This window comes from Enterococcus sp. DIV1208 (assembly GCF_050530455.1).
GTDB lineage: Bacteria > Bacillota > Bacilli > Lactobacillales > Enterococcaceae > Enterococcus_B > Enterococcus_B hirae.
Genome location: NZ_CP172887.1, coordinates 2,593,186 through 2,650,856, shown reverse-complemented (window position 1 = coordinate 2,650,856; position 57,671 = coordinate 2,593,186). Strand labels below are relative to the sequence as shown.

Annotated in this window: 49 protein-coding genes, 1 rRNA gene, 1 pseudogene and 1 riboswitch (2 of these 52 only partly in view); of the genes and pseudogenes, 45 read left to right on the top strand and 6 right to left on the bottom strand. The window is 37.6% G+C overall.

The window, feature by feature from the left end; all coding sequences use genetic code 11:
- From rny to IGK91_RS12280, 4 genes and pseudogenes are all read left to right on the top strand, one after another.
- On the top strand, positions 1-41 hold the end of the coding sequence (rny, locus tag IGK91_RS12295) for a ribonuclease Y (protein ID WP_010720620.1). Its footprint begins 1,516 nt before the window's first position; 41 of the gene's 1,557 nt are visible here — the last part of the coding sequence; its start codon lies off the left edge, out of view; its stop codon occupies positions 39-41.
- Between the two features lie 456 nt (positions 42-497).
- Positions 498-2,039, top strand: a pseudogene (gene lanM / locus IGK91_RS12290) (type 2 lanthipeptide synthetase LanM); the annotation flags it as partial.
- A 57-nt stretch (positions 2,040-2,096) separates the two neighbouring features.
- Complete coding sequence (locus IGK91_RS12285) at positions 2,097-3,419, top strand: lanthionine synthetase LanC family protein (protein WP_309597272.1); 1,323 nt, start codon at positions 2,097-2,099, stop codon at positions 3,417-3,419.
- 124 nt (positions 3,420-3,543) lie between these two features.
- Positions 3,544-3,705, top strand: coding sequence for a hypothetical protein (locus tag IGK91_RS12280; RefSeq protein ID WP_010720618.1), 162 nt, complete (start codon positions 3,544-3,546; stop codon positions 3,703-3,705).
- A 153-nt stretch (positions 3,706-3,858) separates the two neighbouring features.
- On the opposite strand, the gene proC is transcribed toward IGK91_RS12280, so the two are convergent.
- A complete protein-coding gene (gene proC, locus IGK91_RS12275) occupies positions 3,859-4,665 on the bottom strand; it encodes a pyrroline-5-carboxylate reductase (protein WP_010720617.1) in 807 nt (268 codons plus the stop codon).
- Positions 4,666-4,842: 177 nt separating this feature from the next.
- Here proC and mprF point away from each other — a divergent pair, with 177 nt between their 5' ends.
- The 9 genes from mprF (at position 4,843) to thiT (ending at position 15,837) form a co-directional block, all read left to right on the top strand.
- Positions 4,843-7,416, top strand: coding sequence for a bifunctional lysylphosphatidylglycerol flippase/synthetase MprF (gene mprF / locus IGK91_RS12270; RefSeq protein ID WP_081123396.1), 2,574 nt, complete (start codon positions 4,843-4,845; stop codon positions 7,414-7,416).
- A 241-nt stretch (positions 7,417-7,657) separates the two neighbouring features.
- The gene (gene ispE / locus IGK91_RS12265) at positions 7,658-8,506 is read left to right on the top strand and encodes a 4-(cytidine 5'-diphospho)-2-C-methyl-D-erythritol kinase (RefSeq protein WP_014834412.1); all 849 of its coding nucleotides are present in this window, start codon (positions 7,658-7,660) and stop codon (positions 8,504-8,506) included.
- A 324-nt stretch (positions 8,507-8,830) separates the two neighbouring features.
- Positions 8,831-9,781: a metal ABC transporter substrate-binding protein gene (locus IGK91_RS12260; protein ID WP_010720614.1), complete on the top strand. Its 951-nt coding sequence runs from the start codon at positions 8,831-8,833 to the stop codon at positions 9,779-9,781.
- A gap of 17 nt (positions 9,782-9,798) precedes the next feature.
- Positions 9,799-10,479 (top strand): metal ABC transporter ATP-binding protein, encoded by a 681-nt coding sequence (locus IGK91_RS12255; protein ID WP_010737272.1) that lies wholly within the window; start codon positions 9,799-9,801, stop codon positions 10,477-10,479.
- On the top strand, positions 10,452-11,276 hold the full coding sequence (locus IGK91_RS12250) for a metal ABC transporter permease (protein WP_010720612.1): 825 nt from the start codon (positions 10,452-10,454) through the stop codon (positions 11,274-11,276). Before IGK91_RS12255 ends, IGK91_RS12250 begins: the two co-directional genes overlap by 28 nt.
- A gap of 165 nt (positions 11,277-11,441) precedes the next feature.
- On the top strand, positions 11,442-12,260 hold the full coding sequence (gene purR, locus IGK91_RS12245; RefSeq protein ID WP_010720611.1) for a pur operon repressor: 819 nt from the start codon (positions 11,442-11,444) through the stop codon (positions 12,258-12,260).
- A gap of 376 nt (positions 12,261-12,636) precedes the next feature.
- Positions 12,637-14,010, top strand: a complete 1,374-nt coding sequence (gene glmU / locus IGK91_RS12240; RefSeq protein ID WP_010737273.1) for a bifunctional UDP-N-acetylglucosamine diphosphorylase/glucosamine-1-phosphate N-acetyltransferase GlmU — start codon at positions 12,637-12,639, stop codon at positions 14,008-14,010.
- Between the two features lie 93 nt (positions 14,011-14,103).
- A complete protein-coding gene (locus IGK91_RS12235) occupies positions 14,104-15,072 on the top strand; it encodes a ribose-phosphate diphosphokinase (RefSeq protein ID WP_010737274.1) in 969 nt (322 codons plus the stop codon).
- Positions 15,073-15,090: 18 nt separating this feature from the next.
- Positions 15,091-15,192: riboswitch (TPP riboswitch) on the top strand.
- Between the two features lie 84 nt (positions 15,193-15,276).
- Positions 15,277-15,837: an energy-coupled thiamine transporter ThiT gene (gene thiT / locus IGK91_RS12230; RefSeq protein ID WP_010720608.1), complete on the top strand. Its 561-nt coding sequence runs from the start codon at positions 15,277-15,279 to the stop codon at positions 15,835-15,837.
- Between the two features lie 76 nt (positions 15,838-15,913).
- Here thiT and IGK91_RS12225 read toward each other — a convergent pair whose 3' ends face one another.
- Positions 15,914-16,690, bottom strand: coding sequence for a hypothetical protein (locus tag IGK91_RS12225; RefSeq protein ID WP_081123394.1), 777 nt, complete (start codon positions 16,688-16,690; stop codon positions 15,914-15,916).
- 261 nt (positions 16,691-16,951) lie between these two features.
- Here IGK91_RS12225 and IGK91_RS12220 point away from each other — a divergent pair, with 261 nt between their 5' ends.
- The 18 genes from IGK91_RS12220 (at position 16,952) to IGK91_RS12135 (ending at position 35,145) form a co-directional block, all read left to right on the top strand.
- Positions 16,952-18,667 (top strand): patatin-like phospholipase family protein, encoded by a 1,716-nt coding sequence (locus tag IGK91_RS12220; protein ID WP_181934441.1) that lies wholly within the window; start codon positions 16,952-16,954, stop codon positions 18,665-18,667.
- Positions 18,637-18,855 carry a YdbC family protein gene (locus IGK91_RS12215; protein ID WP_010720605.1) on the top strand — a complete coding sequence of 73 codons (219 nt, stop codon included), beginning with the start codon at positions 18,637-18,639 and terminating at the stop codon, positions 18,853-18,855. Before IGK91_RS12220 ends, IGK91_RS12215 begins: the two co-directional genes overlap by 31 nt.
- A gap of 18 nt (positions 18,856-18,873) precedes the next feature.
- Positions 18,874-19,764, top strand: a complete 891-nt coding sequence (locus tag IGK91_RS12210) for a YicC/YloC family endoribonuclease (RefSeq protein WP_010737276.1) — start codon at positions 18,874-18,876, stop codon at positions 19,762-19,764.
- Between the two features lie 16 nt (positions 19,765-19,780).
- Positions 19,781-20,065 (top strand): hypothetical protein, encoded by a 285-nt coding sequence (locus IGK91_RS12205; protein WP_010720603.1) that lies wholly within the window; start codon positions 19,781-19,783, stop codon positions 20,063-20,065.
- Positions 20,066-20,368: 303 nt separating this feature from the next.
- Positions 20,369-20,983: a guanylate kinase gene (gmk, locus tag IGK91_RS12200; protein WP_010720602.1), complete on the top strand. Its 615-nt coding sequence runs from the start codon at positions 20,369-20,371 to the stop codon at positions 20,981-20,983.
- A 4-nt stretch (positions 20,984-20,987) separates the two neighbouring features.
- Positions 20,988-21,293 carry a DNA-directed RNA polymerase subunit omega gene (rpoZ, locus tag IGK91_RS12195; RefSeq protein ID WP_010720601.1) on the top strand — a complete coding sequence of 102 codons (306 nt, stop codon included), beginning with the start codon at positions 20,988-20,990 and terminating at the stop codon, positions 21,291-21,293.
- 245 nt (positions 21,294-21,538) lie between these two features.
- Positions 21,539-23,947 (top strand): primosomal protein N', encoded by a 2,409-nt coding sequence (gene priA, locus IGK91_RS12190; protein ID WP_010737277.1) that lies wholly within the window; start codon positions 21,539-21,541, stop codon positions 23,945-23,947.
- A 13-nt stretch (positions 23,948-23,960) separates the two neighbouring features.
- Positions 23,961-24,452: a peptide deformylase gene (gene def / locus IGK91_RS12185; RefSeq protein ID WP_010720599.1), complete on the top strand. Its 492-nt coding sequence runs from the start codon at positions 23,961-23,963 to the stop codon at positions 24,450-24,452.
- The gene (gene fmt, locus IGK91_RS12180) at positions 24,445-25,386 is read left to right on the top strand and encodes a methionyl-tRNA formyltransferase (RefSeq protein ID WP_010737278.1); all 942 of its coding nucleotides are present in this window, start codon (positions 24,445-24,447) and stop codon (positions 25,384-25,386) included. The genes def and fmt overlap by 8 nt, the downstream gene beginning before the upstream one ends.
- Positions 25,386-26,744 carry a 16S rRNA (cytosine(967)-C(5))-methyltransferase RsmB gene (rsmB, locus tag IGK91_RS12175; RefSeq protein WP_010737279.1) on the top strand — a complete coding sequence of 453 codons (1,359 nt, stop codon included), beginning with the start codon at positions 25,386-25,388 and terminating at the stop codon, positions 26,742-26,744. The genes fmt and rsmB overlap by 1 nt, the downstream gene beginning before the upstream one ends.
- Positions 26,745-26,756: 12 nt before the next feature.
- Positions 26,757-27,497, top strand: coding sequence for a Stp1/IreP family PP2C-type Ser/Thr phosphatase (locus IGK91_RS12170; RefSeq protein ID WP_010737280.1), 741 nt, complete (start codon positions 26,757-26,759; stop codon positions 27,495-27,497).
- On the top strand, positions 27,494-29,527 hold the full coding sequence (pknB, locus tag IGK91_RS12165; RefSeq protein ID WP_430605304.1) for a Stk1 family PASTA domain-containing Ser/Thr kinase: 2,034 nt from the start codon (positions 27,494-27,496) through the stop codon (positions 29,525-29,527). Before IGK91_RS12170 ends, pknB begins: the two co-directional genes overlap by 4 nt.
- 128 nt (positions 29,528-29,655) lie before the next feature.
- The gene (gene rsgA / locus IGK91_RS12160; RefSeq protein WP_010737282.1) at positions 29,656-30,555 is read left to right on the top strand and encodes a ribosome small subunit-dependent GTPase A; all 900 of its coding nucleotides are present in this window, start codon (positions 29,656-29,658) and stop codon (positions 30,553-30,555) included.
- Between the two features lie 12 nt (positions 30,556-30,567).
- The gene (rpe, locus tag IGK91_RS12155) at positions 30,568-31,218 is read left to right on the top strand and encodes a ribulose-phosphate 3-epimerase (RefSeq protein WP_010720593.1); all 651 of its coding nucleotides are present in this window, start codon (positions 30,568-30,570) and stop codon (positions 31,216-31,218) included.
- Positions 31,219-31,854, top strand: a complete 636-nt coding sequence (locus tag IGK91_RS12150) for a thiamine diphosphokinase (RefSeq protein ID WP_010737283.1) — start codon at positions 31,219-31,221, stop codon at positions 31,852-31,854.
- Between the two features lie 155 nt (positions 31,855-32,009).
- Positions 32,010-32,864 (top strand): rod shape-determining protein MreC, encoded by an 855-nt coding sequence (gene mreC, locus IGK91_RS12145; RefSeq protein WP_010720591.1) that lies wholly within the window; start codon positions 32,010-32,012, stop codon positions 32,862-32,864.
- 3 nt (positions 32,865-32,867) lie between these two features.
- The gene (mreD, locus tag IGK91_RS12140) at positions 32,868-33,377 is read left to right on the top strand and encodes a rod shape-determining protein MreD (RefSeq protein ID WP_010737284.1); all 510 of its coding nucleotides are present in this window, start codon (positions 32,868-32,870) and stop codon (positions 33,375-33,377) included.
- A gap of 217 nt (positions 33,378-33,594) precedes the next feature.
- Positions 33,595-35,145, top strand: coding sequence for an NlpC/P60 family protein (locus IGK91_RS12135; RefSeq protein ID WP_430605303.1), 1,551 nt, complete (start codon positions 33,595-33,597; stop codon positions 35,143-35,145).
- Between the two features lie 464 nt (positions 35,146-35,609).
- Here the strand turns inward: IGK91_RS12135 and IGK91_RS12130 are convergent, their stop codons facing one another.
- A complete protein-coding gene (locus IGK91_RS12130) occupies positions 35,610-37,412 on the bottom strand; it encodes a M3 family oligoendopeptidase (RefSeq protein WP_010737286.1) in 1,803 nt (600 codons plus the stop codon).
- 118 nt (positions 37,413-37,530) lie between these two features.
- Between IGK91_RS12130 and IGK91_RS12125 the strand changes: the two genes are divergently transcribed.
- Positions 37,531-38,037 carry a VanZ family protein gene (locus IGK91_RS12125; RefSeq protein ID WP_010720587.1) on the top strand — a complete coding sequence of 169 codons (507 nt, stop codon included), beginning with the start codon at positions 37,531-37,533 and terminating at the stop codon, positions 38,035-38,037.
- Between the two features lie 238 nt (positions 38,038-38,275).
- Here IGK91_RS12125 and IGK91_RS12120 read toward each other — a convergent pair whose 3' ends face one another.
- The 3 genes from IGK91_RS12120 to IGK91_RS12110 form a co-directional block, all read right to left on the bottom strand.
- Positions 38,276-38,719: a hypothetical protein gene (locus IGK91_RS12120; protein ID WP_034866910.1), complete on the bottom strand. Its 444-nt coding sequence runs from the start codon at positions 38,717-38,719 to the stop codon at positions 38,276-38,278.
- 111 nt (positions 38,720-38,830) lie between these two features.
- The gene (locus tag IGK91_RS12115) at positions 38,831-40,237 is read right to left on the bottom strand and encodes a L,D-transpeptidase family protein (RefSeq protein ID WP_010737288.1); all 1,407 of its coding nucleotides are present in this window, start codon (positions 40,235-40,237) and stop codon (positions 38,831-38,833) included.
- Between the two features lie 170 nt (positions 40,238-40,407).
- Positions 40,408-41,382 carry an L-lactate dehydrogenase gene (locus tag IGK91_RS12110; RefSeq protein WP_005875171.1) on the bottom strand — a complete coding sequence of 325 codons (975 nt, stop codon included), beginning with the start codon at positions 41,380-41,382 and terminating at the stop codon, positions 40,408-40,410.
- 353 nt (positions 41,383-41,735) lie between these two features.
- Between IGK91_RS12110 and pth the strand changes: the two genes are divergently transcribed.
- The 13 genes from pth to IGK91_RS12045 form a co-directional block, all read left to right on the top strand.
- Positions 41,736-42,296 (top strand): aminoacyl-tRNA hydrolase, encoded by a 561-nt coding sequence (gene pth, locus IGK91_RS12105; RefSeq protein ID WP_010720584.1) that lies wholly within the window; start codon positions 41,736-41,738, stop codon positions 42,294-42,296.
- Positions 42,297-42,311: 15 nt separating this feature from the next.
- Positions 42,312-45,833 carry a transcription-repair coupling factor gene (gene mfd / locus IGK91_RS12100; RefSeq protein ID WP_010720583.1) on the top strand — a complete coding sequence of 1,174 codons (3,522 nt, stop codon included), beginning with the start codon at positions 42,312-42,314 and terminating at the stop codon, positions 45,831-45,833.
- A 15-nt stretch (positions 45,834-45,848) separates the two neighbouring features.
- Complete coding sequence (locus tag IGK91_RS12095; RefSeq protein ID WP_010737289.1) at positions 45,849-47,459, top strand: putative polysaccharide biosynthesis protein; 1,611 nt, start codon at positions 45,849-45,851, stop codon at positions 47,457-47,459.
- Positions 47,459-47,734 carry an RNA-binding S4 domain-containing protein gene (locus IGK91_RS12090; RefSeq protein WP_010720581.1) on the top strand — a complete coding sequence of 92 codons (276 nt, stop codon included), beginning with the start codon at positions 47,459-47,461 and terminating at the stop codon, positions 47,732-47,734. Before IGK91_RS12095 ends, IGK91_RS12090 begins: the two co-directional genes overlap by 1 nt.
- A gap of 62 nt (positions 47,735-47,796) precedes the next feature.
- The gene (locus IGK91_RS12085) at positions 47,797-48,210 is read left to right on the top strand and encodes an FtsB family cell division protein (RefSeq protein ID WP_010737290.1); all 414 of its coding nucleotides are present in this window, start codon (positions 47,797-47,799) and stop codon (positions 48,208-48,210) included.
- A gap of 44 nt (positions 48,211-48,254) precedes the next feature.
- Positions 48,255-48,737 (top strand): S1 domain-containing RNA-binding protein, encoded by a 483-nt coding sequence (locus IGK91_RS12080; RefSeq protein WP_010720579.1) that lies wholly within the window; start codon positions 48,255-48,257, stop codon positions 48,735-48,737.
- A 110-nt stretch (positions 48,738-48,847) separates the two neighbouring features.
- Positions 48,848-50,290, top strand: coding sequence for a tRNA lysidine(34) synthetase TilS (gene tilS / locus IGK91_RS12075; protein ID WP_010737291.1), 1,443 nt, complete (start codon positions 48,848-48,850; stop codon positions 50,288-50,290).
- Complete coding sequence (hpt, locus tag IGK91_RS12070) at positions 50,290-50,835, top strand: hypoxanthine phosphoribosyltransferase (RefSeq protein ID WP_010737292.1); 546 nt, start codon at positions 50,290-50,292, stop codon at positions 50,833-50,835. Before tilS ends, hpt begins: the two co-directional genes overlap by 1 nt.
- 90 nt (positions 50,836-50,925) lie before the next feature.
- Positions 50,926-53,037: an ATP-dependent zinc metalloprotease FtsH gene (gene ftsH / locus IGK91_RS12065; RefSeq protein WP_010720576.1), complete on the top strand. Its 2,112-nt coding sequence runs from the start codon at positions 50,926-50,928 to the stop codon at positions 53,035-53,037.
- A 175-nt stretch (positions 53,038-53,212) separates the two neighbouring features.
- Positions 53,213-54,100, top strand: coding sequence for an Hsp33 family molecular chaperone HslO (gene hslO, locus IGK91_RS12060; protein WP_010737293.1), 888 nt, complete (start codon positions 53,213-53,215; stop codon positions 54,098-54,100).
- On the top strand, positions 54,101-55,096 hold the full coding sequence (gene dusB, locus IGK91_RS12055; protein WP_010720574.1) for a tRNA dihydrouridine synthase DusB: 996 nt from the start codon (positions 54,101-54,103) through the stop codon (positions 55,094-55,096).
- 118 nt (positions 55,097-55,214) lie between these two features.
- Positions 55,215-56,711 carry a lysine--tRNA ligase gene (gene lysS, locus IGK91_RS12050; protein ID WP_010720573.1) on the top strand — a complete coding sequence of 499 codons (1,497 nt, stop codon included), beginning with the start codon at positions 55,215-55,217 and terminating at the stop codon, positions 56,709-56,711.
- An 883-nt stretch (positions 56,712-57,594) separates the two neighbouring features.
- Positions 57,595-57,671 (top strand): 16S ribosomal RNA (locus IGK91_RS12045); it runs 1,483 nt beyond the window's last position.

Genomic DNA, 57,671 nt, shown 5'->3' with positions numbered 1-57,671 from the left:
TCGTTATTCGTGAAACGCGTGCGACAGACTACGCTAAGTAAAAAATAAAAGAACGTTACGATTAGTTAGGATAATCGTAGCGTCTTTTTTGTTTTAAACCACTATTTAATCAAGCTTGATCGCTTTAACATTATTTTGATAAGAGGTTGAGCAGCTATAAACATGGTGTGTTAACTTTGAGTTCTAAATTAGCTTCTTAATAAGAAGTAGGCATAATCTAACTAGAGACGATTATTCTATCATTAAAGTAGATCAAAATTATTCTTAATGACTACTAGAAAATCAAACTAGGATGAAGAATAGTTAGGAAATAAAATTTGTTGCATTAGTGTACATTTTTTTAACGAGAGATAAAAGTTGTATAAACTAGTAATATATTGATCTATGAGTTTGAAATCAATTTTATGTACAATTTTTTACTAGGATTTATTGGGTAGAAAGATATAGTTTTTGTTCTTGAAAACACAAGTAATTGATTCTATATGATCTAAATATAGATGAGGTGGGGTAAGCAGATGGATAATTATGAGTTGTTGGAATACAATTTAGCAGAATTTATGACTTCAGATATGCAAGAGGAATTTTTACAATTTTTTCATTTTCAGAATATTAATGAATTTAAGGAACAGTATGTTCATTCAAAAAAACTGCTAAAAGATCAGAACGAAGAGATGTTGAATGAACTAAAAGAATGGAGACAAGTTGATTCAATTGAAAAATTCTCGCAACAAGTAACAATAAAGCTAACTGAGCAATATTTTATGAAGTACCCAAATCTAATAAAATACAAAAATGTTAGCAATAACATTAATGAAAACCTTTGCAAAGATATTCATGAGATTCTTTTGCGAACGATTGTTTATGACTTTAATCTATTAAAGTCACAGTTACAAAAACTCTCTGTGAAAAGTTATATTAGAAATTATTTATCTAATGAGAAATACGTCACAGGTTTGTTTCAAAGATTTCCTGTTTTATTCAATTTAATAGATAAAAAAATCAAAGAAACAATTTGTTACATTTCTGAAGTTATCCAACATGTAGAGTATGATTCAAAGGAAATTAACGAATTGTTTAGTATTCAACTTGATCAAGAAATAGGAGTTGAATTTTCTTCGGGTGATCCGCATCTGTCAGGAAAATTTCCACTCGTGATAACAGGTAAAAAGAATAAAATTATTTATAAACCACGAAGTAATTACAATGATTTATTATTTGGAGAATGCGTTGCTTTATTTAATAAAAATAATTTTAACAAACAACTAGCACAAATAAAATTATTGAATCGTAAAACGTATTCTTGGTCAGAATTTGTTGTAAGTGATCCTTGTCAATCAGAAGAAGAAGTTCAAGATTTCTATTATAAAATGGGGGCAATTATTGCAATTCTTTTCTATTTAAATGCTTCGGATATTCATCTTGAAAATCTAATTGCAAGTGGTGGTTCACCCATGCTCATTGATTTAGAATGCTTGTTTAACAATTTAGATCGTATGGAAGCATTATCTGTAAATGATAAGATACATGAATTTTTGACTAATTCTGTTCTTAATTCTGGAATTGTACCTATGTACAACGAATTTTTTAAAGATGATATTTCGGCTTTAGGAAGTCATGAAAACTTATTCCAACGTTTTTCAGTACCACAATTGATTGTTTCAGAAGATGATTTAGAAATTAAATTCACTTAAAATTCTGATGAATTTAAATATTCATATTCTAATGTTCCGATGTATCATGGACAAAATTATCGTTTTTTAGACTATAAGCAACAGATCTATCAAGGATTTACAGAAACATTTCACCTATTTTTGGATAAAAAATCAGAGCTGATTGATATTGTTGAGCGCTATAAAAATGATATTACTATCCGACATTTAATAAAACCAACAGCAACTTACAGTAAAATAGCGACTTTAAGTTATCATCCTAGGTTCTTGACAGCACCGTTTGATCGCTTGTTATTTGTCTATTCTCAAATGGCAAGATTTGGTTCTACACCATTTCTTACCTATGAAATTGAGGACATACTAGAGGGGGATATCCCTTATGTTTTTTCAAAACTTAACTCAAATACACTTAACATTTCAAAAAAAATGACATTTACGAATAACAGTCGTATAGATTTCTTAACACTATGGAAAAAAAAGATCCATTCTCTTAGTGAGAAAGATTTAAACTACCAATTAAATATTTTGCAAAAAAGCTTTGGAGATAAAAATATTACGTTAGAAGATCTTTTTATAATTGGAGAAAAAAATGATGAGATCAAGACTTTAGAATCTTACATCCATAGTAAAAGGATAGTACACAATAAGCAGGTGACGTGGCTTCATACCGGTTATGAAGATTTAACAAAAGACAAAGATTTTAAAATTCGTTTAAAACTGCAGCCAATGAATAACAGTTTGTATAATGGGAAAATTGGTGTAGCAATCACTTACTATTATTTATGGAAAACAAAAAATGATTTTGATTACAAAAACAGATTTCTATTAATATTGAATGATTTACTTGATCATTTTGATTTATCTAATCAAAAAAATTATGATATAGGGGTTTTTTCTGGATTAGGTGGTTATATCTATTTATTTAATTTGATTGCTCCAACCTTGCGAACATCAAAACTGATCGCAATTGAGCAAGATATCCTTCAATATCTGGGACAAAAAATAAAAAAAGACAAAATTCTGGATATTATGAGTGGTACGGCGGGGTTATTACTACTTTTTTGTAATATTTATAAAAAGAGCCCTAATAAAGAATTAAAAAAATTAATTGGACTTTGTGTGGAGAATTTATTAAATAATTTAATAGAATCAGAGGGAAAAGGAAGTTATTGGGAATCCTCTGTAGAAAAGAAACTTATTTTAGGTTTTTCTCACGGAACATCAGGTATTCTTTATGCTTTAGCGATTTATGAAGAGTTATTTTCGGTAACCAAAATAAAAGAAACGATTGGCGCAGTTACCTTATTTGAAAACCAACATCGTAAAAACGGTGTGTGGTTTGATACAAGAGGAGAAAAATGGATTGAGCAAAATACTTTTTATTGTAATGGTCTTGTAGGAATGCTTACTCATCGATATCTTATGGAAGGAGAAAGCCCAGAGGAGCTATTATATTTTGCTCGATTAAAAGAAGAATTAAACAAAGAACGTGTAGATAGTTGCTTATGTCATGGCTTTTTAGGAAATATGTGGCTTTACCGTCATTTCTTCATTCATCATAATATAAAGTCATATGCGTTCTTACTCGATGATTGGAATGCATACTTAGACAAACGAACAATTAATGAAAGTTGTTTAGAAGACGAGTTTCTAGATGTTGGTTTGATGACCGGTCTTTCCGGGGTGATTTTGGGATTGTTAGCGTTGGAGAACCCTAACATACCAAACATACTTTTATTCGATTTATAGATAAATCCTTCAACCGAAAATACGAATGAAGAGATAGGATCTGATTGAATAATAGATTGATAAGTGTAACAAACAGTTGATGACAATAAAAAATGATTGATCAACTTGAAAGGAGGTGAAGAAAATGGCAGTAGGACTATTAATGAAAGCAGGCAATGTTTCTGAAGAATTAGCAGTATTAAACAACGAACATAGTTTGAATGCTTCGCTAGATACCATCTGCGGAACAATGGGTAGCCTTGGTTGTGGTAGTTTTGGTTGTGGCTCTTTATCTAGCTGTTGCTAAAATATATACGGATGAAAGGTTTCAGAGGTTTTATTGTGAATATTGAAAAATAATAATTCAGAATGAAGAGTCTGAATCTGGGACATTAATCAGAAAAAATCTGATTAATGTCCTACTTTTTTTAGTAAAAAGATTCCTTCAGACTCATTCGTTTTATTTCTTATCCAGCATTTCTCGATCTTTTTCGATCGTTGTATTGATCCCTTTGATAATAGCAGGAATGAAGCCAGCTTCTTCTAAAGCCACAACACCTGCAACGGTTGTTCCGCCAGGGGAAGAAACCTGGTCAACTAGCTCCCAAGGGTTTTCATCACTTGCTAGGAATTTTTGACAAGATCCCATAATAGCTTTGGCAGCGATCTCGGTTGCCATTTTTTTAGGTAAGCCATTAAAGACACCCGCACGACCCATGGCATCGATCAACATATAAATAAATGCTGGTGAACTACCGGCTAACCCAATAAACGTACTGAAATCACCTTCTGCCAGTGGATAGACACTGCCGATTGCTTCAAAGATTTGCGTTGCTTCTTTGAATTCCTCATATGTGACATGATGATTTTTACAGATAGCAGAGACACCTGCACCCACACTAACGTTTACGTTTGGCATGACACGAATGATTTTCGCTTCGGGGTCATTTAGGGCTTTTTCCAGATCATGTAATGATTTTCCTGAAGCAATTGAAATAAAGAGACATTTCTGACTATATTTTCTTAAATCCTTCAGTACTTGGTCAATGATTTTAGGTTTGACTGCCAGTAAAATGACATCTACTTGTTTTGCGACTTCTTGATTTGTTTGACAGGCGGTTACACCAGTTGCTTCTGCAAAACGTTGTGCATTTTCGAAATGACCACTTGAGACAAAAATATCTTCTTTAGCCACTGTTTCGTGTTCAATCAAGCCGTTAATGATTGCTTGCGCCATATTACCTGTTCCAATGAATCCAATTTTCATGTTATCCTCTCCTTTTGTTTTAGCATAGCTTTCTTTTCAATGAAGGGCAAGCAAAGAATAAAGCGTGTGGATAATAGATACATAAACAGGTGAAACTAGTGCATAAGTGGTAAAAATAAGGTAAATAAGCTAACATTGATTTATAAATTGAAAGTTTTCAAGTAAGGATGGTAAAGTATGAAAAATAAAAGTCATACGGCATTTCAGTGGTTGAAAAATCATAGCTTGATTTTAAAAATGATTTTTTTTGGATCTATTATAGTTTTCGTTGCCAATCAAGTCGTAAATATTGCAAATGGAATGAGTTGGCAAGATATTTGGCAAACTATGCGACAACAAAGTTATGTTACGCTGTGTTTAATGGTTTTAGTGGGGTTGATCGGTGTTTTGCCAATGTTGTTGTATGACTGGGTGACGATTCGCGTGTTGGAAAAACAAGGGAAACCTAAAATGAAGCGTCACGATTTTTTCTTAGCTGCTTTTATTACGAATACAATTAATAACTTAGCGGGCTTTGGAGGAATTGTTGGAGCTAGTCTTAGAGCAAATTTTTATGGAAAAGAAACAAATCGGAAAATGGTACTTGCTACCGTTTCTAAAGTTGCATTATTTATGTTGACTGGTTTATCATTATGGTCATTTCTAACGTTCATTGATGTTTTTTTTCTACAAACTACTAGTATTTTTAGAAGTTATTGGATTTGGTTACTTGGCGGTAGTGTGATAGCACCGGCTATTTTTTTCTTTGCTTATTTAAAAAGAAGAACATTATTTGCGGAATTCTATCCTAAGGGTCTAGTCGGGTTACTGTTAGCTTCTGTGGGGCAATGGACTGGAGCATTGGTCGTTTTTTTAGCGATTGGTTATTTGATGGATGTAGATATTTCCTTATTTTCGATTTATCCAATGTTTATTATCGCTACGTTAATCGGTATGTTGACAATGGTTCCTGGGGGTGTCGGGACATTTGATGTGTTGATGATCTTAGGTATGAGTCAGTTAGCTGTTCGACAAGATATTGCAGTGGTTTGGTTACTTTATTACCGTTTGTTTTATTATGTGGTTCCTTTTGCGGTTGGCTTATTTTTATTTCTGTCACATACTGGAGTAAAAGTGAATCGTTTTTTAGACAATATACCACGACTGCTCTTTCAAAAAATCGCGCATTTTATTTTGGTCACAGCCGTTTATTTTGCAGGGATCATGATGGTGTTACTATCTACGATTACGAATCTTTCTGCGATCAGTCGATTGTTTCAGATTTTATTACCTTTCTCGTTTAATTTTTTAGACCAAACGTTGAATCTATTGATTGGATTCTTATTGCTTGGGTTGGGAAGAGCGTTAGCAATGAAAGTGAAGAAGGCTTTTTTACCAACTATTGCTTTATTAGCTTTTGGAATCATTAACACAGTTACTCGAACATTATCTTGGCAATTGATTTTAGTGTATATCTTGATTCTTCTGGCTGTCTGGCTAGCTCGGAAAGAATTTTACCGTAAAAAATTTGTTTATTCATGGGGTGCCATTCTTTTTGATCTATGTTTGTTTGGGTTTCTATTTATCGTCTATGCAATTGCAGGGTATCATAGTGGACGTTTTTGGGTAAATCGATTGACAGCTGATCGCTTTCTCCTGTTCCCATCCGATGAAGTTTGGTTTTCAGGCTTGATTGGTCTAGGGATCTCGCTGTTGGCATTAGTAGCATTGTATCAGTACCTTGCTTCTGAAACGAATGAGTTAGGGTCAGATTTACAAATCGAAAGATTCAAACAGATGTTGACCGTCTATCAGGGGACATCTGCTAGTCATTATCTTCGTTTACCAGTATATAAATATTATTACTATCAACAAAATGGAGAGGATCAAGTCGTCTTTGGTTACCAGATCAAAGGAAATAAATGCTTTGTTTTGGGAGACCCGATTGGCAATCCTAAAATGATTCGTCCTGCTATTACAGAATTTATGCAAAAAGCTGATTGCTTAGGGTATCAAATTGCTTTTTACAAGATCTCAGAAAAATATGTGGTAATGTTGCATGAATTAGGTTTTCATTTTACAAAAGTCGGCGAAGTAGGAATGGCAGATTTGACTACAGAAGAAATGCCTTGGGTCAATCAACAGCTAGAGTACCAGCGTCTAACTAATGAAGGCTATCATTTCACTTGGTACGAACAATTACCTGAGGAATTATTAGCTGCGGTGAGCGAGGTTTCGGATCAGTGGTTACATGGTGCGAGAGAAAAGCATTTTTCTGTTGGGCGTTTTGACAAATCTTATCTGTTAGCCAGCGGTGTTGGAGTGGTACGCAAAGAACAAAAAGTGGTCGGATTTATTACAGAGCAACCAATATCTGAAAGCCAAGCAGGCTATGATCTATTACGTGTATTGCCAGATGAACCTGCTGAACTATCCGATTATTTATTAGTCAATCTATTTGTTGTCTACCAAGAAAAGGGCTATCTTGAGACAAATCTTGGTTTAGCTCCGTTAGCAAATGTAGGGGAAACAGACTTTGCATTCTTTCAAGAGCGCATCATGCATATTGTTTATAATTATGGTAGTTTTTTTTACTCCTTTCAATCGACCTATGAAGAAAAACTGCGCTATGTCACTCGTTGGGAAGGTCGCTATTTTGCTTACATGAAGGGAAGCAGTTTTACATTTGCCACATTACAGTTGTTTATACTAATTGGGAAGGGAAAAGAAAAAAGTATCAGTTTTGCAGAAGAAGTATTAACGGAATTGTAAATTGCGTAAATAGAGGAATAACTGGTGACGTATTTTAGCTACCCATAGTTTAAAACGTGAAAAAGCGATTGACGGTAGCTAGAGACAATGAATGTGGTCGAAGGATGGTTTGTTTTATCTGTAGACAGAAAAGGTCTGAGAAAACCGCTAAGATCGTAAACACGTCACTCGTATGAGCTATACTTTTATTTTTCTCTGTGATAGAATACTTGCGACTTAGACTTTTTGAATGGGTGAGAGGATGGAACTGATAGAAAAAGCACCAGCTAAGATCAATTTGGGATTAGATGTCTTGTACAAGCGTCCCGATGAGTATCACGAGCTGGAAATGGTAATGTCGAGTGTAGATTTAGCAGATCACTTATTCTTTGAAGAGATACCTGAGGATCGAATCATCGTAGAAACGAATAAGGCATTTTTGCCAGTAGATCAACGAAATAACGTTTATCAAGCAGCAACATTGCTTAAGAATAAGTATCATATCAAAAAAGGCGTAAAAATATTTGTGAAAAAAAATATTCCAGTTGCAGCTGGACTGGGTGGGGGCAGCACAGATTGTGCAGCTGCACTGAGAGGGATCAATCAACTATGGAATCTCGGTTGTTCTCTGGAAGAATTAGCTGAGATTGGTTTGGAAGTTGGTACGGATGTGCCTTATTGTGTTTATGGTAATACTGCGTTTGTTGGCGGCAAAGGAGAAGTGGTCCAAGTTCTCCCTTCAATGCCTCAGTGTTGGGTAATCTTGGTGAAACCTAAAATGAGTGTTTCGACTAGGACCGTCTTCAAAGAAGTAGATGCGCAAAAAATCCAGCATCAGAACATTCCTAGACTAGTGGAGGCAATCCAGCAACAAGATTACCATACGATGATTCAATACATGGGAAATAGTTTAGAAGATGTTACCGGCAAACGTCATCCAATTATCCATCAAATCAAAGAACGCATGTTAAAGTATGGGGCAGATGCCGCTTTGATGAGCGGAAGCGGACCGACAGTCTTTGCCTTATGTCAACATTATTCAAGAGCACAAAGAGTCTATAACGGGCTGAAAGGTTTCTGTGATGAAGTATATTTAGTACGCACGTTGTAAAATAGGCCAGAACTAGTTGTTGCTAAGAGATGAAGAATAAAAAATCTCAAAACAGAAGAAGCTGTTTTGAGATTTTTTTGAGTTGGTTGCAGCTTAGTTACTCTAAACGTTATTTATTCTATTTAGAAATTGGAAAAAATGGTCTAGATAACTTGTTGGGCTCTCAGTAACATGAATAAACTATCATTCATTTTACGGTTTACATTGAATTTATTCGTATAAATCAGAAATTGAAGGATTTCTATTGACTCTATTTTTTTATTCTGATACATTAAGTTCCGTTGATAAATCGTAATTTTACGATTTGTTCGAAAGGAGAGTCTTATGAAAAAATATATGATTGGTTTAACACTAGCTGTAGGGATGTTTTTATTAGCGGCTTGTGGTGGTACGAACCAAAAGGATTCAAAGAAAAATGAGTTAACGATTGTTACGACCTTTTATCCGATGTATGAATTTACGAAAGAAGTAGTTGGAAATGAAGGAAACGTCAAGTTGTTGATCCCATCTGGGACTGAACCGCATGATTTTGAACCTAGTGCAAAACAACAAGCAGAAATCGCTGATGCGGATGTGTTTGTTTATAATAGTCCAGATATGGAATTTTTTGTTGATTCATTGAAAGATTCTGTCGATACGAATAAAACATTGATGATTGAAGCAGCTAAAGGAATTGATCGTCTGAAATCAGCAGAAGAAGACCATGACCATGATCATGAACATGAAGAAGCTTCTTCTGAAAGTCATTCGCATGAGTATGATCCACATATTTGGTTAGATCCTGTGTTAGCAATCAAAGAGGTCAAAACAATTGCTTCAGAGCTTGGGAAAAAGTATCCTGATAAAAAGGCAACTTTTGATAAAAATGCGGATGCTTATATCAAAAAATTAGAAAACCTGAACCAAAAATATACGGATGCACTCAAAGATGCCAAAAATCGCACGTTTGTGACGCAACATGCCGCATTTGCGTATTTAGCGAATCAGTATGATTTACACCAACAAGCGATTGCAGGGGTAACGCCTGATCAAGAACCCACACCAAGCCGCTTAGCTGAACTAAAAGATTTTGTGAACAAAAATAAGATTAAAGTGATTTATTTTGAAGAAAATGCGTCATCCAAAGTGGCAGAAACATTGTCGAAAGAAACGGGTGTTAAATTAGAAGTATTGAATCCATTAGAGAGTTTGACAAGTGAACAAATCAAAGCGGGTGAAAATTATATTTCGGTAATGGAAGAGAACTTAAAAGCGTTAAAAGAAAGTATTAATTAAGAACGGAGGCATTTCGCGTGCATTATATCGAAATATCCGATTTGACTTTTTATTATGATGAAGAACCTGTATTAGAAGATGTGTCTTATCACGTTGATGCAGGAGAGTTCGTTATTCTAACAGGAGAAAACGGTGCAGCAAAATCAACATTGATCAAAGCTTCCTTAGGCTTGTTAAAACCTTCTAAGGGAACAGTGAAAATCGCCCCAAAAAATCAAGAAGGACAAAAATTAAGTATTGGTTACATTCCCCAACAAGTGGCATCTTTTAATGCTGGCTTTCCAAGTACAGTCTTAGAATTGGTTCGTTCCGGTCGCTATCCGAGAGGACGTTGGTTCAAACGGCTTTCTGAAAAAGATCATCAGCATGTTAAACGAGCTTTAGAATCTGTTGGAATGTGGGAGATGCGTCATCGACGGATCGGAGAATTATCCGGTGGACAGAAACAACGGATTAGCTTAGCCCGTATTTTTGCGACTGACCCAGATTTATTTATATTGGATGAACCGACAACGGGAATGGATGAAGAATCTCGTAATGAATTTTATCGACTATTGCGTCATAGTGCCCATGAACATGGCAAGGCAATTTTGATGATTACTCATGATCATGAGGATATCAAGCAATATGCGGATCGACAAATTCGTTTGGTAAGAAAGGAGGATTCTCCATGGCGTTGCTTTCATATGAATTCATGAGACGAGCTTTTTTAGCAGCCATTTTTATTGCGGGGATTGCTCCAATGTTAGGTGTCTTTTTAGTGATCCGAAGACAATCATTGATGGCAGATACACTGTCACACGTTTCGCTGGCAGGGGTGGCATTGGGTTTCTTTTTGAATATCAATCCAACGTTGACTACGATGTTCGTAGTAATATTAGCTGCGGTGATTTTAGAATATTTACGTACGATTTATCGTACTTACTCAGAAATTTCAATTGCGATCTTAATGGCTGGCGGACTGGCGCTGGCATTAGTTTTGATGAATCTTAGTGGTGGAAACTCAGCCACAAGTATCCAATCGTACCTCTTTGGCTCGATTGTGACGATTACTTGGGATCAAGTTATCTTTTTGGGTGTATTATTTGTTATTATTGGTTTCTTATTCTTTTTGTTCAAGCGACCAATGTACGTGCTGACTTTTGATGAAGATACCGCCCATGTTGATGGTCTGCCTGTTCACCGTATGTCAATGCTGTTCAACGTGATTACGGGTGTTGCGATTGCTGTCATGATCCCAATTGCCGGGGCATTATTGATTTCAGCAATTATGGTCCTGCCTGCAGCGATCGGTATGCGCTTAGGCAAAAGTTTCAATGTGGTGATTGCCATTAGTATCGGTGTTGGCTTTATCGGCATGTTATCGGGACTAACAAGTTCCTTTTATCTAGATACGCCACCGGGTGCGACGATCACACTAGTCTTTATCGTGTTGTTTCTTGTGGTCAATTTGTTCAAGCGGGTGCTTGTTTCCATTAAGCGAAAAAATAAATAAAAAATCAAAAAGAAAAGCGATGAAAACGAAAAATTTTCATTGCTTTTTCTTATATTTAGATAAATACCGAACTATTTAACTTATTTTCTTACAAAATGCTCGAATTTTTAAATGAAAACTTATATAATGTAAAACGATATAATTTCTTAAAAGGAGCTGAAATATGTGAAAGTACGTCGCAGTGAACGTCTTGTTGATATGACTCAGTATTTATTAGATCATCCTCACGAATTAATTTCATTGACAAGTTTTGCCGAACGTTATGAATCTGCTAAATCTTCGATCAGTGAAGACTTGGCAATTATCAAAAAAACATTTAAGGAACGAGGGTATGGTACCCTAGAAACAATTCCAGGTGCCGCTGGTGGGGTTTTATTTATACCAGAGATTTCTTACGAAGAAGCCAAAAAATACATTGAGTCGTTAGCTGAACGATTGTCTGAACAAGATCGTTTGTTGCCTGGAGGTTATGTTTATCTATCCGATTTACTAGGTGAGCCCGAATTATTGCGCCAAGTTGGAAAAATCATTGCTTCTAAGTATTTAGGTGAAAAAATCGATGCAGTGATGACAGTTGCTACGAAAGGCGTGCCGATCGCGCAAGCTGTGTCCTATTATTTAAATGCACCGTTTGTTATCGTACGCCGTGATTCAAAGATCACAGAAGGATCGACAGTTAGTGTGAATTATGTTTCTGGTTCTTCTGAACGAATCGAAAAGATGGAATTGTCAAAAAGAAGTCTTAAACGTGGTTCTCGTGTCCTAGTCGTTGATGATTTTATGAAAGGCGGCGGCACAGTCAATGGAATGAAGAGCTTGATCGAAGAGTTTGAATCTGAACTTGTAGGAATCACCGTTTTTGCAGAATCCAAATTTAATGGTCATCGTGCAATTGACGATTATACTTCATTACTATACGTGAAAGATGTCGACACGAAGACCAAAAACATTACAGTTGTACCAGGAAATTATTTCAAAGATTAGAGATTGAAAATTTATTTATTGGCCGATCAATAATAGCTGGAAGAGATTGTGACAGAAGTGTCCAGCTCTGAGAAATAAGCCGGAGAATCCGAAAATAGTTTCACCTATTTTGGGAATTCTTTGGCTTATTTTCGATAGAAACACTACAGCAACCAGCAACAACAAATCAGATATTCAGCTGTTATCTGTCAGATGAGAGAAATTCGTTCTCCTTTTTCATATAACCCTATTTTTCTCTCACTATTGTTGATTGACTAATTGATTTTTTAACCCCCAAGATAAAAATGGTCTAGTTACAAATATAGTCTGCTTGGTTGAAAAATTGAGTAGAGTGGGCTAAACTTAAAACCATCAAATACAATTAGGAGTGACGCAGTTGGACGCACGTTATGCAATCATTTTGGCAGCGGGAAAAGGAACTCGCATGAAGTCAAAATTATATAAAGTTTTACATCCAGTTTCAGGACAGCCGATGGTGGAACATATTATCAATCGAGTAAGTGAAACCAACCCAGATCAAATCATCACGATCGTCGGGCATGGCGCTGAGCAAGTAAAGGCACAGTTGGGTGAACGTAGTGAATACGCTCTGCAAGCAGAACAACTTGGTACAGGTCATGCAGTATTACAAGCCGCATCTTTTTTACAAGGGAAAGAAGGCACGACACTGGTGATCAGTGGCGACACACCGCTTTTAACCACTGAAACATTGAACAATTTATTTGAGTATCACCAAGGAAAAAATGCGAGTGCCACGATTCTAACCGCACAAGCCGAAGATCCAACTGGATATGGTCGTATCATTCGTGACCATATTGGGATCGTTGAAAAAATCGTTGAGCAAAAAGATACTACACCAGAAGAAGCATTGGTCCAAGAAATCAATACAGGAACTTATTGTTTTGACAATCAAGCTCTGTTTGAAGCATTGAACAAAGTAGGAACAGACAATGCACAAGGGGAGTACTACTTAACCGATATCATTGAAATCCTCAAAGATGCTGGAAAAACAGTAGCAGCTTATCAGACAGAAGACTTTGATGAATCAATGGGAGTCAATGATCGTATTGCATTAGCTAAAGCTAATGAATTGATGCGCCAAAGAATCAACAAAATGCATATGGTCAATGGTGTAAGTTTTGTTGATCCAGCAACGACTTATATTGATGCCGGGGTAGAGATTGGTTCTGATACAGTGATCGAAGCAGGCGTCCAACTTCAAGGTAAAACCGTCATTGGATCAGATTGCGTGATCGGTGCCCATTCTCGAATCGTAGATAGTGTGATTGAAGATCATGTGGTAGTTGAACATTCTGTGATCGAAAAAAGTCTTGTGAAAAGTCATGCGGACGTGGGACCATTTGCTCATTTACGACCAAAAGCAGAAATTGGTGAAGGTGTCCATATTGGTAATTTTGTGGAAGTCAAAAATGCTGAAATTGGTAAAAATACCAAAGTTGGTCATTTGACTTATGTCGGTGATGCCACATTAGGCGAAGAAATCAATGTTGGTTGTGGCGTGGTCTTTGTGAATTACGATGGGAAAAACAAGCACCGCACAACAATTGGGGATCATAGTTTTATCGGTTCTAATGCAAATATCATTGCCCCAGTGGAAATTGCTAAAAATACATCAGTAGCTGCAGGGTCAACAATCACAGAAGATATCCCTGAATATGCTATGGCAATTGCCCGTGCAAGACAGGTCAATAAAGAAGAGTATGCTAAAAAACTCCCTTATTTAAACTAAGACTTTTGTAAAACCCCTTGATTTATTCAGAAAATATGACTAGTATTTAATAGGTAGAATTCTAGAGTTGTGAAAAAGAAAGTGGAGGTCCCCATGTCAAAACATTACTTTGACCCAAGATTAAAAATTTTTGCGTTAAATTCAAATCGCCCGTTAGCAGAAAAAATTGCTGCAGCTGTCGGTGTCGAATTGGGTAAATCATCGGTTACTCAATTTAGTGATGGAGAAATCCAAGTGAATATTGAAGAAAGTATTCGCGGATCACATGTTTATGTTATTCAGTCAACGAGTAGTCCTGTAAATGATAATTTAATGGAATTGCTGATCATGATTGATGCCTTGAAACGTGCCAGTGCAAAAACGATTAACGTAGTAATGCCTTACTATGGATATGCACGTCAAGATCGTAAAGCTCGTGCCAGAGAACCAATCACTGCAAAACTTGTGGCGAACATGATTCAAAAAGCTGGAGCAACTAGAATGTTGACGCTTGATTTGCATGCTGTCCAAATCCAAGGATTCTTTGATATTCCTGTTGATCACTTGATGGGTGCACCATTGATTGCAAATTATTTCTTAGAAAAAGGGATTAAAGGGGACGATGTAGTAGTTGTATCACCTGACCATGGTGGTGTAACTCGTGCGCGTAAATTGGCTGAATTTTTAAAAGCACCAATTGCGATCATTGATAAACGCCGTCCAAAAGCAAACGTAGCAGAAGTAATGAATATTATTGGGCAAGTAGAAGGAAAAACTTGTGTATTGATTGATGATATGATCGATACAGCAGGGACGATTACCTTAGCGGCTAATGCACTAAAAGAAGCAGGCGCAGTAAGTGTCTACGCATCATGTACACATCCAGTATTATCTGGACCAGCTTTACAGCGTATTGAAGATTCTGCGATTGAACGCTTAGTTGTAACAGATTCGATCTATCTGCCAGATGACCGTAAGATCGAAAAAATCGATGAAGTAAGTGTCGGTGGTTTGATGGGTGATGCAATTAAACGTATCCACGAAAATAAACCTGTTAGTCCATTGTTCGAAACAAAAAAATAAGAGTTAAAAAAATTGAATAGTATCACAAAGGGGAGCCTTATGAGGCTGAGATTGAAGTTTTTCTAAACCCTTCGTACCTGTATCGGTTATGCGAGCGTAGGAATTGTGACGATCAATTGACGTTAGTCATGTAACGTTGGTTGTAGAAGTATGTTGTATTTACTTCCTCCTTTGTGATTTCAAATGAACGGAGGAAGTTTTTTTATGGAGAAAAAATATAAAGTATGGATTGAGGGGACACTTGTAGCTGCACTAGCGATGGTGTTATCCTTTATCCCTCTTCAAATAGGTAGTAGCTTTGAGATTTCATTAGGACAGATTCCACTGACATTGTTTGCGTTAAGAAGAGGCTGGAAGGCAGGGATTTTATCAGGATTTATTTGGGGGATTTTACATTTTCCAACAGGACAAGTGTATTATCTCAGTGTCATTCAAGTATTGATCGAGTATCCGATTGCTTTTACCTTTGCAGGATTTGCAGGAGTGTTCGCTAAAAGGCTGCAAAACAGTCTAACGATGGGCAATAAAAAAGGGATGACAACCACTATTATATTAGGAACTTTAGTTGGTGTTGGTGCTAGATATTTCTGGCATTTTGTCGCAGGCGTCGTTTTTTGGGGAAGTTATGCTTTGTGGGGAATGAATCCATGGCTCTTTTCTTTAGTCATGAATGGTGCAAGTGCCTTGGCTACAGGAATTGTTACAATGGTTGTTTTGCTTGGGATCGGGCGGACAGTTCCAGCTTTGTTCATCGGGAAAAAATAAACGAAAAGAGCCTCAGTCACTATAAAAGTGTCTAGGCTCTTTTTTTATAAGTATAAAATAATGGAACATCCAAGCATCAGCTTAAAGGAGTATAGTTGAGTTCCGCAGCTTCTCCTACAAGCTCCCAGCGTTTTTCTTCTGCATGATAAACTAAAGTGCCAATTGCTTCTTCATCAAGGTATCTTGTTCCTTTTAGCTTCCAAATATAATCTTCAATGACATAGATCGGGATATGATAATCGTTATCGATCAATCCACCTTGTTCAAAAGAAAAAATGATTCCTTCTTGCATCAAATTACGCATATTCTTCAGTAATTCCACACTAATTTTTTCGACCGGAATATCTCGTTTGAAAAACGATTTTTTCTCATTGATTTTTTTTGACAAGATGATACTTAGTTTATTGGCAAAGATCCGATAAAATTCATCTAAATAGCGATAATAGATTCGTTCTAATTGATCGTTAAGATCGAAGTAGACGAAATTATTTTGTAATTTATAAAAAAATGGTGAGTGAAGATGGGTCTTCATGTGTCCAAAATATAACAATTCTGAAATTTCTAATGGCGTTAATTCTTTCAGCATCGTTAAGTCGTTAAAATCGATCCATTTTAAATCACTCGAATGATTACGATTACGTGCAGAAGAGAAAAAGCGTTGGATATTTTCTGTTCCACGAATCACTTTCAACCCAGTATGGGATTCGTATTCACCAGCATTTTCTGAAGGATCTAATAACAATAAATTTTGTGGGAAATGCACGATGTTGTTTGAAAAATCACTAATAGTCAGCCCCTGAGTCACAACCGCATTGCTAGTAGTATCAATATGTACATAAACTGACTCAGACATCATGCTCCTCCTCTCACTCATTATCACTTTCATTTTACAACATTTATTAAAAAAAAGCTTGTTTCTTTTATTTTAAAATTCCATTACAAAATCACTTTTTTTGTGATAAACATGGACATTTTCATTGTTTTTGTATAAATGGATGGAATGGATTTTGTTATAGCTTTTACAAGAACAATGTATTCATTTTAGTATTTCTCAAAAAAATAGTATACTTTAAAAGAATATATTTGTCTTGTTATAATAAAAAAGGAGAAGATTATGCTGATTCAACAAGTGTACGGTTCAGAAAAAACAGTCCTCTACTCTACACTTCAACGAGCCAAACAATTGCTACCCTTTTATGCTACCCATCAGGAAAGCCGTGATGCCTTTTGGTTGGCAACAAAGAAAAGGCAAGCTTGGCGGATGATCGGTAACAAACATACCCTTTATTTTATTGCCGAACGAACCAGTGAACAATGGCTGATTAAAAATGTGCTAGTGGTTGGTGACATGCCTGGTTGGACGCTTTTTTTTAAAGAGATAGAGTGGTGTTCCCGTTTTTATTTCAAAAAATATTGTTCTTTTCAATGGATTGAACCACTGTCGACATATTGGCAGACACTCCTATCTCATCATGGTTATACGCAAGACAATCAGTTGGCTCAGACAATCTGGCAAAAAAAACTGACCTATCATATTGGTTTAGTATTAGGTGGCGGTGGCGCTCATGGTGCCTATCAAATCGGTGTTTGGCAAACGTTAAAAGAACATCAGATTCATTTTGAAGTAATTACGGGAACTTCAGTTGGTGCGTTAAACGGTGTATTGATCTTGCAAGATGATTTATCGCAAGCTCTTTCTTTATGGCAATCCCTCGCAACGAATCAAGTATTACAGCTACCAGAAACTGCATTATCAGAAGATCTACGGAAAAGGTTTATCCAAGAAACACGGCAAATGACGAGAGCAGCAATTATCAAGGGGGGAGCCTCAATCACCCCTTTGGAAAAGTTACTCAAAAGTAAATTAGATGCTGAGAAGATTTTAAAAATGAAAAGTCCTCGTTTATTTACCGTTTCGACTCGACTTCCTGATTTTAAAGAAGTGGTGACACCGATCCAGCAATTGGCAAGCAATGAAATTGCTGATTGGATCCTAGCTTCGGCCTCGTTTTATCCCGCTATGAGTTATCGAAACATTGCTGGACAAAAATATATTGATGGTGGTTATCGAAATAATTTGCCTGTGGATGTAGCAATTAAAGAAGGGGCAACGGAGTGCTTAATAGTAGATGTGGATGGTCCCGGAGTGACTAAGAAGATTACGATACCAGAAGAGACTGTTCCATGGCTCTGCCGCTCTAATTGGTCATTGGGAACCTTCTTGATTTTTAATCGGCAGAGAAACCAATTCAATCTCCAATTAGGCTATCTGGAAATGAAAAAAAAGTTAGGTGATTTTGAGGGGAATTGGTATACGTTCTATTCAACGAAACTTGCAGAACAATATTGGCGTAAATTTTTAAGCTATCTAGTGAATGATCTTCAGCTAGAAACAACTTTTGTTCAACAACCAAAATTTTGGCAAACTTTGCGTAATATATATAAAGACAGGGTAGTAATTGAAACATGCGGGGTGGCGATGCTTGAACTATTAGCCAAAAAAAAGCTCGTTTTACCGAATAAAGTTTATGATGTAGATGAATTGATCGAACAGATCATTCAAAAAGAATCAAGTTCATTTTTCAATCAAATGATTCGAGAGGTCGGACAATTAAATAGTAATGAGTGGCGCAGAGTCCAAAAATACCAAAAAAAGCAAAAGACTGAACAGGAACAAATCAATGAAATTGCTCATTTAGTTAAACAAAAAAAGAACGAGCAACTTCAATCTAAGCTTCATACGCAGTTATTTGACACCCTATTGAATTTATATTTACTTTATCTAAAGGAGGAACAACCATGGCACAAGAATTTTCCTACGAAATCATAGAAGAGATCGCTGTTTTATCCGAAAATAATAAAGGATGGCGAAAAGAGCTGAACCTAGTCAGCTGGAATGGCCGCCCACCTAAATTCGATCTTCGTGACTGGGCGCCCGAACATGAGAAAATGGGTAAAGGGCTTACTCTAACCAATGAAGAATTTGAGGCATTACAAAAAGCTATCGAAAATATGTAACAGAAAGGACCCTGTTGAATGAAAAGTATGACTGGTTTTGGTAAAGCCACCCGTGAAACCGCAGAGTATCAATTAGAAGTTGAGATCAAAAGTGTCAATCAACGCTTTTTAGATATGCAAATACGTAGTCCTAAATTGTTAAATTATCTCGAAAATGATATTCGCCAATTGATGAAACAACATTTAAGTCGAGGTCGAGTCGAAGTTTTTATCAATCTGACGTATTTGGGACAAAATCAAAAACAAGTTTTTGTTGATTGGAATTTGATTGACGAGCTGATGACGAACTTAACTGAAGGAATAACCCAACGTTATGGAGAGAAACAGCAATTACAGATTGGACGTCTATTAGAAACTTTGACAACGAATGAATCTTTTGTCGTGATTGAAGAAAAAAATGAAAACAATATGGATGAACTGACAGCCTTGGTTTTAGAAACGGTCCATGAAGCACTAGCTGAAATTGAAAAAAGTCGCCAAAAAGAAGGGACAGCCTTAGAGGCGATCATTCAGAAAAACAGTGATGAACTGAAACAAGTATTAAATGACTTACAACAATTTGTTGAGTTATACGAACAAGAGTATCAGGAAAAATATCAAAAGAAACTAGAAGATTACTTGGGAGCAACGGTCGATCAACAAAGATTGCTGACTGAACTCGCTATTTTATTAGAGCGAGGAGATATTCATGAAGAATTGGATCGCTTAGTGATCCATATCGGCAAATTGGATGAATTACTTCAAGTAAAACAGCCAGTTGGCAGAGAACTTGACTTTTTGATCCAAGAAATGAATCGAGAAATCAATACGATTGGTTCAAAATCAAGTGCGATTGAAATCAAAAACCAAGTGATCCAGTTAAAAACGATTTTAGAAAAAATCCGAGAACAGATCCAAAATATTGAATAGCAAGGAGACGAAAAAAATGAACTATTATGATATCACGTTTCATGAATTAAGTGGGAAAACGGTCATCAAAAGAAATGTTCCTTCTGAAAAAGCAGGATTTGAAGCTTGGCAAGATGCCTGTGCGCAAGTGACGGAGAAAGAAATCCAATTGTTAGTTAACGATGGGACTTATGTGACGATGAATCGTCAATTTATTGTGAGAATCGATGCAGAAGAAGTGAAAGACCCAACTGAAAAAGCACTCTCTCGAAAAGATGAGATCATGGGTGTTGTCAATACCTTGTCAAACATGGGTTTTTAAAAACGACGGTAATCGGCATGTTAGTGAGAAGAGCTGCAACCATATGTTGCGCTTCTCACTATTTTTTTGAAAAAGAATGCTGCTCAGTTAGAACCTGTAAGGTGAGAGGGACCTTTTTTTGAACTTTTGAATGAAGGATGAACTTGATAGTTAATCACTATCATCAAAAGCCCGAGTGAAAAGCAAAGGTTTTGCCAGTCAAAGGCGCTTTTTTTTGCTATAATCAAAGATGCCCTTGAAAGTTGTCGAAAAAAAGTGCAAAATAAACGTTAGTATAAAAAGACTAGTTGAAAGGACGTCGTCATGTCAGAGCGTGGATTATTAATCGTGTTGTCTGGACCATCAGGTGTAGGAAAAGGCACAGTGCGAAAAGCAATTTTTGAGAGTGAGGATAATGATTTCCAATATTCGATTTCAATGACTACTCGTAAGATGCGTGAAGGAGAAGTCGAAGGAGTCGATTACTACTTTAGAAGCAAAGAAGAATTCGAAGCAATGATCGAAGCCGGAGAAATGCTGGAATATGCTGAATATGTAGGGAATTATTATGGAACACCTTTGTCTTATGTCAATAAAACATTGGACGAAGGAAAAGATGTATTTTTAGAAATCGAAGTCCAAGGTGCTCAACAAGTCAAAGAAAAAGTACCAGATGGCGTATTTATCTTCCTAACTCCTCCCGATTTAGCCGAATTAAAATCAAGAATCGTTGGCCGTGGGACAGATGCAGATGAAGTAATCGAAGAACGAATGAAAGTTGCCAAAGAAGAAATTGAAATGATGGCACTATATGATTATGCCGTAGTCAATGACCAGGTACCCCTGGCGGTAGAACGAATCAAAAATATCATTGCCAGTGAACACTTTCGTGTCGACCGTGTGATCGGCAAATATATCAAAATGTTAAAGGAGATGTAGTCTTATGATGTTAAAACCTTCAATCGACTCATTGTTAGATCGCGTAAATTCAAAATATTCTCTAGTTATCTTAGCAAGCAAACGTGCACACGAGCTAGATGCAAAAGCACAACCTACGATGGATTCATTTGAATCAGTAAAAAGTGTTGGACAGGCATTAGAAGAAATCGAAGCAGGAAATGTGATCAATGATCCTCATCCTGAATTAAAACGGGAACGCTTGAGAATGGAAGATGAAGAGCGTAAAGCCAAAAAAGATCGTGAACAACAAGAGTTAGAGTCACGTATCCGTGAAGAGCAAAACCAATAAAAAGTGCTAGATTCTTTGGATAAGCCGAAATTTCCGAAATTTGTATTCTCAAATTTTTGTGGAATTTCGGCTTCTTTTTAGGATCACGTTTTAGCATATAAGAATGACTTTTCTGCAGAATGCTGCTGCGCCGTTAATTTTTTGTAAGGATTCATCAGAAAATAAGACAAACCAAGCAATCTCTAGTAAAATAGGCAAGAACGATTTTGTCTATTTGATAGAGTAACTAAAGGAGGAAGGAAACCATGCCAATCACAGCTGATGTTATCGTCGATGTACCCACTATGCAAACCGATCAGCCTTTCACCTATCTGGTTCCTTCTGAAGTAGAAACGGCGATTCAAGTCGGGATGCGAGTAGAAGTTCCTTTTGGTAACGGCAACCGTCATGTTCAAGGGTTCGTTGTAGGTTTGCGAGTACAAGATAGCATCGAACAAAAAAATTTAAAAGCGATTGTCCAAGTATTAGATTTAGCACCTGTGGTTAATCAAGAACTACTTCAATTGGCTGATTATATGAAGACGATCACTTATGCGTTTAAGATCACTTGCTTACAAACGATGCTTCCTGCTGTCATGAAAGCATCCTATGACAAACAAATCTATCCTGTAAGTGAAGCGGCGGACGTCCAGGCATTCTTTAAAGGACGAACAGAAATCTCCTGGAAAGAAGCGCAAGAAGAGGGCATTTTATCCCAATTGATCCGTTGGCGTCAGGACAAGTTAGTAGATATCAGATATGAAGTACACACTAAGAACAAAGTCAAAACGATTCGTTTGATCCGCTCAAATTTGAATAGTGTCCAGCTTGAGGAAGAGTGGGGAAAGTTAAGAGCGAATGCGAAGAAACAAAAAGAACTTCTGCTTTGCTTATCTGAGCAAAAAAAGGCTGAACCAATTAGTTATTACAAAGAAAAAGGTATCAGCACGGCAACTTTGAATCAAGGAAAAGACAAAGGCTGGTTAACTTTTGAAGAAGTAGAAAGTTATCGTGATCCTTATAAAAATCGCACGTTTGAACAAACACAAGCATTCCAGCTAAATAAAGAACAACAACATGCAGTAGAACGTATCGTTGAAGCAGGGCAACAAGAGAAGAGTCACACTTTTTTATTAGAAGGAATTACTGGAAGTGGAAAAACAGAAGTTTATCTACAGGCCATTGCTGAGGTATTAGCTCAAAATAAAACAGCGATTATGCTTGTTCCTGAAATTGCTTTGACACCACAAATGGTAGAGCGTTTTAAAGGGCGTTTTGGAGAGGCGGTAGCTGTCTTACATAGCGGGCTATCTCAGGGAGAAAAATACGATGAGTGGCGTAAAATCGAAAGAAATGAAGCCCAGGTTGTTGTTGGCGCCCGCTCGGCAATTTTTGCCCCTTTAGAAAATATCGGATTGATCATCATTGATGAAGAACATGAATCAAGCTATAAACAAGATGAAACGCCACGTTATCATGCCAGAGATCTAGCGATTTGGCGTGGAAATTATCATCATTGTCCAGTAGTACTAGGAAGTGCGACACCATCTCTTGAATCACGTGCTCGAGCACAAAAAGGGCTGTATGAATTACTCCATTTGAGTCAAAGAGCCAACTTGTCTGCTCAACTTCCAACAATTGAAGTTGTTGACATGCGACAAGAATTGCAACAACATAATACGTCCACATTTTCCAAACAGTTACAAGCAAAAATCCAAGACCGTTTGGCGAAAAAAGAACAGATTGTGCTGTTACTAAATCGGCGAGGATATTCTTCCTTTGTGATGTGTCGGGATTGTGGTTTTGTTTTACCTTGTCCCAATTGTGATATTTCTCTGACCCTTCATATGGACACCCACTCCATGCGTTGCCATTACTGTGGACATGAAGAACCAATCCCACACCGTTGTCCTAACTGTGGAGGGAATAAAATTCGTTACTATGGAACAGGGACCCAAAAAGTCGAAGAAGAATTAAAGACCCTTTTCCCAGAAGCTGGTGTTTTACGTATGGATGTTGATACGACCAGAAAGAAAGGTGCGCATGAACGTATCTTGCAACAATTCGGTCAAAAAAAGGCGAATATCTTACTGGGGACGCAAATGATTGCCAAAGGGTTGGATTTTCCTGATGTGACGTTGGTCGGCGTTTTGAATGCTGATACTTCCCTTAACTTGCCTGATTTTCGTTCAAGCGAGCATACGTTCCAATTGCTTACGCAAGTTTCGGGAAGGGCAGGCCGAGCCGAAAAAGCAGGCGAAGTGATTATCCAAACCTTTAATCCGCAACATTATGCAATTGAATTAGCAAAAGAACAGAATTATGAGCGATTCTATCAACAAGAAATGGCCGTCCGACATCGTAGTGGATACCCACCTTATTATTTTACTGTCAAAATCACGACCAGCCATGAGGAAGAACAAGTTGCTGCTAAGAAGATTTTTGAGGTTGCGAATCAGTTACGTCAAGTGTTAGGAAATCAAAGCTTGTTATTAGGACCGACCCCTAGTACAGTGAATCGGGTAAAAAATCGGTACTATTACCAGTTGATCATTAAATATAAACATGAGCCTAATTTAGCGAATATCTTAAAAAATATTTTAGACCAGGGCCAAAAAGAACAACGACAAGGATTATTTGTCGCGATTGATAATGAACCATTACACTTTATTTAAGAAGGGAATTTACATGCGCTATCCTATATTGATCCACCCCAATGATAAATTGAAACGTGTCGCACAACCAATCGATGTGATCACAGATGAAACAATTACTTTACTAGATAACCTATATGAAACGATGGTTGCTAACGACGGTATTGGCATTGCCGCTCCACAAGTTGGTCAAAACAAGCGAGTTGCAATCGTAGAAGTAGATGAAGGTGAAAAGTTTGAATTAATCAATCCAGAAATTATTGATGCAAAGGGAGAAAGCATTGATGTAGAAGGTTGCTTAAGCATCCCTCATGTTTATGGGACCGTCAAACGGTTTGACGAAGTAACGGTTCGCTATTATGATCGTGAAGGCGAAGAAATCGAAGTAGTAGCCTTTGGTTACTTAGCTCGTGCCTTTCAGCATGAGATCGACCATTTAGACGGTATATTATTCGTTGAAAAAATGATTGAGCAAATTCCAGAAGCCGAATTAGAAGAGTATATGGAGGAACATCTTGATGACTAAATTAGTATTTATGGGAACGCCAGCTTTTTCAGTACCGATCCTTGAAGGCTTATTAGAAGAAGGGTATGAAGTAGTCGCAGTCGTGACACAACCTGATCGCCCTGTGGGACGTAAAAAAATCATCACCCCTACCCCAGTAAAAGAAGCAGCCGTGAAACACGGTTTATTGGTTTTACAACCTGAAAAAATCTCTGGTTCAGAAGAAATGGAAAAAATCATTGCCCTACAACCAGATGTGATTATCACAGCTGCATTTGGTCAATTTTTACCAGAAAAATTATTACAGGCACCTGTTCACGGAGCTATAAATGTACATGCATCTTTATTGCCAAAATATCGAGGAGGGGCGCCAGTTCATTACTCGATTATCAACGGGGAAAAAGAAACCGGTGTAACGATCATGGAAATGATCAAAAAGATGGATGCAGGGGGCATTTATGCTCAAGAAAGTTTACCAATCACTAAACAAGACGATGTGGGAACCATGTTTGAAAAGTTAAGTGCATTAGGGAAACAACTATTACTTAAAACATTACCTGATATTTTGAATGGAAATTTGAGTCCACGTCCACAAGATGAATCAAAGGTAACTTTTTCGCCGAATATCACACGGGAGCAAGAAGCAATTGATTGGAACAAGACAGCAGAAGAGATCGACAACCAAGTCCGTGGGATGCGACCATGGCCGATTGCATTTACGACATACGAACAAACCCGTTGGAAACTTTTAAATGTAGAAGCGTTAGCTGAGAAAACTACGGCGGAGCCAGGGACCATCATCAAAAAAGATAAGAAAAATCTGTGGATTGCTTGTGGTAAACAAACGGTGTTGGCAATCAAAGAATTACAGCCAGCAGGTAAAGGAAAACAAGCGATCAATGAGTTTTTGAATGGTAGTGGACAACAGGTAATGATTGGGCAGCAGGTGAAATAATGGCAAAAATACCAAAAAAAATGAAAAAATCTGTTCGTTATATGGCACTGATCACCCTTGAAAGAGTAAACAAGGGCGGTGCTTATTCTAATTTATTATTGAACGAAATGATCAATCAAGGGGATTTAAATCAAAAAGATGTTGGCTTGTTTACTGAATTGGTCTATGGAACGATCAGTCGTCAACTTTTACTGGAATTTTATGTCGCTCCATTGATAGCAAAAGCAAAAAAAGTGGATGATTGGGTTAAAACATTACTTTATTTGTCAGTTTATCAGTTGGAATTTCTAGATAAAGTTCCAGCTCATGCGATTTTAAATGAAGCGGTCGAAATTGCTAAGATCAAGGGAAATCCTGGTACTGGGAAATTTGTAAATGGTGTTTTAAGAAATTATCAACGACAAGGTAAACCAGATGTTGAACAAATCGGTGATCCGATTGAACGCTTATCCGTAAAAATCAGTTTACCGATCTGGTTAACCAAGCGATTGACTGATCAAATCGGTTATGAAGAAACGGAAAAATTAGGACTTTCCCTCTACCAGCCAAGTCACGTCAGTGGTCGAGTAGATATCAGAAAATATCCTAGAGAACAAGCAATCGAGACACTCCAAGCAGAAGAAATTTCAGCGACAGCAAGTAAACTTAGTCCTTATGGGGTAATTGCTGAAAAAGGACATTTAGCATCTAGTTCCTTATTCCATGACGGGGTCATGACGATCCAAGATGAAAGTTCGATGCTGGTCGCACCCGCTATGCAAATCGAGCCAGAACATCATGTTTTAGATGCTTGTGCGGCACCAGGAGGAAAAACAACGCATATTGCCACGTTTTTAGATCCAACATGTGGTGGCGAAGTTACAGCACTGGATGTTCATGAACATAAAGTAAAACTCATCGAAGAAAATGCGGAACGCTTAGGTGTTTTTACAACTGTTTATGCACAAAAAATGGATGCACGTGAAGTGAAAGAGGAATTTTCAGCTGAAACATTTGATCGTATCTTAGTTGATGCCCCTTGCTCAGGATTAGGACTATTGAGAAGAAAACCAGATATTCGTTATAAAAAAAATGCCAGCGAGTTAGCTAATTTACCAGTGATCCAATTGGCGATTTTGGAAAGTTGTGCATCTGTGTTAAAATCTTCTGGAATATTAACTTATAGTACTTGTACGATTCTTAAAGAGGAAAACCAAGAAGTCATTGAAACATTTTTACAGCGACATACTGATTTTGAAAGGATTGATGTTTTAGTTGATCCTGTGCTACAATCATCAATCGAAGATAAAATGTTGACTTTATACCCACATCAGTTCTATACAGATGGGTTTTTCATTTGTTGTTTGCGTAAAAAGTAATGAGGTGAAAGAATGCAGATTGAATATCAATCAGATGTAGGAAGACGACGTAATACAAATCAAGACTATGCGAGTGTTTTTACGAATCAAGCTGGAATTAAATTAGCAGTATTGGCAGATGGAATGGGCGGTCATCGTGCAGGTGATATCGCGAGCCAGATGGCAGTGACAAACTTAGGAACTGCTTGGGAAAATCTAAGTTTAAGTGATGACGAAAAAGTAGCGCAATGGTTCATCAAAACGATCCAAGAAGAAAATACTCGTATTTATCAACGTGGCCAAGAGCAACCAGAATACAATGGGATGGGAACGACGATCGTAGCAGCAGCTTTATCAGAAGATCAGTTTACTATTGCTCATGTGGGGGATAGCCGTGCCTACTTGATCCGTGAAGATAAAATCATTCAACTGACAGAAGATCATTCTTTAGTGAATGAACTAGTAAAATCTGGAGAAATCAGTGAAGAAATGGCAGCGAACCACCCACGAAAAAATATTTTAACTCGTTCTGTAGGAATGCCAGGAACTGTAGAAGTCGATGTATCGACTTATATTTGGCAATTAAAAGATCGTTTGTTGTTGTGTTCGGATGGGTTAACGAACATGTTATCTGAAGAAACGATTGGAACGATTATCAATCAAGAAGGGGCTTTGTTCGACAAGGTAACAGAATTAATCGAACGTGCAAATGAAGCAGGCGGAGCAGATAATATTACCGTTCTTCTGATCGAATACAAGGAGGACGTAGCATGATTGAGTTAGGCAAAAAGTTGAATGGTCGTTATCAAATCACTGGAAATATTGGTAGTGGGGGCATGGCAAATGTTTTTCTAGCCCATGACCTTATTTTAGATCGTGATATCGCAGTCAAAGTGTTACGATTCGATTTCCAAAATGATCAAACGGCAATTAGACGATTCCAACGAGAAGCACTAGCTGCGACTGAACTAGTTCATCCTAATATTGTTAGTGTGTATGATGTTGGAGAAGAAGACAACATGCAGTATCTCGTGATGGAATATGTAAAAGGAATGGACCTGAAACGCTATATTCAAACCCATTATCCTGTTCCTTATGATACAGCAGTCAATATTATGCAACAAATTTTATCAGCTATTTCTTTAGCACATACGCACCAAATCATTCATCGTGATTTGAAACCACAAAATGTCTTGATCGATAATGAGGGCGTGGTCAAAATCACTGATTTTGGTATAGCAATCGCATTATCTGAAACATCGATCACACAAACGAATACGATGTTAGGCTCTGTCCATTACTTATCTCCTGAACAAGCTAGAGGAAGTATGGCTACGAAACAATCAGATATCTATGCCTTAGGGATCATTCTTTACGAATTATTAACTGGCAGTGTTCCTTTTGATGGTGAGTCTGCAGTGACGATTGCCTTGAAGCATTTCCAAGATGAGTTACCTTCAATCAAGGATCTAGACCCAACAACGCCGCAAGCTTTAGAAAATGTGGTATTGAAAGCTACTGCAAAAGAACCGGCAGATCGATATAAAACAGCAGAAGAAATGTCAGAAGACTTAGCAACAGCGCTGTCTCCTGCTCGGGCAAATGAAGCCAAATGGGTGCCACAAGCAATGACCAAAGAAACTCAAGTGATCACACCATTAGAAGAAGATACACCAATGCCAGAGTCATTTAAATCCATGCCATTACCTAAAGAAAAATCAGAAGAAACTCCTGTGATGGCAGAAGAGACAGTTCCTGATCCAAAGAGTAAAAAGCATAAAAAATGGTGGATTATTTTATTGGTGATCTTAGCCTTATTAGGAATCGGAACAGCCGTCTTTTTTGCTTCTGGAGGTCGTGGAGAAGTCGAAATTCCTGACGTTTCGGGATTATCAGAAGCGTCTGCCAGAGATACTTTAGCAAAAGCTAAATTAGAAGCAGCAACAAAAACCGAAGAGATCCCTGATGAACAAATCGAAGAAGGAGACGTTGTCAAAACGGACCCAGCAGCGGGAACTACAGTGAAACAAAACCGTGAAGTTACCCTTTACGTCAGCACAGGTAAGAAAAAAATCAAGTTAGATGATTATACTGGGATGAATTTTGACGAAGTAAGTAGCCGATTGAAGAAGCTTGGTTTTCCAGCTGATAGTATCGAGAAAAAAGACGAGTTCAGTGATGAAGTAGAAAATGGACGAATCATTTCCCAGTCGGATGAAGAAGGAACGGAAGTCGATCCAACGACAGATAAGATCACATTTGTTGTGAGCCAAGGCGCGCAACCAACGATGGGGGATTATACTGGTCAAAATTATGACACCGTTCGTGGGATATTGAGCTCAAATGGTTATAAAAGGATCAGTGAGACGTATGATTACAGCGATACGGTTCCAGCTGGTTCAATCATTAGCCAATTACCTAGTTACGGTGAACCATTGACTGAAAATAGCTATATCAGTTTTGTCGTTAGTCAAGGACCAAATGCGAAAACATTAAATGATATTTCAGGCTATACGAAAAGTGATGCACAAAGTTATTTATCAAGTATTGGCGCAGAATACATCGGACATGAGTCTTATGAATATTCTGATACCGTAGAAAAAGATAAAGTGATCCGAACAGCTCCTGGCGTGGGGGCATCGATTACTCCAGGAACGATCGTCAATGTCATTTATTCAAAAGGACCAGAACCAACCAAAGAATCAAAAGAATCATCAAGTTCAACCAAAGAATCGTCAAGCAGCAAAGAAAGTTCAAGTACTACTACGTCTAAAGAAGAAAGCACGTCGTCTTCATCCAAATAGTAATAACAATAAAAAATAGCAGAGCGTTTCTAAACGTGCTCTGCTATTTTTTATTGAGTTTCGCTAAGTTTCTTGTCAGGAACGCCACATGATTTTTCTTTCCTGTGGTAAAATAAGGAAAACTGGAGGTGGCATACATCAAAGGACAAATCAGAAAAGCAATTAGTGGGTTTTATTATGTACACGCAGACGGTGAGACCTATCAAACGAGAGGACGAGGAAACTTTCGTAATCGAAAAATCACTCCGTTAGTGGGTGACCAAGTACTATTTGAAAGCGAAAACAAGACGGACGGTTATTTGTTAGAAGTGATGCCTCGTAAAAATCAACTGGTGCGTCCACCGGTAGCAAATGTCGATTTAGGTGTCGTAGTTACAAGCTTGGTAGAACCAAATTTTTCTTATAATTTATTGGATCGCTTTCTAGTGACTTTAGAATATGAATCCATTGAACCTGTCATATTTTTGACAAAAACAGATCTTGCTTCAAACGAACAGCAAATCGATGAGATCAAGCAAACGTATGAAACGATCGGTTATCCAGTGATTGTTCCGAAATATCCTGGAGATACTGCAGAATTAATTCGTTACTTCCCAGAACGATTGACCGTTTTTATGGGCCAATCTGGTGCTGGAAAATCTACACTCTTAAACCAAATTTCGCCAGATCTAAACTTAGAAACGGGGGAAATCTCTGATTCTTTAGGACGTGGGAGACATACAACGAGACATGTGGAATTACTCCCATTGTATGATGGTTTAGTTGCAGATACACCAGGATTCAGCTCGATCGATTTTTTGACGATCGAAACGACTGAATTACCAAAACAATTTCCTGAATTTGTCAGTGCATCGAACCATTGCCGTTTTAGAGAATGCATGCATGCTAAAGAGCCTGGGTGCGAGGTGAAACGCCAGGTCGAAACAGGTGAGATTGCCCAAACACGTTATGAGAACTATTTGCAATTTTTACAGGAAGTCGAAAATCGAAAACCAATCTATTCTAAAAAAGAAGGTAAACGAAAATAGGAGGAAGCATTAATGAAAATAGCACCATCTATCTTAAGCGCAGATTTTTCTAATTTACAAAGAGACATCGAACTAGTAGAAAAAGGAGGGGCAGATTACATCCATGTAGATGTAATGGATGGACAATTTGTTCCAAATATTACATTTGGTCCCAATATCGTACAAGCTATTCGACCAATTACTAAGTTACCACTAGACGTGCATTTGATGATTGTTGACCCGGAAAAATATATTCCGGCGTTTGCGAAGGCTGGAGCAGATATCATCACGGTGCATGTGGAAGCCACTCCACACATTCATCGAGCATTGCAAATGATGAAAGATCTAGGCGTGAAATCAGGAGTCGTGATTAATCCAGGCACACCTATAACGATGATCAAACATGTTTTACCGATAGCAGATCAGGTCTTAGTGATGACTGTTAACCCAGGATTTGGTGGACAAAGTTTCATTGAAGAAACGGTAGAGAAAATTGCTGAATTATCAGAATTACGCGAGCAAAATAATTGGCATTATTCCATTGAAGTAGATGGCGGTATCGTTCCTGAAACCGCACAAATTTGTCAAAAAGCTGGAGCAGATGTTTTCGTTGCCGGTTCTTATATCTATAACTCAGAAGATCCAGTGGGTCAAATCAACCAGTTAAAAGAGGCATTGAAATAAATGCAGGTTTTATTAGTGGCAGGAGGTTCTCCTGAAAATTGGCCAGAACTACAAAACAGTTATGACTGTTATGTAGGCATTGATCGTGGTGCATGGTATCTTCTTCAAAACAATTTCCCCTTGGATTTAGCAATCGGTGACTTTGATTCGTTATCGGTAGATGAAAAAAAACAAGTTGAACAAGCAACGAATGAACTGATCCAAGCACCAGCAGAAAAAGATGATACAGATACGCAGTTGGGGTTGTGTCAAGCCATTGAACGATATCCAGAAGCAACAATCACGATCATTGGCGCAACTGGTGGTCGATTGGATCACCTGCTTGCTAACCTTTGGCTGCCGTTAGAACCAAGATTTAAACCACATGCTCAAAAGATCATTATTTGGGATCGTCAAAATCATGTCACCTACTATTTACCTGGCAAACATGTGATTACCAAAATGGATAAAATGCGTTATTTGGCCTATTGTTGTTTGACGCCTGTAACAGAGCTGTCCATCCAAAAGAGCAAGTATGAACTGGAAACAACTGATGTGAGCCAAGCAACTTCTTATGCAAGCAATGAATTTGTTTCAGATACGGCTGATTTTTCCTTTTCAACTGGGATAGTCGCAGTGATTCAAAGTAAAGATTAAGTTTGCTCTAACCGAGTAAATACAACAGAAATAGTTAAAAATGACAAGTCAAATTATTTACTAAAAAAAAGCTTAAGAGAGGTGTCATACCTTTTGTTTCGCCTCAATTAGTGATAAAATTGACCATAAGAGTCTAATTAATTCGAGGTGTCTTTGTGAAGAAGTTCAATCCTAATAAAAATATTATTATTACCTTAATCATTGTTATCATTGTGGTGACAATCTTAAGTGTGACTGCCGCGCAACGAGCGAATGAAGGAAAACCTAATTTCTTCCAGTCTTTTGTCAATGACAGTGTTTCATTTGTTGACCGTGCAATCTCTGCGCCCGTAAGATGGGTCGAAAATGGAGTGGATTCAGTCCATAATCTTTTCACGACTTATTCTGAAAATGAGCGATTAAAAGAGAAAATCGATAGTTATGATGAATTAGCATTAAAAAATAAAAATGACCAAAAAGAAATCGAAGCATTAAAGAAAGAACTTAACTTAAATCAAACATTGACTAACTATGAAAAAGTAACGGCGAATGTGATTACACGCTCACCAGATACTTGGCAAGATATGTTGATCGTTGATAAAGGATCAAAAGATGGCATTGAAGTGAACATGGCGGTAATGGCACAAAAAGGATTAATTGGTCGAGTAGTTGAAGTCAATCGTACTTCTTCTAAGATCGAGCTGCTGACTTCGTCAAATGAAAGTTCGAATCATTTCCCAGTTCGGGTATCTTCTTCTAGTGGAGAAGCGTTTGGATTATTGAAAAACTATGACGAAAAACTGCAAGCGTTAGTCGTGACACAATTAACTGGAGATACGAATATCAAAGAAGGCGACGTCGTTCAAACTTCTGGCTTAGGTGGGAACTCACCAGCAGATCTGCCGATCGGAACCGTCATCAAGACCAAACCAGATAGTTATGGCTTGGATCGTGAAGTATATGTTAAGCCTTACGCTGGAATGTATGATCTGCCAGTTGTGACGATCGTGCAACGACTGGTGGAGGATTAACCTATGCTGAAAAAAGATACAATGAAATATTACTTGCCAGTTGTATTGTTCTTATTGATGTTGATTGATGGGCATTTGACTAGAATGTTTGTCGAGTGGTCAAATGGGCAATACATGGCTAGTGCCCATTTTCTCATTTTGGCTTTGCTGTTTTGCAGTATGAAATTTCCTAAAAGGTATTTATTGATTACAACGGTCGTCCTTGGAGCAATCTTTGATACCTACTATATCGGTGTAATCGGGATCTATGCGGTGGCATTACCACTGATGGTCTTTATTATGTATTCGATGAGTTCTTATATCCACTTTAATATCTTTACAGAATTTTTTAGTATGATTATTTTTGTTACGGGGTATGAGTTGTTCACTTTAGCTGTACAATTGATTTTCAAATTAGTATCTGTAAATAACACTTACTTTATTACTAGATATCTTGGGCCAACTTTATTATTAACGATGATTCTATTCGCAGTTTTCGTTTTTCCATTCAAGAAATTATTCAGTGATGAATAATTTCTTTTTTTTGTACTGATTTCTGAAATAAATGTCATATTTTGTGAATAATCATTGAAACTTACATGTTTGTCATTTTAAGATTTTATTTTGAAATGTTTTTGTAACATAACTATTATATCGTTGACATACTGCTATGGTACAATTTTTATATCGTTAAGAAAGACTTAAATATATTTAGATATTTATTAAATTAAGCCAGTCGGAGGAATGAAGAGTGAAAAAGAGTTTATTATCAGCGGTAATGCTAAGTTCAATCGCTTTAACTGCCGTAGGATCACCGATCGCTGCCGCGGCGGACGATTTTGATTCTCAGATACAACAACAAGACAAAAAAATTGCAGACTTACAAAACCAACAAGCAAGTGCACAATCACAAATTGAAGCATTAGAAGGTCAAGTTTCTGCTATTAACACAAAAGCGCAAGATTTATTAACTAAACAAGATACATTGCGTAAAGAATCTGCTCAATTAAAACAAGAAATCAAAGATTTACAAGAACGTATTGAAAAACGTGAAGCAACAATCCAAAAACAAGCACGTGAAACACAAGTAAAAAATACTAGTTCAAACTATATTGACGCTGTGTTAAATGCAGATTCATTAGCAGATGCTGTTGGTCGTATCCAAGCAATGTCTACAATCGTTAAAGCAAACCAAGACTTAGTACAACAACAAAAAGAAGACAAACAAGCAGTAGAAGCGAAAAAAGCTGAAAATGAAGCAAAACAAAAAGAACTTGCTGACAACCAAGCTGCTTTAGAGTCACAAAAAGGCGATTTATTAGCAAAACAAGCTGACTTAAATGTCTTGAAAACTTCATTGGCTGCTGAACAAGCAACAGCAGAAGATAAGAAAGCTGACTTGAACCGTAAGAAAGCTGAAGCTGAAGCAGAGCAAGCACGTATCCGTGAACAAGCTCGCTTAGCAGAACAAGCTCGTCAACAAGCAGCTCAAGAAAAAGCTGAAAAAGAAGCACGTGAACAAGCTGCTGCACAAGCTACACAAACACAAGCTTCATCATCAGCATCAACTACAACAGAAAGCTCATCAGCTGCACAATCTTCAAGTGAAGAATCAAAAGCTCCTGAGTCTTCAACAACAGAAGAATCAACATCTACTGAATCTTCTACAACAACAGAAAATTCATCAACTGGCTCTTCTTCTACTGAATCATCTTCAACAGAAGAATCAACAGTTCCTGAATCTTCTACACAAGAGTCAACACCTGCGAATACAGAAAGCAGTTCAAGCAGCTCTAATACAAATGTAAATAATAATACAAACAATAGCACTAATAATAGCACTAATAACAGTACAACAAATAACAACAATAACAACAATACTGTAACACCAGCTCCAACACCTACACCAACGCCTGCTCCAGCACCAGCACCAAATCCTTCTGGTAGTGTGAACGGCGCTGCGATTGTAGCAGAAGCTTACAAATATATTGGTACTCCATATGTATGGGGTGGTAAAGATCCAAGTGGCTTTGACTGTTCTGGATTTACACGCTATGTATATTTACAAGTAACTGGCCGTGACATCGGTGGTTGGACAGTACCTCAAGAATCAGCTGGAACAAAAATTTCAGTTTCTCAAGCAAAAGCTGGAGACTTATTATTCTGGGGTTCTGCTGGCGGAACTTATCACGTAGCTATTTCATTAGGTGGCGGACAATATATCCATGCACCACAACCAGGTGAAAATGTTAAAGTTGGTTCAGTTCAATGGTATACACCTGATTTTGCAGTAAGTATGTAATAATAAATAGAATGAACAGGAGGAGAAATCTTCCTGTTCATTTTTTTTTGTGGCTCTATTCTTTTTGATGTTGGTGAAATTCACCAACATCTTTTTTATGGTTTAAAAAGTATAAAAATGATACCCTATGATTCTAAGGTTTCTTTTTACCAATATCCTTTGACAACGTGTCTTTTTTAGTCTGTAATGCAATCAGTGAGTAAAGAATGAAGTTTATATGTAGCTATAAAATAGTAGGGGACATTGGTGATTTTCACAAAAAATGATCATGGATGTTTGGAATGAGAGACGAAGCAACCAAAATAAATGAGCTAGAGTGAAGAAGGTTGGTGTAAACCAATCACTATTCTCTCTAGCTCATTTGGACTTATTAGTCAAAATAGGATTTCCAATGAATGAAAAAACTGCTATTTTTACTGTTTATGAATCGATCATTTTATCTAGTAATGATTTAGCTTGATCAATTAATGTACATATTCTTCAGAAAGTGTCATGAAACTATTGATATCCTCTAAAACCATATCGATGCCAGCTTGCCAGAAATCTGGTTTCGTTAAGTCAACACCTAAATGTTTTTGAGCAAGTTCTTCGGTTGTCATTGAAGCTGTATCTCTTAATAACTCAATGTATTCTTGCTCAAAACTTGTTCCTTTTTTGTTTGCATAAGCATAAATACCTAAACTAAATAAATAGCCAAACGTGTAAGGGAAGTTATAAAAAGGAACATCATCAATAAAGAAATGCAATTTAGCTGCCCAGAAGTGTGGGTGGTAAGTAGCTAAGGCATCATGATAACCTTCTTTTTGAGCTTCAACCATCATTTGAGTGATTTCTTCTTCTGAAACAAGTCCTTCTTGTCGCGCAGAATAGAAACGATTTTCGAAAATGAAACGAGAATGGATATTCATAAACATGGCCAAAGCATTTTGTAATTTAGTATCTAATAAATTGATTTTTTCTTCTTTCGTTTTGGCTGCTTTTAAGGTAGCATCAGCGACAATCAATTCAGCAAACGTGCTAGCAGTTTCTGCAACATTCATTGCATAATCACGGTTCAATGCTGGCAGATCCCACATGACACTGCTATGAAAGGCATGACCTAATTCGTGGGCTAGCGTAGCTACTTCATTGACTGAGTTACTATAGGTCATAAAAATTCTGGATTCTTGGGTTTCTGGCAGCTCAGTACAATACCCGCCAGGTCGTTTTCCCGGACGATCCTCTGCTTCAATCCAACTTTTTTCAAATGCAGATTGTGCAAAGGTTGCCATTTTGGGACTGAATTTTTGAAAATTCTCAATGATGAAAGAGGCAGCTTCGTCAAAGGTAAACGTCTTTTCCTTTAGATCTCCTAAAATAATTGGTGCATCTTGATCTTGCCACTCCATTTTTTCTTTACCGAAAAGATTGGCTTTTCTTGTTAAGTAATCAACTAACGGTTGTTTATTTTTTTGGATAGTTGCCCACATCACATCAAGTGTTTCTTTTTTTAAACGATTGTATTCTAATGGTTTTTGTAAATAGTCGTTCATACCATGTAGTTTATAGGTTGATAAACGGAAACCATCTAAGTGATTTAATGTGTCCGATAGTAAAGACGTTTTTTCTTGCCAAGCTTTTTCCCAGGCGATAAATAACTTTTCACGTACGAGTGGATCTGGATCACCCATCATTTTATTGAAGGCTTGACCTGCTGACAAGTCAGTTACCTTGCCATTTTCTTCAAATGGAATCACGATTGTTCCCACAATTGTGTCGTAATGACTGCTCCACGCATTCAGCCCGTCTAATGAGAGTGTATTGATGATGTTTTCTTCTGCTTCGGACAATAAACGATGACCGTCTCTGCGAATCTCATTCATACGAAAAGCAATCAAAGAAAATGCATCTGTTTGGAGCAATGTTTGCCAATTATTGTCAGATATTTCTGCAAATTTTTTCGATAAAATCGTATCGGCTGATTGCCAACGTGGTAATAGTGCATATAATTTTCCTGATAAAAGCTTTGCTTGGGTATCTTTGACATTCGCAGATAACAAAGCCGTAATATAACTATTACATTGAGAAAAACCTTCTGTAATTGTTTCTTGTTGTTTGATCAGTGTCGTAAGTTCATCATTTGTACTGACTGAATGATCCCATTGATTAACGGATTGATAATAGGTATTGATTTGTTTTTCTAATTGTTCTAAGCGTTCATTTAAGGCTGGGGAATCACTTCCACCTGAAAAAATTGAATCAAGATCCCAATTTAGTGAATATGTCATGAAAAAGCTCCCTTCAATTTATAATACAATTAGTATAGCATTATTTTCTTATTTAAGTCTCTAAGAAAAGTTTGTTGTTTCGCAAAAAAAGAGCTATTATAAATGGCAGAGGTGACTTATGAATTCAATAAAAAAACAAATGAAAAATGGCAACTTTTATTTAGTTATTGCAGTACTCATCATGGCTCTCTTATTTTACAGTTCATCGCAAACTTACGGACAACAATCCCAAGTCTCCAGGATCGAAGAGTGGTTTCCCAATCATCCGTTTAAACAAGTATTTGATAATATTCGTTTTACTTATGGCGATGGGGTAGTGAGTGTGGATCATTTAGGTTATGGTAAATTCGTTGAATTTTTCTTACGAAAAGGTGCTCATTTTGGGTCTTATTTTATTTTAGGTGGTAGTTTGTTTTTAGGGGTCTTTCCTAAAATGAAAATCTGGTGGTTAACAAGTGTCTTAGCTTGGTTATCGGCGACCGGTTATGCTGGGTTAGATGAATTTCATCAGATGCTTACAGGGGATCGAACACCGTCTTTCCAAGATGTCATGCTCGATTCAATGGGGGCGTTGACAGCGATTGTCTTATGCTTGATCGTTGGTTTTGTGAGAAAAAAATTTTAGGTAGAAGTATCAATTAGTGTACATGAAAAAATGAGTTATAGAAGTAATTAAAATTGAGTATGAAGCCGAAAAATTCTAAAATAGTTTTCTATTTTAGGATTTTTCGGCTTCATTTCGTAGTATACTTGTGATTCATTTTTATAGAATAGAACTTGTGGATCAAAGCCAGCTGTTGTTTATTTATTGATAGATTGGATTGGAATTTATTTTAGGAGTGGTTGATTTTATCCTTGAATCATTATCTGTACCTCTCTTTGGGCACTAGTTTTTTATACGGTGACGCCTTTTGTGTATCGCTGTATAATCCTTTCATTATTTCTTCAAACAGAAGTTCATATGTATGTAATAATTTCTGGTGATTAGCCAACTCATTGGATGATGAGCGAAAAAACCTATTCCATAGCGAATTATTTTGATCTTGATTCGCGATCGTAGTATGAATAATATCCAGCTGCTGAAGGATTGAACAGAGGAGGCCCTTACCATTTAAAAATGATTGCATTTTTCTCTTGTCACTAGCTAGTTTTTTGACTAAAATCTTTTGTTCAAATTCGTTATTCTCTGGTTTGACGAGTAGTTTTTGCTGGTCTGCGATACTGGCGGATAATTCTAAGATCTGTTGCTCAGTGTAACCAAGAAACTGTTGATAATAAGTTTTTTTAGCTTGTAACTTATCGTCCATTTTATTCCCCCTTTGATAGTGATAGACGTAAAAAAACTGGTCTCTCTAAAGTTTAAGATAAACTTTGTTGAGAAACCAGTTTTTTTATGAATTCATTTTTTATTGAAGCTATCAGAAAATGATTACTGGTGTACCTTTTTCTACCATGCCAAACAATTCTTTCATGACACTTGGCGGCGTATTGACACATCCATGAGATCCACGAGTTTTCCAAAGATCGCCACCATATTCAGGTTGCCAGTCGGAATCATGGATACCAACACCGGTCCAGTCAACTGGCATCCAGTAGTTTACAGGACTTGCATAAGGGGTTCCATCATCATTCGTTCCTTTTAATGTGGCATTTTCCTCTTTGTTCCAAACATAGAAAACACCAGCTGGAGTAGGGGTCGTAGGTTTTCCAGACACGATGTCAGTTTCTAGCGCAACTTTACCATCTTTGTAATACCACATATGTTGGTTTTTTAAATCAACTTCGATATAGGTATCTTCTATTAAAGGATGATCAGCTGTTGTGGCACCTTGAACAATTGGTGATCGGGTAAAGTCTTTACCTGCCAGAATGGCTGACTTCAAAGCTTCTGTTTCTGCATCAGTTTTGATTGACCAACTATAGGTACCAACAGGAACCGTTACTTCACCACGTTTTGTACTTTTAAATTTCGTGTCATTCGTACTCGTGTTATATTTTTCTCCTAAACCTGTTACATAGTTTTTAACTTGTGTTGTATCTAAATCAACTTTACCATCTGTGTAAGTTAGCCAGTTAGCAATTTCAGAACGAGGTATCTGGAAAGTATTACCGTTGATACTATAGGTTCCTTTGGTATTAGCAATGGCATTCATTTCATCGACTTGTTTTGTTAAATTTTTATCGGTCGCTGTCACTTTTGGTTTTGTTTGAAATTTAGTCAAATCAATTTTGTTTTTGCCATCCTTAACACTGGTTTTCAGCGCGTTGATAGCTGCTGTCACATCAATCGTATCGCCAGTTATTTCTGGTTTTATTTTGAAAGAGTCACCAGATTTTTCAATCGTCGCATCTTGTGTCTGTGTCCGATCTTTATTTAATTCGGTTAGCTTATTCGTCGTGGAAGCCAGCGTTTCATCTAGTTTTTGATGATCAGTATCTTGTGGATCAATTTCTTGTTTTTCACTAGCGGAAACATAGTTCATGCCCCATGACCAAGCATTTTGTTGGTTTAACAATCGAGATAAATCTGCTGAAAAGTCATCTTTATAACCAAGCTCAGATTTTGCGATCTCTTCCCAAACTTTCCCATTTTCTTCAATCGTCAGCTTTTTATTGGAAAAGGTGTCTTTTAATTTGTCATTTGCCTGTTGCACGGTCAGGTTACTTACATTGATGGAATTAATTTCCGTGTTAGGTAAAAAATGATTGGTGTAATATGTACTGCGGTAAGCGTAAAAGCCGATTAATGCGAGGAATACGCCTAGCGTAGTTAATAGACCAATGTGTAGCGATTTCGATTTTTTATGATGAGAAGATCTTGTCATGCGGGCAGCTCCTTATTTGATAGTTTAGCGTATAACGAACTAATCATAGCATATTTTGAGAAAAAAGACGAAGGGGACAAATGATTTAGCAAAAATTTAACGATCGTTAAGTAAAAAAATCAAGCAGAATGCTGACATTCTGCTTGATTAAGTGGTTAAATTTATTCTAATTATTCAGCGTCTAATTTAGAAAAAGCTTCATCTAAGATTTCTTTTAATTGTTTAGCTGAAGCAGCCATACGATCTTGTTCGCTGTCACTTAGAGGGATTTCGATAACTTTTTGGATACCTTGACGGTTGATTACTGCAGGGGCACCAATGTAGATATCGTTCAAGCCGTATTCACCATTCATAAATACAGATAGTGGAAGTACAGCATTTTCATCATCTAAGATGGCACGAGTGATACGTGCTAAGGCTACAGCGATACCATAGAAAGTAGCGCCTTTCTTTTCAATGATTGTGTAAGCAGCATCACGTACACCAAAGAATAAGTTAACCATTGCTTCTTCATCAACGTCTGGATTGTTTTTAACCCATTCATAAATTTGTAAACCAGCAACGTTAGCATGTGACCAAACAGGAAATTCTGAGTCACCGTGTTCACCTAAGATATAAGCATGGACGTTACGTGCATCAACATCAACTAATTCTGCAAGTGCTTGACGGAAGCGAGCTGAGTCAAGTGAAGTACCTGAACCGATTACGCGTTCTTTAGGGAAGCCTGAGAATTTCCAAGTTGAGTAAGTTAAAATATCTACTGGGTTAGCAGCAACTAAGAAAATACCATTGAATCCTGATTCAACAATTTGTGTTACTACATCGCGGTTGATTTTTAAGTTTTTATTTACTAAGTCTAAACGAGTTTCACCTGGTTTTTGTGGTGCACCAGCAGTGATAACTACTAAGTCAGCATCATGTGCATCTGCATAAGTAGCAGAGTAGATTTTTTTAGGTGAAGTAAATGCTAGAGCATGTGATAAATCAATAGCATCTCCTTCAGTTTTTGCTGTGTTGATATCTACGATACCTACTTCTTGTGCAATGTTTTGAGTAACTAGGGCAAAGGCATAGCTAGAACCTACGGCGCCATCTCCAACAAGAATTACTTTTTGATGATCTTTTTTTTCTGCAGCTGCAGTCATTATATATCAATCCTTCCATTGATTTTGTTTTTTCCCATGCCTATGCTAACATTTATCAAGCCCGCTGTCACGCTATTTGGCTATAAAATATAACAGATAACAAGGTTGTATTATATGTAAAAGCTTACATGTGCGTGATTTCACTATTTTTAAAAGGTTATTAATTTATTAGACTTTGAAGAAAATTTTAATTTCTTTATCATTTGTTAAACATTCTCTTTTTGTTGAAACAGGTACTTGTGTGTTATACTTAATAGTAGAAAGTAAAAAAATGAAAAAATGAGTCAAAGACTGGATTGCTTTAGGGCGCTCCAGCCTTTTGTGCTGCTTTTTTCAATTAGGTGGTAGAACAAATGAAAATGATCGTAGGGCTTGGAAACCCAGGAACCAAATATGCACAAACCAAACATAATATCGGCTTTATGGTCGTTGATCGCATGGCTGAAAAGCAACAAGCTGTGTTTAAAAAAAATACATTTGAAGCGGAAGTTGCAGAGTTTTTCTATCAAGGAGAAAAAATCTTATTAGTGAAGCCGCAAACTTTTATGAACGAATCTGGTCGTGCTGTAGGACCATTAATGACTTATTTCGGTATTTATCCGGAAGAATTAGTTGTTGTTTATGATGATTTAGATCTTGTAACTGGCAAGATCCGCTTGCGCCAAAAAGGGAGTGCTGGTGGACATAATGGAATAAAAAGTATCATTTCTCACTTGAATACGAATGTATTTGACCGTATCAAAGTAGGCATTGGTCGACCAGAAGGAAACAAAACTGTTGTTCAACACGTGCTAAGCCCATTTAGTAAAGAAGTTCAACCATTGATTGAAGCAAGTATCGATCAGTCAGTGGCAGCACTCGAGTTTATGCTGGATGGTCATTCGTTTATCGATACGATGAACAAATTCAATTAGCGAAGGAGGAAAAAAATGGATATCGTTCAATTAATTGGTAAAGATCCACAGGTAAAGGAATGGCTCAACCAGATAGAAGAAAAATCACCAAGACAATTGATCACTGGTTTAGCTGGTTCAGCCAAAACTCTTCTCTTTGCTCGAGCGTTCAAAAAAACAAAGAAAAACTTAGTCGTATTAATGCCTAATCTGTATTATGCGAATCAACTAGCAGAAGATTTGCAACATGTTTTGCCAGCAGAACAAATACATTCTTTTCCAGTAGATGAAGTTCTTTCTGCGGAAATGGCTTTTTCTTCCCCAGAAGCAAGAAGAGAACGAGTTGCTACACTAAATGCCTTACAACAAAAACAACCAGGGGTCTATTTATTACCAGTAGCAGCATTGCATAAACGATTACCCAGTCCAAAAGTTTGGAAACAAGCCCAATTGACTTGGCGAACGGGAGAGGAAATAGCCGTTGACGATCTGCCTCGTCTATTGACTTTATTAGGCTACGAACGAGTTGAGATGGTGGCAAAAACAGGAGAGTATAGTATTCGTGGCAGCATCATTGATATCTACCCGATCAATCTCGAACATCCCGTACGTATCGAATTATTTGATGTAGAGATTGACTCCATGCGATATTTTGAAGTAGAAACTCAGCGCTCGATCGAAAAAGTAACAGAAATTTGGATCGCACCAACAAGTGAACAGGTCTACGACCAAGCTGATTTACTTCATGGGATCGACCGACTGGAAAAGTTGTTAGAAAAGAAACTAGCGACGATTTCAGAAGAAACAGACCGCCAATTCGTGCAGGATTATTTTGGACAAGTGATCGCGCAATGGCAAGCAGGAAATCCGACAGAAGACGCGAAACTTTATGCTGATCTTCTTTATCAAGAAGAAACGACGATCCTTGATTATTTTCCAACAAGTAGTTTATTCATTGTGGATGATTATCAACGAATCATGGAAACAAATCGGGAGATCGAAAGAGAAGCAGCTGAATGGCAAACACAAAAAATTAGTGAATTACGTGTCTTCTCAGAGCAAGTCTTTGTCAATGATGTGCATAAATTAGTTCAAAAAGAAAAATTTGTGACGACTTTTTTTGCGCTTTTTCAAAAGGGTATGGGGAATTTACGTTTTCAAGCGATTCACAATTTTCAATATCGTACGATGCAACAATTTTTCGGTCAAATGCCATTATTGAAAACAGAAATGGACCGATGGCGTAAGCAAGAACAAACAGTAGTCATCTTTATTCCTACGAAAGAACGGATTAGAAAAGCGGAGCAGATGTTACGTGATGAAGAGATCCTAGTCGTGGAAACCGAAAAAGAAAAACTGATCAGAGGACAAGTGCAACTAGTGGAAGGGGCGCTGCAAACAGGGTTCGAACTTCCTCAAGAAAAAATAGTCGCAATTACGGAAAAAGAAATTTTCCAAAAAACGACGAAGAAACAAACACGGCGACAAACCGTAACTAATGCGGAACGTTTAAAAAGCTATAATGAACTAAAAGCAGGCGACTATGTCGTTCACGCAAATCACGGGATCGGTAAATATATTGGGATGGAAACGTTAGAAGTGGATGGTGTCCATCAAGACTACATGACGATCCTTTATCAAAATGACGATAAATTATTTATTCCGGTTACCCAGCTGAATTTGATCCAAAAATATGTTGCTTCTGAATCAAAAGCACCTCGTATCAATAAATTAGGCAGTAGTGAATGGACGAAAACCAAAAGAAAGGTTTCGTCTAAAATTGAAGATATCGCAGATGATCTGATCAAACTATATGCTGCCAGAGAATCAGAAAAAGGGTATGCGTTTGGACCGGATGATGGGTATCAAAAAGAATTTGAAAATGCCTTCCCATACTCTGAAACGGATGACCAATTACGGAGTGCCGCAGAGATCAAACGAGATATGGAAAAAGAAAAACCGATGGATCGTTTGCTCGTTGGTGATGTTGGCTACGGTAAAACGGAAGTGGCTTTACGAGCTGCTTTTAAAGCCGTCAAGGAAAGTAAACAAGTTGCCTTTTTAGTTCCTACGACCATTCTCGCCCAACAACATTATGAAACGATGTTGGAACGTTTTGAAGGATTTCCAGTAAATGTAGGTCTATTGAGTCGTTTCCGAACGAAAAAACAACAAAAAGAAACGATTGAACAATTACGTACTGGACAAATCGATATCGTAGTCGGAACGCATCGTATCTTATCTAAAGACATTGAATTTAGTGACTTAGGGTTATTGATCGTTGACGAAGAACAGCGTTTTGGTGTAAAACATAAAGAACGTTTGAAACAACTACGTGCCCAAGTGGATGTCTTGACGTTGACAGCGACACCGATCCCACGGACACTCCACATGTCAATGCTCGGGGTTCGTGATTTATCAGTGATCGAAACACCGCCTGCCAATCGTTATCCGATTCAAACTTACGTGATGGAAAAAAATCCTGGAGCGATTCGTGAAGCTATCCATCGAGAAATGGGGCGTGGCGGTCAAGTGTTCTATCTCTATAATCGAGTAGAGACGATCGAACAAAAAGTGGAAGAAATTCAAGAACTTGTACCAGAAGCACGGATCGGTTATGCGCATGGTCAAATGACTGAAGCGCAATTAGAAAATACATTGTTTGATTTTATTGAAGGACAATATGATGTGTTAGTCACAACGACGATCATTGAAACGGGTGTCGATATTCCAAATGCGAATACGCTCTTCGTTGAAAATGCTGATTACATGGGGCTATCGACTCTTTATCAATTACGAGGTCGTGTGGGACGAAGCAACCGAGTGGCGTACGCCTACTTCATGTATGAACAACAAAAAATCTTGAATGAAGTCAGCGAAAAACGTCTTCAAGCCATTAAAGATTTCACCGAACTAGGCTCTGGTTTTAAAATCGCTATGCGGGATTTATCGATCCGAGGAGCAGGAAATCTGCTAGGTGCGCAGCAGCACGGCTTTATTGATGCTGTCGGATTCGACATGTATTCGCAAATGTTAAGTGATGCTGTTTTACGTAAACAAGGAAAGAACAACCAAGTGGAAAAAACAGCAGTTGAAATCGATCTTGGGGTCGATGCTTACTTGCCAGAAGAATATGTTTCGGACCAAAGACAGAAAATTGAAATTTATAAACGGATCAGGGAACTTGATTCACAAGAAATGCTTGATGAATTAGAAGATGATCTTTTAGACCGTTTTGGGGAATACCCTGAAGAGGTGGCACATCTCTTAACGATTGGCCAAATCAAAATGGATGGCGATCGCGCCTTGATTGAAACAATTCGCAAGCAACAGCAGACTATCGTCTTTAATCTAAGTAAAGCAGGAACAAAACGCTATACTGTAGAACAGTTATTTGAAGCTTTGACTGCAACAAAACTAAAAGCAAGTTTAGGTGTAGAAAAAGAAAAAATGGTGATTCGACTAACGGTTCCTAACAAGACCGATGAAGCAGTTTGGTTGCAAGAAATCCAACGTTTTGTCAAAGCTTTACGTGAACAAAAATATCTGTCTGCTTAGGAAGGAGCGAATACTTTGGACCATAAAGAGATGCGTCGCGTGATGCATGGCGCATTTATATTGACGATTGCTTCTTTCATAGCAAAAGTCCTAAGTGCGCTGTACCGCATTCCGCTCCAAAACTTAGTTGGTGATGAAGGATTTTATGTATACCAACAAGTATACCCAATCTATGGGATTGCCATGACTTTAGCGTTGTCTGGTTTACCGCAATTCATTTCAAAATATGTCGCTGAACGAAAAGATCCAATTCAGCGAAAAGAAGCACTGCAACGGCTTTATCCATTAGTTTTTTGGACAGGGATTGTTCTGTGGCTGTTTACTTTTCTCTTTAGCCGTTGGATTGCTTGGATGATGGGGGATCAGCAATTACGACCGCTGATCCAAATCGTTTCATTTACTTTCTTACTGATGCCAGGACTATCTTTTTATCGAGGAAATTTCCAAGGCAGATTTTTGATGGAACCGACAGCTGTTTCACAAGTCGTTGAACAATTTGTGAGAGTGGCGATCATTGTTTTCAGTGCCTTTGCTTTTCGACTATTTGGCTGGTCAGTTTACCAAACAGGAACTGCTGCTATGAGTGGTGCAGTCATCGGGGGACTTTGTGCCTATGGTGTGTTGCGCTATTATGAACAAAAGATCCATGGTGGGGCGTTAAGTTTTCGACATTTTTCGGTCACGAAACGACCTGACAAACGATTGATCCGGCGTTTTTTAGTTGAAGGGGGCTTAGTGTCAATCTATAGTGGTCTGCTGATTTTCTTTCAGCTGATCGACTCATTTTTTGTAAAAAATGCGCTTCAAGTTTATGGACTATCTGAACAAAGTGCAAAAATTGCAAAAGGGGTCTATGATCGTGGGCAACCGTTAGTTCAATTAGGACTAGTGATTGCAACTGCATTAAGTGCGACTTTCTTACCTGCATTGACGAAATACTTGATAACGGCTGTGCATAGTCAATTTCTAAAGACTGCCAAAATCTATTTACGGTTAACAACGACTTTAGCATTAGCTGCTTCTGTAGGTCTAGCTATGCTTTTACCGTATATCAACTATGCGCTATTTAAAGATTACGCTGGGAATGCAGCGTTGGTGCTATTCGTCTTTGCAATTGCTTTAACAGCGATCATCCAAACCTATCAAAGTATTGCCCAAAGTAAAAATTCTTTTCGTCCCTCTTTGAAAGGTGCAGGCTGGGGGCTGTTAGCCAAAGCATTGGCAACCCCGTTTCTAACTGGTTATCTAGGGACAGTAGGAGCTAGTTTGTCGACCTTGCTAGGATTGGCTGTCACTCTATGGTATTTTGTCCATACGGAGACTAGTGAAATCAATCAGTTCTGGAAAGAACGCCGCTTTGGAAGTAAATTGCTTCAATGTTTGGGATGGATGATCTTAGCCTTACTGATTTATTATGGCGGGCTGACGATGATTTTTGGCCCGGTTGCTCATCGGTCTTCTGCGTTCTTTGCCAGTTTAGCAGGTGTAGGAATCGGAGCGTTCGTCTTTGTGAATGCTGTGATCTGGACAAAATTATTTACGGTTAGAGAATGGTTGATGTTACCGTTTGGAAAAAAGATTTTACGATTTAATAAACTTATAAAAAATAAAAGTGAGGAATCCTAATGCGATTAGATAAATTTCTTAAAATTTCTCGAATTATCAAACGCCGCTCTGTAGCAAAAGAAGTGGCAGATAAAGGAAGAATTCAAATCAACGGAAAATTGGCTAAATCTTCTAGTGATGTCAAGGTAGGCGATCAATTGAAGATTCAATTTGGAAACAAAACAATGGAAGTAAAAGTCAATGAATTACATGAGTCAACGAAAAAAGAAGATGCTCAAAAAATGTATGAGATCATTTCGGAGATTCGCAAGCAAAACACTGACGAAATAGATTAGACAACCCTCAATGATATTGGTATAATGAAAACGACAATCAAAAAAGATTGGAGCGAAGAGAAGTGACAAAAAAAAGCAACAAAATTGCTGCTTTAGATACAGAGTATGCAAAGAAAAAATATGTCGAATTTCAAGAACAACAACGCCAGTTGATTTTTCGTAGACGTCGATTAGCAGTTATTTTTATAGGTGCTTTGGTCATTTTCGCAATTTTAGGTTTTCAAATTTTTCGTGATATGCAAAGAATGAATCAATTAAACGAATTGAAAGTTGAAGCAAATACGGAATTAAGCCAAGTCAATGCTGATGTGGATCAGCTAACACAGGATGTCTCATTATTGAAAGATGATGACTATGTGGCGAAACTTGCGAGAAGCAAATACTTTTATTCAAAAGAAGGCGAGCAGGTTTATCCAGTATTAGAATCAAATACGGATGACACAGACCAAACAACTAGTTCAACAACTGCAAAATAAGCAGTATTATAAATAGGTTAATAATTAGGAGGAACATTTTTTTTATGTCAATCGAGGTAGGAGCAAAACTGCAAGGGAAAGTATCAGGAATTACAAATTTTGGCGCGTTTATTGATTTAGGAGCTGGAAAAACTGGTCTAGTTCATATCAGTGAAGTCTCAAATGGCTATATCAAAGATATTCATGATGTTTTAAGTGTCAGTGATGAAGTAACTGTTAAAGTTATCTCAGTTAATGATGATGGTAAAATTGGATTATCAATCCGTCAAACACAACCAAAACCAGCGGAATCAACAGAATCAGATGATGATAAGCGTCCAAAAAAATACCAACAAAGAGATCCTCGCGATAATCGAGGTCGTTCAACACAGAAAAAACCTTTTTCTCGCAGTCAATCTTCTAATAACCATAAAGAAGACTTCGATTCATTAATGAGTTCATTTTTAAAGGATAGTGATGATCGATTGACTTCCTTGAAGCGCAATACAGAAGGTAAACGTGGCGGACGCGGCGGACGTCGCAGCTAACCAAAAACTTAAGAGCAGGCAATTGTCGCAGACTTTTGTCCGCTCTTTTTTTCATTGGAATCTTTGATGGTAGGTTGATCGAAGCCGAGAAGGAACAAGGAAGTGATTCGATGGAAGAAGAACAAGACGCAAGGAAGATCAGACAACGTTTTTTGACAAATTGTGAAATCAATGGTTATTTGAATGAACAAACAAGAGCGCTACTGGCGGTTTCTGGGGGAGTAGATTCTATGGTCCTTCTGGATTTAATGATGGAAGCGCAAAAAAAATGGGGTTTCTTTTTGGCAGTGACCCATATCAATCATCAATTAAGAGAAGAATCTGTTCATGAAGTTGCGTATTTAAAGAAGTATTGTCAACAACATCAACTCCCGTTACAAGTGGAAGTTTGGGAAAAGCCAACAAAAAAGGGCATTGAAACAGCGGCTCGAGAGTTTCGTTATCAAGTGTTTGCGAAGCAGATGCAAAGCGGCAGCTATGACTGCCTAATGACGGCACATCATGGGGATGACCAAATGGAAACGGTTTTAATGAAGTTGTTGCGTGGGGGGCAACTTAGTACCTATGCTGGGATCAAAGAAGCCCAACCCTTCTCCAATGGTCGATTGATTCGTCCGTTACTAGGATTTAGTAAGGCGCAATTATATCAATATGCTTCAGAGCGAGAGCTGGTTTATTTTGAAGACCATACGAATCAAGAGTTGGATGTTCAACGTAATCGCCTTCGTCATTTGGTTCTGCCTCAACTAAAACAAGAAAATCCACAAGCAATGGTTCATTTTCAACGTTTTTCGCAGCAGATCCAATGGGCAGATCGATTGATTCAAACACACATGAAGAAAGTCTTGATGGAAAATGTCGTAGAAGAAAACGAACGGGTGCATTTTCCTTGGAAACTATTAGCGGAGATGCCAGAAGAAGAAAACTATTATTTCTTATACGCATTCTTTGATCATTTTTTTGAAAAAACAGCGATCGTGATCAAAGAAAAACAAATCCAACTGATTTTACAACAGTGTCAACAGAAAAAAGGCCAATGGAAAATTACTCTTGAACGAGGGTGGGTTCTGCAACGTAGCTATGAAAAAATCTATCTTATCCAAGAGAAAGCTGATCCCTCAAAAACAATACAAGAACGAACAGAGGCACATAAGTTAGAGTTGAATCAACGCATCAGGTTAGATGAAAGCTGCTGGATCGGCTTGTTTACACCTGAAGCAGCCGAAGAAGCTAGAAAAGCAGATGATTGGGACGAGTTTTCTCATGATCTTTGGCTATCTTCACATCAAGAACTGTTTGTAGGAAAGAGACAAGCAGGAGAGCGTATCCAGCTAAATAGCAAACTAAAAAAGAAAATATCCAGATATTTGATTGATAACAAAGTACCTGATTCACAAAGAAAAGAGGCATGGGTCGTGAGGGATCAAAATGAAAATATTTATAGTTTGGTCCCATTTACCTATTCCTATTTGAGTATTGGTGTAGAAACTGATAAAATACACTACATACTTCTTTACAAATATCACAAAGAAGCAATTGGAAGGAGAACCTGATGTTAGAAAAGGATATTGAAAAAGTTTTGATTACAAGAGAAGAAATACAAGTTCGTTGTGAAGAACTAGGCAAAGAATTGGCAGAAACTTATAAGCATAATAATCCACTCGTTGTTGGTGTTCTAAAAGGCGCTGTTCCATTCATGGCAGATATCATACGTTCGATTGATGCTCACTTGGAAATAGACTTTATGGATGTTTCAAGTTATGGAAATGCAACGGTTTCATCAGGAGAAGTCAAAATCGTCAAAGATTTAGATACCAATGTTGAAGGTCGTGACTTACTGATCGTTGAAGATATCATCGATAGTGGAAGAACACTCGCTTATTTGGTTGATCTATTTAAATACCGTAAAGCAAAATCAGTGAAAATTGTCACATTGCTTGATAAACCAGAAGGTAGAGTAGTTGATATTGAAGCAGACTATGTTGGATTCAATGTTCCTAATGAATTTGTAGTGGGTTACGGATTAGATTATGCAGAAGCTTACCGTAATTTACCATACATCGGTGTATTGAAGCCTAGCGTTTATCAATCAAATTAGTGCTGTATCTACTATAAATTGTGTTACAATAGAATGGTCAGGATTGATAAAAAAAATGCTAAATTAAAATAACGCATAGGGAGGGCAACTATGAACAAAAAAAACAATGGCATGATGAAAAATGCCTTGTATTATGTCCTCGTAATCTTAGCGATGGTTATGGTCGTATATTTTATCTTTGGTAATAACGGCCAACGATCGTCAGATATCGAGTACACAAAATTTACAGAACAATTACAAGCAGGTAAAATCAAAGAATTTGAAGTGCAACCTGCAAATGGTGTATATAAAATTTCTGGAGAGTATAAAGAACAGCAAACCGTCTCTAACAGTGGTGGACTTGCTATCTTAGGATCGACAGATACAAAAACGACACACTTTACAACGATTATTTTGCCAAACGATACCACACTTAGCCAAGTGACTGATTTAGCGAAAGAACATAACGTAGCTACAACAGTCAAAGAAGAATCAAGCAGTGGCGTATGGGTATCCTTATTGCTAAGCTTCTTACCAATTATCATCCTTGTGTTCTTCTTCTATATGATGATGGGGCAACAAGGTGGTGGCGGAGGCGGCGGTGGCCGTGTCATGAACTTTGGTAAATCAAAAGCCAAAGAAGCCGACAAAAAAGCTAACCGTGTACGCTTCTCAGATGTCGCTGGTGCAGAAGAAGAGAAACAAGAATTGGTTGAAGTTGTTGAATTCTTAAGAGATCCGCGACGTTTTGTTGAGTTAGGCGCACGTATCCCAGCTGGTGTTCTTTTAGAAGGACCTCCAGGAACTGGTAAAACATTGTTGGCAAAAGCTGTAGCTGGAGAAGCGGGTGTACCGTTTTACTCTATTTCAGGTTCTGACTTTGTAGAAATGTTTGTGGGTGTTGGGGCAAGTCGTGTTCGTGACTTATTTGAAACAGCGAAGAAAAATGCTCCAGCAATCATCTTCATCGATGAAATTGATGCTGTTGGTCGTCAACGTGGCGCAGGCATGGGCGGTGGACATGATGAACGTGAACAAACACTGAACCAATTGCTAGTTGAAATGGACGGATTTGATGGGAATGAAGGTGTCATCGTCATTGCTGCAACAAACCGTTCAGATGTACTTGACCCTGCACTTTTACGTCCAGGACGTTTTGACCGTCAAATTTTAGTTGGTCGTCCAGATGTGAAAGGCCGTGAAGCAATCTTACGTGTTCACGCACGAAACAAACCGATGGCAGATGACGTTGATTTGAAAGTCGTGGCACAACAAACACCAGGTTTTGCTGGTGCAGATTTAGAAAATGTCTTAAACGAAGCAGCTTTAGTTGCGGCTCGTCGTAACAAGAAGAAAATCGATGCTTCAGATATTGATGAAGCAGAAGATCGCGTGATTGCAGGTCCAGCTAAGAAAGATCGCGTAATCAGCAAAAAAGAACGAGAAATGGTGGCTTATCACGAAGCAGGTCATACGATCGTTGGTTTAGTCTTGAGTCGGGCACGTGTGGTTCATAAAGTAACCATTATTCCACGTGGACGTGCAGGTGGTTATATGATCGCCTTACCAAAAGAAGATCAATTCTTGATGACAAAAGAAGATATGTTTGAACAAATCGTTGGTTTGCTTGGTGGTCGAACAGCAGAAGAAATCATCTTCAACGTTCAATCAACTGGGGCTTCTAATGACTTTGAACAAGCAACAGCTTTAGCACGAAGCATGGTAACTGAATATGGAATGAGTGATCGTTTAGGTCCAGTTCAATATGAAGGAAATCATCAAGTATTCGTTGGTCGTGACTATGGTCAAACGAAAGCTTACTCTGAACAAGTGGCTTTTGAAATTGACCAAGAAGTGCGTAAGATTTTGATGGAAGCTCATCAAAAAGCGCATGAGATCATCGAAGCACATCGAGCACAACATAAATTGATCGCTGAAAAACTGTTAGAATTTGAAACACTCGATGCGAAAGCAATCAAATCTTTATTTGAAAAAGGTGTTATGCCTGAAGGTTCAGAATCTGCTAACTATCCTAGTGAAAAAGAAGCGCAAACTTTTGAAGAAGCAAAACGTGCTTTGGAAGAAAAAGACGCAGAAAAACAAGCGGAAGAAAAGCAAGATTTTGAGCACGATAAGAAAGAATTTGAAGAAGAGAAAAAAGAATTAAATGAAGAAGAACATCAAACTTCTTCAACAGATGATTCGGATGATCAACCGAAATAATCGCTAAAAAATGAGAGCTACGACAAAAGTCGTGGCTCTTTTTTAGTAGTTGTTTTATTTTTTATTATAGAATAGGCAAATAAAAGAAAAGATAACATTCATAAGTTGAAAATTATCAGCGTAACTAGTATGATTCACTATGAATTTAAAAATCGGAAAAGAGGTACATAAATAAATGGAAGATTATTTGATCAAGGCACTGGCCTATGATGGCTATGTACGTGCTTATGCAGTTCAAGCAACAAATACTGTTGCAGAAGCCCAAAAACGACACGACACTTGGCATACATCATCGGCTGCATTAGGTCGTACGCTTGTTGGCGGACTTTTACTAGGTTCGACGCTAAAAGGCGAAGACAAGTTAACTGTGCGGATTCAAGGGGATGGTCCGGCTAATGGGATTGTGGTAGATGCAAATGGTAAAGGAGAAGTCAAAGGCTATATCCAAAACCCTCATTTGAGCCTACCTTTGAATGAAGCAGGAAAAATTGATGTGCGTGGTGCTGTGGGAACGCAAGGGATGTTCAGTGTTACTAAAGACCTCGGTTTGAAAGAACCATTTTCGGGACAAACACCTATTGTTTCTGGAGAAATTGCGGAAGACTTTACCTATTATCTTGCAATCTCAGAACAGATTCCTTCAGCAGTTGGATTGAGCGTTTTAGTTAACACGGATGACAGTATCAAAACAGCTGGTGGATTTATGATCCAAATCATGCCTGGTGCAGATGAAGAAACTATCAGTAAAATCGAAGAACAATTAAAAACGACACCACGTATTTCTACTTTATTAGACGAAGGATTAACACCTGAAAAAATTCTTGAAGGTTTACTAGGAACTAGTGAGTTGAATATTTTAGAGAAAATGCCGGTACAATTCAAATGTGATTGCTCAAAAGAAAAATTTGGGGAAGCAATTATTGCTTTAGGGGCAGAAGAAATCCAAGCGATGATTGATGAAGATCACGGAGCAGAAGCCGTTTGTTCATTCTGCAACAACAAGTATGAATACAGTGAAGCAGAATTATCCGAGCTAAAAGCAGAAGCGCTGGGAGGAAAATAAGTGGAACATACATGGAAAATCGGACATGTTGAAATTCCCAATCGAGTAGTTGTCGCACCGATGGCTGGAATCACTAATTCAGCTTTTCGTGTGACCGTCAAAGAGTTCGGTGCTGGATTAGTCGTCTGTGAGATGATCAGTGACCAAGGAATCCATTTTAGAAACAAGAAAACATTAGAGATGCTGCATATCGAAGAAACAGAACATCCACTAAGCTTGCAAATTTTTGGTGGAAACAAAGATACTTTGGTCGAGGCTGCCCAATTCGTTCAAGAAAATACAGCGGCTGACATCATTGATATCAATATGGGTTGCCCAGTGAACAAAATCATCAAAGCAGAAGCAGGCGCTAAATGGTTATTGGATCCAGATAAAGTTTATGAGATGGTGCAAGCTGTCTCTTCTGCCGTTGATGTACCAGTTACTGTGAAAATGAGAATTGGTTGGGATGACCAACATGTCTTTGCTGTGCAAAATGCTTTAGCGGCTGAAGCAGCTGGTGCCAGTGCAATCGCCATGCACGGACGTACGAGAGTACAAATGTATGAAGGTAAAGCAAACTGGGAAGTATTGAAAGAAGTTAAAAGTCAGCTCAAAATCCCATTTATGGGCAATGGAGATGTCAAAACTCCGGAAGATGCTAAAAGAATGTTAGAATACGTAGGAGCGGATGGTGTGATGATCGGGCGTGCAGCGTTAGGCAATCCTTGGATGATCCATCGCACCCAGCATTACTTAGAAACCGGCGAGTTAATCCCTGAACCAACACCAAGAGAAAAAATCGAGACCGCTAAATTACATTTGAAACGTTTAGTCGATTTAAAAGGGGAGGTTGTTGCGTGCCGAGAATTTCGGACGCATGCTTCCTATTATTTAAAAGGAATCTCTAGAGCAGCAAAAGTAAAAGTTGCAATCAATCAAGCAGAAAAACAAGTAGAAATCAATGAACTGCTTGACCGCTTTTTAGAGAAAACAGAAAAAGTATCTGTGAAATAATCCAGTGATTTTCTAAGTTTTTCGTGAATTTTCAAGTCGAACTTTAAGTTCGGCTTGCTTTTTTTGTGTTTCATTGGCATTATAGGAAAGAGAATAACATGAGAATGGAGGAACTTTTGTGACACAGGAACAACAACATCAAGTAGAAGATTTAAACGATCAAATGCTTGTTCGCCGTCAAAAAATGGAGCAATTAAGAGAAAATGGGATTGATCCTTTTGGTAAACGATTTGAACGTACGCACAATTCAGAAGAATTACATGAATTGTTTGATCCAAGAACAAAAGAAGAATTAGCAGAGATGGGGCTAACTGCAAGTGTAGCTGGTCGAATGATCACTCGTCGTGGTAAAGGAAAAGCTGGATTTGCTCACTTACAAGATCGTGAAGGCCAAATCCAAATTTATGTACGTAAAGATCAAGTAGGTGATGAAGCCTATGATGTATTCAAACATGCTGATTTAGGAGACTTCTTTGGCGTAACAGGTGAAATCATGAAGACTGACACTGGCGAAGTTTCAATCAAGGCATCAGAAATCACTATTTTATCAAAAGCTTTACGTCCGCTACCAGATAAATACCATGGATTGACTAATATCGAACAACGTTATCGTCAACGTTATCTTGATTTGATCAGTAACCGTGAAAGTTTTGATCGCTTCATGAAACGTAGCCAAATTATTAGCGAAATCCGTCGTTATTTAGATGGTAATGGCTATATTGAAGTAGAAACACCAGTCTTACACAATGAAGCCGGTGGTGCTGCAGCTCGTCCATTTATTACACACCATAACGCACTAGATATTGATTTATACTTACGTATTGCGTTAGAACTTCATTTAAAACGCCTAATTGTGGGTGGAATGGAAAAAGTTTACGAAATCGGTCGCGTTTTCCGTAATGAAGGGATCGATACAACTCATAATCCAGAATTTACGATGTTAGAAGCTTACACCGCTTATACAGATTTCCAGGATGTCATGAACTTGACTGAAGGAATCATTCGTAATGCAGCCCAAAAAGTTCTTGGTACAGCAGAAATCACTTATGATGGCCAAGCAGTTGATTTGGAAAGTGACTTTAAACGTATCCATATGGTAGATGCGATCAAAGAGCAAACAGGTGTCGATTTCTGGAAAGAAATGACATTAGAAGAAGCATTAGCACTTGCTGAAGAGCATCACGTAGAAGTGACCGAAGCAATGGGTGTAGGACATGTCATCAATGAGTTCTTTGAAACTTTTGTGGAAGAAACATTGACACAACCAACTTTTGTTTACGGACATCCAGTAGAAGTATCTCCATTGGCGAAAAAGAATCCAGAAGATCCACGCTTTACCGATCGTTTTGAATTGTTTATCGTTGGTCGGGAATTTGCGAATGCCTTTACCGAATTAAATGATCCAATTGATCAAAGAGAACGTTTTGAGGCCCAAGAAAAAGAACGTGAGCTAGGAAACGATGAAGCACACGGTGTCGATGAAGACTTCTTGGAAGCTTTAGAATATGGTATGCCACCAACTGGCGGTCTAGGTATCGGAATTGACCGTTTAGTTATGTTATTGACGGATGCACAGTCGATCCGTGATGTTTTACTATTCCCAACGATGCGTTAGATATGGTGAATATGAATAAAAAAGAAGCCAAGAACTGTTGGCTTCTTTTTTTATAATCTAGTAAAAGAGAGAAGTCAAAGGATCACTCTATTTTTAGTAGATAGCGTAAAACTTACACCACTTTTTGTCAGTTTCTTTTTTGAAATAATGAGGTACGGTAAAAAAATGCAAGGCGAGGATAATCGAAAAATTTATTATGTGGAGGCATAGATAAAGGAATTGCTTGCTTGTATTTGAGTGGATTGATTAAACTATCTTCTTATTTATAACGAATATTAAAGAATAAGGGATGAGTAATATCGCAGGAAAACTATTAAAATACGAATGATTATTTTTAAAATTACAGAAATGATCGTTCAATGAAAAAAACTTGAAAAAATACAAAAAATTCGTTGACCGTTAAAGGTTTAGTTGGTATATTATTATTTGTTCAAAAGTTATCACTAAATAACTTCTGACAAAAATAAAAAATAACTTCAAAAAGTTCTTGACGTGTGAGAGATCACATGATAAGATAACTGAGTCGTTAAAAAACAACAGCTTACGAAGCTTGATTCTATCGAAAAAAACTTCAAAAAAGTTGTTGACAAATAACAAACGATGAGTTATGATAAATGAGTTGCTGAAACACTTCTGAAAAATGAAGTTAAAAAACTTTTAAAAAAGAGTTGACAAACAAATGTCACTCTGATATGATATAAAAGTTGCTACGGCAATCTCAAATGATTAGCATTTAATCAAGTAGACCTTTGAAAACTGAACAAAGCAAAGACAAACCAAATGTGTAGGGCGTCTTGATTGATTCAAGACAACAAACATTTTTAACAAGCAAGCAATATGCTAGCAAACAATTGAGCTTAACAATCGCAAGATTGTTCGAACTTTTTATGAGAGTTTGATCCTGGCTCAGGACGAACGCTGGCGGCGTGCCTAATACATGCAAGTCGAACGCTTCTTTTT

Excerpts from the sequence above, each read along its gene's own strand:
- rsmB (WP_010737279.1), top strand. The coding sequence starts at position 25,386 with ATGGCAAAAATACCAAAAAAAATGAAAAAATCTGTTCGTTATATGGCA.
- hslO (WP_010737293.1), top strand. The coding sequence starts at position 53,213 with ATGGAAGATTATTTGATCAAGGCACTGGCCTATGATGGCTATGTACGT.
- IGK91_RS12250 (WP_010720612.1), top strand. The coding sequence starts at position 10,452 with ATGGCGTTGCTTTCATATGAATTCATGAGACGAGCTTTTTTAGCAGCC.
- IGK91_RS12210 (WP_010737276.1), top strand. The coding sequence starts at position 18,874 with ATGAAAAGTATGACTGGTTTTGGTAAAGCCACCCGTGAAACCGCAGAG.
- IGK91_RS12090 (WP_010720581.1), top strand. The coding sequence starts at position 47,459 with ATGCGATTAGATAAATTTCTTAAAATTTCTCGAATTATCAAACGCCGC.
- IGK91_RS12260 (WP_010720614.1), top strand. The coding sequence starts at position 8,831 with ATGAAAAAATATATGATTGGTTTAACACTAGCTGTAGGGATGTTTTTA.
- ftsH (WP_010720576.1), top strand. The coding sequence starts at position 50,926 with ATGAACAAAAAAAACAATGGCATGATGAAAAATGCCTTGTATTATGTC.
- IGK91_RS12215 (WP_010720605.1), top strand. The coding sequence starts at position 18,637 with ATGGCACAAGAATTTTCCTACGAAATCATAGAAGAGATCGCTGTTTTA.
- IGK91_RS12235 (WP_010737274.1), top strand. The coding sequence starts at position 14,104 with ATGTCAAAACATTACTTTGACCCAAGATTAAAAATTTTTGCGTTAAAT.
- mfd (WP_010720583.1), top strand. The coding sequence starts at position 42,312 with ATGGATATCGTTCAATTAATTGGTAAAGATCCACAGGTAAAGGAATGG.
- fmt (WP_010737278.1), top strand. The coding sequence starts at position 24,445 with ATGACTAAATTAGTATTTATGGGAACGCCAGCTTTTTCAGTACCGATC.
- IGK91_RS12125 (WP_010720587.1), top strand. The coding sequence starts at position 37,531 with ATGAATTCAATAAAAAAACAAATGAAAAATGGCAACTTTTATTTAGTT.
- proC (WP_010720617.1), bottom strand. The coding sequence starts at position 4,665 with ATGAAAATTGGATTCATTGGAACAGGTAATATGGCGCAAGCAATCATT.
- mreD (WP_010737284.1), top strand. The coding sequence starts at position 32,868 with ATGCTGAAAAAAGATACAATGAAATATTACTTGCCAGTTGTATTGTTC.
- IGK91_RS12280 (WP_010720618.1), top strand. The coding sequence starts at position 3,544 with ATGGCAGTAGGACTATTAATGAAAGCAGGCAATGTTTCTGAAGAATTA.
- gmk (WP_010720602.1), top strand. The coding sequence starts at position 20,369 with ATGTCAGAGCGTGGATTATTAATCGTGTTGTCTGGACCATCAGGTGTA.
- IGK91_RS12220 (WP_181934441.1), top strand. The coding sequence starts at position 16,952 with ATGCTGATTCAACAAGTGTACGGTTCAGAAAAAACAGTCCTCTACTCT.
- ispE (WP_014834412.1), top strand. The coding sequence starts at position 7,658 with ATGGAACTGATAGAAAAAGCACCAGCTAAGATCAATTTGGGATTAGAT.
- def (WP_010720599.1), top strand. The coding sequence starts at position 23,961 with ATGCGCTATCCTATATTGATCCACCCCAATGATAAATTGAAACGTGTC.
- pknB (WP_430605304.1), top strand. The coding sequence starts at position 27,494 with ATGATTGAGTTAGGCAAAAAGTTGAATGGTCGTTATCAAATCACTGGA.
- IGK91_RS12285 (WP_309597272.1), top strand. The coding sequence starts at position 2,097 with ATGACATTTACGAATAACAGTCGTATAGATTTCTTAACACTATGGAAA.
- hpt (WP_010737292.1), top strand. The coding sequence starts at position 50,290 with ATGTTAGAAAAGGATATTGAAAAAGTTTTGATTACAAGAGAAGAAATA.
- IGK91_RS12080 (WP_010720579.1), top strand. The coding sequence starts at position 48,255 with ATGTCAATCGAGGTAGGAGCAAAACTGCAAGGGAAAGTATCAGGAATT.
- IGK91_RS12170 (WP_010737280.1), top strand. The coding sequence starts at position 26,757 with ATGCAGATTGAATATCAATCAGATGTAGGAAGACGACGTAATACAAAT.
- mprF (WP_081123396.1), top strand. The coding sequence starts at position 4,843 with ATGAAAAATAAAAGTCATACGGCATTTCAGTGGTTGAAAAATCATAGC.
- pth (WP_010720584.1), top strand. The coding sequence starts at position 41,736 with ATGAAAATGATCGTAGGGCTTGGAAACCCAGGAACCAAATATGCACAA.
- IGK91_RS12110 (WP_005875171.1), bottom strand. The coding sequence starts at position 41,382 with ATGACTGCAGCTGCAGAAAAAAAAGATCATCAAAAAGTAATTCTTGTT.
- priA (WP_010737277.1), top strand. The coding sequence starts at position 21,539 with ATGCCAATCACAGCTGATGTTATCGTCGATGTACCCACTATGCAAACC.
- rpoZ (WP_010720601.1), top strand. The coding sequence starts at position 20,988 with ATGATGTTAAAACCTTCAATCGACTCATTGTTAGATCGCGTAAATTCA.
- IGK91_RS12115 (WP_010737288.1), bottom strand. The coding sequence starts at position 40,237 with ATGACAAGATCTTCTCATCATAAAAAATCGAAATCGCTACACATTGGT.
- IGK91_RS12150 (WP_010737283.1), top strand. The coding sequence starts at position 31,219 with ATGCAGGTTTTATTAGTGGCAGGAGGTTCTCCTGAAAATTGGCCAGAA.
- tilS (WP_010737291.1), top strand. The coding sequence starts at position 48,848 with ATGGAAGAAGAACAAGACGCAAGGAAGATCAGACAACGTTTTTTGACA.
- rpe (WP_010720593.1), top strand. The coding sequence starts at position 30,568 with ATGAAAATAGCACCATCTATCTTAAGCGCAGATTTTTCTAATTTACAA.
- thiT (WP_010720608.1), top strand. The coding sequence starts at position 15,277 with ATGGAGAAAAAATATAAAGTATGGATTGAGGGGACACTTGTAGCTGCA.
- IGK91_RS12205 (WP_010720603.1), top strand. The coding sequence starts at position 19,781 with ATGAACTATTATGATATCACGTTTCATGAATTAAGTGGGAAAACGGTC.
- IGK91_RS12225 (WP_081123394.1), bottom strand. The coding sequence starts at position 16,690 with ATGTCTGAGTCAGTTTATGTACATATTGATACTACTAGCAATGCGGTT.
- IGK91_RS12130 (WP_010737286.1), bottom strand. The coding sequence starts at position 37,412 with ATGACATATTCACTAAATTGGGATCTTGATTCAATTTTTTCAGGTGGA.
- IGK91_RS12120 (WP_034866910.1), bottom strand. The coding sequence starts at position 38,719 with ATGGACGATAAGTTACAAGCTAAAAAAACTTATTATCAACAGTTTCTT.